The organism is Streptomyces sp. NPDC004051, from assembly GCF_053604275.1.
Window position 1 is genome coordinate 115,344 of record NZ_JBSGHG010000009.1, and the last position, 56,947, is coordinate 172,290.

Below are 56,947 nucleotides of genomic sequence, written 5' to 3' on the forward strand. Positions count from 1 at the left end.
CCGATGTCCGGCTAGTAGCCGAAGTTCTGGGTCCACCACGGGCCGCCCGATCCGAAGTGCACGCCCACGCCCAGCGTCTTGAAGTCGCAGTTCAGTATGTTCGCCTTGTGGCCGGGACTGTCCATCCAGGCTTCCATCACGGCCGCGGCGGTCGCCTGGCCGCGGGCTATGTTCTCCCCGCCGAGGTCGGCTATCCCGGCCGCCTTCGCCCTGTCCCACGGGGTGTCGCCGTCGGGGTCCGTGTGGTCGAAGAAGCCGCGCTCGGCCATGTCCTGGCTGAACGCCGCGGCCAGACCCGTCAGCGCGCTGTTCGCGGCGACCGGGCTGCAGCCCACCTTGGCCCGCTCCTGGTTGACCAGCTGGAGCACCTGGGCCCCGGCGGCGGCCTCCTCGGAGACGGTCACCGGACTGCTCGGCGCCTGCCTCTCCGGCTCCGGAGCGGTCTTGCGGGGCGGTGTCGTCGTCTCGGGCTTCTCGCTCGGCGTCGCCGCCGGCTTCTGCTGCTCCGGCGCCTTCTCCGGCGCCTCCGTCTCCGGGGGCTTCGACTGCTCGGCCGAGGGGGTCGACGGCGCGGGCTTCGGCGAGGTGGAGCGCTCGCCGTCGCGGCTGGCGGGGGCGCCGGCCTCACGGCTCTGGTTCTCGAGGCTGCCCGAGGTGCCGCCCTGCTCGCCGGGGGTGTTGGTCGGGGTGCCCGCGGCCTCCACCGTCTCGCCGGGGGAGCTGTCGCCGCCGAGCTTGTAGCTCTCGAGGCCCGGCACCGCGCCCGTGGCCACCGCGACCGTGCCGAGGGCCACCGCGGCGGAGACTCCGAGCAGCCCGGTGCGCACCGGTGTCGCGGCCTTCTTCTTCCGGCGCCGTCCGCCCGGGCCGCCCGAGTGCCGGTCACCGTCGCCGGGCGTGAAGCCGTCGTCGGGGAGACCGCCCCGCGGGGCGCCCCTGGGCGGGAGGTCGTCGCTCATGAAGACGGCCGTCTCGGCGACGGACGCGGAGCGGTCGGGGCCGGCCGGGAAGCCGCCGGGGCGGTCGTTGCCGTGGTTCGCCTGGAAGGCGGCTCCGGAGGGGGCGCCCTGCGCGAAGCCGTCCTGGGGGAAGCCGTTCTGCGTGAAGTCGCCTTGGGCGAAGTCGTTCTGCGCGAAGTCGTTCTGCGCGAAGCCGTCGGGGGTGTAGCCGTCGCCGGGGCCGTCCTCCGTCGCGAAGAGGTAGGCCTCGCTCCTCGCGGACGTCTCGGCGTACGCATCCGGGTTCAGGTAGGGGGCGATGCCCATCGTCGGGGCGTCCGCCGCGTGCGCGCTCAGCGGGTCGTGGCTCCCGTGGTACCGGCCGTCGTGCTGAGTGACCTCCGTGGCGGCGCGGCCCGTGGCGGCGCGGCCGGCGTCGGAGCGTCGGTGGCGTCCCATGTCCTGGCCTTCCTGGTCCTTGCGGTCGACTCGTCCTCGCGATCAACACGAAACTCACACGATCGAGTGAGTTTCATATGAGATTCGTTTGACCGGGACGGTACCGCATGGCGCATGGGGAGGGAGTGCCCCGCGGGACATTGTCCGGTTAGGTTGCAGTCATGAGCGAGGACGTGCGACTGATCGCCTGGGTGCGAGGAAGGGTCCAAGGTGTGGGTTTCCGCTGGTTCACGCGGGCCAAGGCGTTGGAGATCGGCGGCCTGAGTGGCTTTGCTCTCAATTTGGGCGACGGCCGGGTCCAAGTGGTCGCGGAGGGCTCCCGGGAGCGCTGTGAGAGCCTGCTCGACTGGCTCCAGGACGGCGACACGCCCGGACAGGTGGACGGGGTCACCGAGATATGGGACACACCCCGCGGCGGCTACGAGGGCTTCGCCATCCGTTGATCCCGCCGCCCTCCCGGAACTCCCGGGGCTCGGGGAGGGCGCCCCGGCCGGTCCGAAAGCGCGGAAAGTTCCTGGTGATTGCCAAGAACCCCTCCGTCGTGGGAGGCTTCCCCGCGCATCCGGTCCACCACGCCCCGAGGGTCGGTACGAGCGGCGCCGCCCCCGTCCGACGGCCGTGCGCGCTCGGCCATCCGCCGATACGGGGCGTGATCGTGTTGACCGTCAAACTTTTTGGTGAGACGCTGAAAGCCCCGCGCACCTTAGCTGTTTGGCATGGCTGAACGGCAGCACAACTCCAGGTCTGCCAAGCACCGCGGGTGCTCATCCCTCACGACCCACACCGCACAGGTCGGTCACGCATTGTGGAGGACCATCCATCATGGCAAAGGCGCTTCTCGGTTACGTCGGCGGCTCGGACCCTCGACTCCTCGCCGAGATGCGACGGCTCCAGCGGCGCGTCCAGGACCTGGAATCCGAACTCGTACGGATCCAGGCGGAGAACGACGAGCTCGCGGCTGCCGCTTCTCAGGACAGGATCATGGAGAGCGTTGACGCACACCAGGCGGAGCCTGCGCTGACCTGATCGCTGCACCGCTCCACCCCGGCAGGGCAGCGGTCGGTTCGCCCGTCACCACCGCCACGTCGTCAGAAGTGCAAGGGACGCCCCGGCGTCCCTTCTTTCCTGGCCTTCCCCCGCCTCCGTACCCCCTGGTACCCCCTGCGCCGCCCGGTTTCCCGGTTCCTTGACCCGCGCATCCTTTCACCGTCTTTAACGTTTGGTGTGCCCTGCGCGTTCACCTGTGAAACCGCCGGTTCATGGAGTGGGACATCCCGGACAGGTAGAGTCCGGCCACGTGCACCTCAAGGCCCTGACCCTCCGAGGCTTCAAGTCCTTCGCCTCGGCGACCACGCTCCGGTTCGAACCGGGCATCACGTGCGTCGTCGGTCCGAACGGCTCGGGCAAGTCCAACGTGGTGGACGCGCTCAGCTGGGTCATGGGCGAGCAGGGCGCCAAGTCGCTGCGCGGCGGCAAGATGGAGGACGTCATCTTCGCCGGCACCACCGGCCGCCCGCCGCTCGGCCGCGCCGAGGTGTCGCTGACCATCGACAACGCCGACGGCGCCCTGCCCATCGAGTACGCCGAGGTCACCATCACGCGGATCATGTTCCGCAACGGCGGCAGCGAGTACCAGATCAACGGCGACACCTGCCGCCTCCTCGACATCCAGGAACTGCTCTCCGACTCCGGCATCGGCCGGGAGATGCACGTCATCGTCGGCCAGGGCCAGCTGGACTCCGTGCTGCACGCCGACCCGACGGGCCGCCGCGCCTTCATCGAGGAGGCGGCCGGTGTCCTCAAACACCGCAAGCGCAAGGAGAAGGCGCTGCGCAAGCTGGACGCGATGCAGGCCAACCTCGCGCGCGTACAGGACCTCACCGACGAACTGCGCCGCCAGCTCAAACCCCTCGGCCGCCAGGCCGCGGTCGCCAGAAGGGCCGCCGTCGTCCAGGCCGACCTGCGCGACGTCCGGCTGCGCCTCCTCGCCGACGACCTCGTGCGGCTGCGCGACGCGGTCGCGGCGGAGATCGCCGACGAGGCCGCCCTCAAGGAGCGCAAGGACACCGCCGAGCGGGAACTGCGCACGGCGCTCCAGCGGGAGGCGGCCCTCGAGGACGAGGTGCGCCGGCTCGCTCCGCGCCTGCACGGCGCCCAGCAGACCTGGTACGAGCTCTCCCAGCTCGCCGAGCGGGTGCGCGGCACCGTCTCGCTGGCCGAGGCGCGGGTGAAGAGCGCGACCTCCGCACCCCCTGAGGAGCGCCGGGGACGCGACCCGGAGGACATGGAGCGCGAGGCCGCCCGCGTCCGCGAGCAGGAGGCCGAGCTGGAGGCCGCCCTCGAGGCCGCCGAACACGCCCTGGAGAACACGGTCGCCCACCGCGCGGAGCTGGAACGCGAGCTCGCCCTGGAGGAACGGCGGCTGAAGGACGCCGCGCGCGCCCTCGCCGACCGGCGCGAGGGGCTCGCCCGGCTCACGGGCCAGGTGGGTGCGGCCCGTTCGCGTGCCGCGGCGGCCCAGGCCGAGATCGAACGCCTGGCCGCGGCCCGCGACGAGGCCCAGGAACGGGCCGTCGCCGCCCAGGAGGAGTACGAGGCCCTGCAGGCCGAGGTCGACGGCCTCGACGCCGACGACGCGGAACTCGCCGGACGGCACACGGAGGCCGAACGGCGGCTCGCCGAGGCCGAGGCCGCCCTCACCACGGCCCGCGAGGCGGTCACCGCCGTCGAACGCGAGCGCGCCGCGACCCGGGCCCGCCACGAGGCCCTCGCCCTCGGCCTGCGCCGCAAGGACGGCACCGGCGCGCTGCTCGCGGCGCAGGACCGGCTCGCCGGACTGCTCGGTCCCGCCGCCGAACTGCTCACCGTGACCCCGGGCCACGAGGTCGCCCTCGCCGCCGCCCTCGGGGCCGCCGCCGACGCCCTCGCCGTCACCGGCCCCGCCACCGCCGCCGACGCGATCCGCCTGCTGCGCAAACAGGAAGCGGGCCGCGCCACCCTGCTGCTCACCGGCACCTTCGACGACGGACCGCGAGAAGCACCCGCCGACGCACCGCACGAGCCGCCCGCGGAGGCTCCCGACAGTCCTCCCCGGGCCGCCGACCTGGTACGCGGACCCGCCGAACTCCTGCCCGCCGTACGCCGGTTGCTGCGGGACATCGTCGTCGTCGACACCCTGGAGGACGCCGAGGAGCTGGTGTACGCGCGGCCCGAACTGACCGCCGTGACCGCCGAGGGCGATCTGCTGGGCGCGCACTTCGCGCACGGCGGCTCGGAGGGAGCCCCGAGCCTGCTCGAGGTGCGGGCGTCCGTGGACGAGGCCGCCGCCGAGCTGGAGGAGCTCGGTGCGCGGTGCGAGGAACTGACCCTGGCCCAGCACACAGCGGCCGAGGAGCGCGGCCGGTGCGCGGCCCTCGTCGGGGAACTGGCGGAGCGGCGCCGGGCCGCCGACCGGGAGAAGTCCTCCGTCGCCCAGCAACTGGGCCGGCTCGCCGGGCAGGCACGGGGCGCGGCCGGGGAGGCCGAGCGTGCCGCCGCCGCGGCCGCCAGGGCGCGGGAGGCCCTGGACAAGGCGCTCACCGAGGTGGAGGAACTCGCCGAACGGCTCGCCGTCGCCGAGGAGAGCGCCCCCTTCGGGGAGGGGGAGGAGCCCGACTCCTCCGTGCGGGACCGGCTCGCCGCCGACGGGGCCAACGCCCGCCAGACCGAGATGGAGGCCCGGCTCCAGGTGCGTACGCACGAGGAGCGGGTCAAGGGGCTCGCCGGGCGGGCCGACTCCCTCGACCGGGCCGCCCGCGCGGAACGCGAGGCACGTGCGCGTGCCGAGCAGCGGCGGGCCCGGCTGCGGCACGAGGCAGCCGTCGCCCGGGCCGTCGCGGGCGGCGCCCGGCAGTTGCTCGCGCACGTCGAGGTGTCCCTCGCGCGTGCCGAGCAGGAGCGCGCCGCCGCCGAGGCCGCGAAGGCCCGCAGCGAGCAGGAACTCGCCCGGGCGCGCACCGAGGGGCGCGAGCTCAAGGCGGAACTCGACAAGGTGACGGACTCGGTCCACCGGGGCGAGGTGCTCGGCGCCGAGAAGCGGCTGCGGATGGAGCAGCTGGAGACCAGGGCGCTGGAGGAACTGGGTGTCGAACCGGAGGGGCTGGTGACGGAGTACGGGCCGCACCGACTGGTGCCGCCCTCGCCCCCCGCCGACGGGGAGGACCTCCCGGACGACCCCGAGCACCCGCGCAACACGCCCCGCCCCTTCGTACGGGCGGAGCAGGAGAAGCGGCTGAAGGCCGCCGAGCGGGCCTACCAGCAGCTCGGCAAGGTGAACCCGCTCGCGCTGGAGGAGTTCGCGGCACTGGAGGAACGCCACCAGTTCCTCGGCGAGCAGCTGGAGGACCTGAGGAAGACCCGCGCGGATCTGCTCCAGGTCGTCAAGGAGGTCGACGAGCGCGTCGAGCAGGTCTTCGGCGAGGCCTACCGGGACACGGCCCGGGAGTTCGAGGGCGTCTTCTCCCGGCTGTTCCCGGGCGGTGAGGGGCGGCTGGTGCTGACCGACCCCGACAACATGCTCACCACGGGCGTGGACGTCGAGGCGCGTCCGCCGGGCAAGAAGGTCAAACGGCTGTCGCTGCTCTCGGGCGGTGAGCGGTCACTGACCGCCGTGGCGCTGCTGGTGTCGATCTTCAAGGCGCGGCCGAGCCCGTTCTACGTCATGGACGAGGTCGAGGCCGCTCTCGACGACACCAACCTCCAGCGGCTGATCGGCCTCATGCGGGAGCTGCAGGAGGCCTCGCAGCTGATCGTGATCACCCATCAGAAGCGCACGATGGAGGTCGCCGACGCGCTCTACGGCGTCTCCATGCAGGGCGACGGCGTCTCCAAGGTCGTCAGCCAGCGCCTTCGTTAGGCCCGCGCACCCTGTGCATATTCATGATCATCCGTCTGTGTCCCGCATGCATGCCTTCGACTCTTGAAGTCAACTTCACAGAGTCTGCAGGCATCTGTTTCATAACCCCCCGTTGACTTCAGAACTTGAACGAATAGTCTTCGCCATGTTGCTTTTACCTTCAGGTACCTTCAGGTGGACCTCGAAGGGCTGACCCCCATCCGGCGATGTTGCCGGTGGCCCGAGGAGTTACACGTGACCAGCTCAGCGCAGGCGCAGTCATCAGGAGCCGGGACGGCTCACCCCGAGCATCTCGGGCACGTCATCTTCATCACGGCGGCGGCCGCCATGGGCGGCTTCCTCTTCGGCTACGACAGCTCCGTGATCAACGGCGCCGTCGAGGCCATCCGGGACCGCTACGACATCGGCTCGGCCGCGCTCGCCCAGGTCATCGCCGTCGCCCTGATCGGCTGTGCCGTCGGTGCCGCGACCGCCGGACGCATAGCCGACCGCATCGGCCGCATCCGGGTCATGCAGATCGCCGCGCTCCTGTTCACCGTCAGCGCCATCGGCTCCGCCCTGCCCTTCACCCTCTACGACCTCGCCTTCTGGCGGGTCGTCGGCGGCGTCGCCATCGGTATGGCCTCGGTGATCGGCCCGGCCTACATCGCCGAGGTCGCCCCGCCCGCCTACCGCGGCCGGCTCGGCTCCTTCCAGCAGGCCGCGATCGTCGTCGGCATCGCCGTGTCGCAGCTGGTCAACTGGGGCATCCTGAACGCCGCCGACGGCGACCAGCGCGGCACGCTGCTGGGCCTGGAGGCCTGGCAGCTGATGCTGGGCGTCATGGTCGTCCCGGCCGTGCTGTACGGACTGCTCTCCTTCGCCATCCCCGAGTCCCCCCGCTACCTGATCTCGGTCGGCAAGCACGAGCGCGCCCGGAAGATCCTCGAAGAGGTCGAGGGCAAGAACGTCGACCTGGACGCCCGCGTCAGCGAGATCGAGACGGCGATGCACAGCGAGGAGAAGTCCCGCTTCAAGGATCTCCTCGGCGGCAGCTTCTTCTTCAAGCCGATCGTCTGGGTCGGTATCGGCCTGTCGGTCTTCCAGCAGTTCGTCGGCATCAACGTCGCGTTCTACTACTCGGCGACGCTGTGGCAGTCGGTCGGCGTCGACCCGGCGGACTCGTTCTTCTACTCCTTCACCACGTCGATCATCAACATCGTCGGCACCGTCATCGCGATGCTCTTCGTCGACCGCATCGGCCGCAGGCCGCTCGCGATCATCGGCTCCGTCGGCATGGTGATCGGCCTCGCCCTGGAGGCCTGGGCCTTCTCCTTCGACCTCGTCGACGGCAAGCTGCCCGCCACCCAGGGCTGGGTCGCCCTGCTCGCCGCCCACATGTTCGTCCTCTTCTTCGCCCTGTCCTGGGGTGTGGTCGTCTGGGTCATGCTCGGCGAGATGTTCCCGAACCGGATCCGCGCCGCCGCGCTGGGCGTGGCCGCCGCCGCCCAGTGGATCGCCAACTGGGCCATCACCGCGAGCTTCCCGTCGCTGGCCGACTGGAACCTCTCCGGCACCTACGTGATCTACACGGTGTTCGCGGCGCTCTCCATCCCGTTCGTCCTGAAGTTCGTCAAGGAGACGAAGGGCAAGGCCCTGGAGGAGATGGGCTGACCGCGCCCACGGGACCGACGGTCCACGGGACCCGTCCCACCCGAGCCCGAGGAGAGGGGTTCAAGTCCCCGCTGCCCCTCTCCTCGTACATCGCCGCCCCGCTCCGGACGACCCGTCCGGGCCGGGGCGGCGGCGTGTCCGCACCGTGCGCCGCACGTCCTGACCCGCGCCCCGTCGGCCGACGGACGCCGCGCCGCCGGCCCGGGGCGGCACGGACCGTTCCACTGGGGCCGACCTCGGCTCGACCGGGCCGCCCATGACTGATACTGGACCCGTTATGGACATCGTCATCCTTGCTGTAGTCATCGCCGTGGTCGTGTTCGGTGTGCTCGGCGGGCTCATTGTCGGCAGCCGCCGCAGGAAGCAACCGCCCCCGCCGCCGCCCACCGCACCCGACATCACCGCCCCTCCGGCCGAGCCGCACGTCGGCGACGAGGCCGAGACGCCGCGGGAGGAACCGCGGCGCACCATCGAGGAGGTTGATCTTCCGGACGGCTCCGCCCCGGTCGTCGTCGAGGAGCCGCCCGCCGAGGCTCCCGCGATCGAGATCCCGGAGCCCACCGCCGGCCGGCTCGTCCGGCTGCGAACCCGTCTCTCCCGTTCACAGAACGCCCTGGGCAAGGGCCTGCTCATCCTGCTCTCCCGCGAGCACCTCGACGAGGACACCTGGGAGGAGGTCGAGGACACCCTGCTCACCGCCGACGTCGGCGTGCAGCCCACCCAGGAGCTGGTCGAGCGGCTGCGCGAGCGCGTGAAGGTGCTCGGCACCCGCACCCCCGCCGAACTGCGCGGGCTGCTCCGCGAGGAGCTGGTCACCCTGGTCGATCCCACGATGGACCGCACCGTGCGCACCGAGACCGGGACCGGTGGTCCGGGCGTCGTGATGGTCGTGGGGGTCAACGGCACCGGCAAGACCACCACCACCGGCAAGCTCGCCCGTGTCCTGGTCGCCGACGGCAACACCGTCGTCCTCGGCGCCGCCGACACGTTCCGCGCCGCCGCCGCCGACCAGCTCCAGACCTGGGGCGAGCGCGTCGGCGCCCACACCGTGCGCGGTCCGGAGGGCGGCGACCCGGCCTCCGTCGCGTTCGACGCGGTCAAGGAGGGCAAGGAGATGGGTGCGGGCGTCGTGCTCATCGACACCGCCGGCCGACTGCACACCAAGACCGGTCTGATGGACGAGCTCGGCAAGGTCAAGCGGGTCGTGGAGAAGCAGGCCCCGCTGGACGAGGTGCTGCTCGTGCTCGACGCCACCACCGGTCAGAACGGCCTGGTCCAGGCCCGGGTCTTCGCCGAGGTCGTCGACATCACCGGCATCGTGCTCACCAAGCTGGACGGCACGGCCAAGGGCGGCATCGTGATCGCCGTCCAGCGTGAGCTGGGCGTCCCGGTCAAGCTGATCGGCCTCGGCGAGGGCGCGGACGACCTGGCGCCGTTCGAGCCCGAGGCGTTCGTGGACGCGCTCATCGGGGAGTGACCCCGAGGCGGCCCGCCGGACGGCATCCGCACCGACGCGAAGAAGCGCCCGCTTCCGGAAACCCGGAACCGGGCGCTTCGCCGTGCCACCCCGCGTACGGCTCCGGGGCCTGCGGCTGCGGCTTCCGGCGCCGACACCGACGCCTGTGCTGTGCCTATGCCTGCGACCGGTGCACGACGTACGCCAGCGTGCCCAGGAGCAGACGGGCCTCGGGCGGGCGGGGGACCGAGTCGAGGGCGGGGGAGCGCAGCCAGCGCACCGGGCCGAGGCCGCCCCGGTCCGAGGCCGGCGCCGTGATGTGCGTACCGGGGCCGAGACCGCGCAGATCGAGGGCGGACGGGTCGTCCCAGCCCATGCGGTAGAGCAGCTCGGGGAGCGCGGCGGCGGCGCCGGGGGCGACGAAGAACTGGGCCCGGCCGTCCGGGGTGGCGGCGACCGGGCCCACGGGCAGGCCCATGCGCTCCAGCCGGGCCAGGGCGCGGCACCCGGCGGGCTCGGCCACCTCGATCACGTCGAACGCCCGCCCGACCGGCAGCATCATCGCGGCGCCCGGGTACCCGGCCCAGATCTCCGTCACGTCGTCCAGCGGGGCCCCGGCGGGGATCTCCGGGGCGAGGTCGAGCGGATGCGCCCCCGGCGCCCGGCATCCCGTCCGGCCGCAGGAGCAGGCGCCGGCCGCGGCGCGGGCGCCCGGCACCACGTCCCAGCCCCACAGCCCGGTGTACTCCGCCACTTCGGTGCCGTCCGACACGCGTCCCCGGCGGCGTGAGCCGGACCGGATGTCGCGGATGCCCCGGCTGATGCCGATCGTGAAGCCCATGCCCCCTCCAACGGGTCCGACGCACCGGCGGTTACGCAGCGGGCGCGACGCGTGACTCTCTGTTCTCGATTTCCCCGTGCCGCACGGCCCAGTCGGCGTCCGGAAGCGTCCGGGGTGGTGCGCGGAACGGTGCGCGCCCCCGAGTGCCTCGCCGCAACCACCGTGGCCGCCCTGTGTCAAGTGAATCGTGAGTCGGCCACCGTGAGTTCATTCGATGGGGTGGCGAATGGTGGCGATTGCCGGTTCGCCATGGCTGAACGGGTGATCGTAGCGCTACGTTGTGTGCACGGCTTCTTGGGGCACATGCGCACACGGGTATGCCGGAGGCAACTCGGCTTTCCGTTCGGTGGGTGGTATCCGCCGGACGGCGGCCCCGGCAACCGGCATTCTGATAGGGCTTGGCGCACTCAGCGGCGAGTGGTTTCAGGGATGGGGGCGTTCCAGTGAGCGGCAACGGCGGTGGCGGGACGAGCGCTGCGGGTACGGAGAAGCGTCCGAACGAGCTGCTCGCCTCGTGGTTCGTCCGCAGCGGCTGGTCCAAGGGCGAACTCGCCCGCCAGGTCAACCGCAGGGCCCGCCAACTGGGCGCCAACCACATCTCCACCGACACCTCACGCGTGCGCCGCTGGCTGGACGGGGAGAACCCGCGCGAGCCCATCCCGCGCATCCTGTCCGAGCTGTTCTCCGAGCGCTTCGGCGTCGTGGTCTCCGTCGAGGACCTGGGGCTGCGCACCAGCCGGCCCTCGCCCTCCGCCACCGGCGTCGACCTGCCCTGGACGGGCCCGCAGACCGTGGCCCTGCTCAGCGAGTTCTCGCGCAGCGACCTCATGCTCGCGCGGCGCGGCTTCCTCGGGAGCTCGCTGGCCCTCTCCGCGGGCCCGTCCCTCATCGAGCCCATGCAGCGCTGGCTCGTCCCCACACCGTCCGCCGCCCCGTCCCCCCCGGAGCCCGAGGCCGCCGTCCCGGGGCACACCCGCGGCCGGCTGTCCCAGCCGGAGCTGGACCTGCTGGAGACCACCACCGTGATGTTCCGGCAGTGGGACGCCCAGTGCGGCGGCGGCCTGCGCCGCAAGGCCGTCGTCGGGCAGCTGCACGAGGTGACGGACCTGCTCCAGGAACCCCAGCCCGAACCGATCCGGCGGCGGCTGTTCAAGGTCGCCGCCGAGCTCGCCGAACTGGCCGGCTGGATGTCGTACGACGTCGGGCTCCAGCCCACCGCGCAGAAGTACCTCGTGCTCGCCCTGCACGCGGCCAAGGAGGCGGGGGACCGGCCGCTGGGCTCGTACATCCTGTCGAACCTGAGCCGCCAGATGATCCACCTCGGCCGGCCCGAGGACGCCCTGGAGCTCATCCACCTCGCGCAGTACGGCAGCCGTGACTGCGCGAGCCCGCGCACCCAGTCGATGCTGTACGCGATGGAGGCCCGCGCCTACGCCAACATGGGCCAGCCCGGCCGGTGCAAACGCGCGGTCAGGATGGCCGAGGACACCTTCGCCGAGGTCGGCGAGTGGGACGAGCCGGACCCCGACTGGATCCGCTTCTTCTCCGAGGCCGAGCTGTACGGCGAGAACTCCCACTCCTTCCGCGACCTCGCCTACGTCGCCGGACGCAGCCCCACGTACGCCTCCCTCGCCGAGCCGCTGATGGAGCGGGCCGTGGAGCTGTTCGCCCAGGAGCGCGCCGACTACCAGCGGTCGTACGCGCTCAACCTGATCGGCATGGCCACCGTGCACCTCCTCCAGCGTGAGCCCGAGCGGGGCGCGGTCCTCGCCACCGAGGCCATCAGGGCGGCCAAGAAGGTCCGCTCCGAGCGGGTCAACACCCGGATCCGGAAGACGGTCGACACGGCCGTCCGCGACTTCGGCGACCTCGCCGAGGTCGTCGACCTCACCGAGCGGCTCGCCATCGAGCTGCCGGAGACCGCCGAAGCGGTCTGACTCCCGAAGGACCGCAGGAACCTCCGGCAAAACCCCAGACCCCGGCCGCGGCCGGCCCTCCCGAACTGCCCGACTCGGCTCCCCCATGCCAGGTCATCGGAAGGCCGCCGCGGCCGGCTTCTTCGCGCCCGGACCGACACCGCTTTTGCGGACCCGGCAGTTCATCGACGCGTAACACACCGGGTGCCTTCGTCACGGCGGCGAAACAGCGAGGGGCCTCCACCGAAACGGCGCTGCGCGAGTCTCGTGGCGCGGAACCGGCCCGCCCCACACGACCCGCTCGGGTTCCACCCGCACGGTGCCGTACCGACGACGAGGAGACGCCGATGGCAGCAGCCGTCACCCTTGCCGCGGAGACGCCCACGCTCTCCGCCGCCAACACGGGGTTCATGCTCATCTGCTCCGCCCTGGTGATGCTCATGACCCCGGGCCTGGCCTTCTTCTACGGAGGCATGGTCCGCGTCAAGAGCACCCTGAACATGCTGATGATGAGCTTCATCAGCCTGGGGATCGTCACCGTCCTGTGGGTGCTCTACGGCTTCTCCATGGCGTTCGGCACCGACTCCGGCAGCGTCATCGGCTGGAACTCCGACTGGGTCGGCCTGACCGGCATCGGCCTGACCGAACTCTGGGACGGCTCCACCGTCCCCGTCTTCGTCTTCCTGGTCTTCCAGCTGATGTTCGCCGTCCTCACCCCCGCCCTGATCAGCGGAGCGCTCGCGGACCGCGTGAAGTTCACCGCATGGGCGCTGTTCATCACCCTGTGGGTCACCGTCGTCTACTTCCCGGTCGCCCACTGGGTCTGGGGCGCCGGCGGCTGGGCCTTCGAACTGGGCGTCATCGACTTCGCCGGCGGGACGGCCGTCCACATCAACGCCGGTGCCGCCGCCCTCGGCGTGATCCTGGTGATCGGCAAGCGCATCGGCTTCAAGAAGGACCCGATGCGCCCGCACAGCCTGCCGCTGGTCATGCTCGGCGCCGCGCTGCTGTGGTTCGGCTGGTTCGGCTTCAACGCCGGCTCCTGGCTCGGTAACGACGACGGCGTCGGCGCGCTGATGTTCGTCAACACCCAGGTCGCCACCGCCGCCGCCGTACTCGGCTGGCTCGCCTACGAGAAGATCCGCCACGGCGCGTTCACCACGCTGGGAGCCGCCTCCGGCGCGGTCTCGGGCCTGGTCGCCATCACACCGGCCGGCGGCGCGGTCTCCCCGCTCGGCGCGATCGCGGTCGGCGCCGTCGCCGGTGTGCTGTGCGCCATGGCCATCGGCCTGAAGTACCGCTTCGGCTACGACGACTCCCTCGACGTCGTCGGCGTCCACCTGGTCGGCGGCGTCATCGGCTCCCTGCTCGTCGGCCTCCTCGCCAGCGGCAAGGGCCAGTCGGACGTCCGGGGACTCCTCTACGGCGGCGGCCTCGACCAGTTCTGGAAGCAGTGCGCCGGAGTCCTCGGCGTCCTCGCCTACTCCCTGGTCGTCTCCGCGCTCCTCGCCTTCCTCCTGGACCGGACGATCGGCATGCGCGTCTCCGGGGACGACGAGGTGGCCGGCATCGACCGTGCCGAACACGCCGAGACCGCATACGACTTCAGCGGCGCCGGCGGCGGTGCCGCCCGCAACGCCGCCCAGGCGCCCCTCGCCCCGGCCGAGAACAAGAAGGTGGACGCGTGAAGCTCATCACCGCCGTCGTCAAGCCGCATCGGCTCGACGAGATCAAGGAGGCCCTGCAGACTTTCGGGGTGCACGGCCTGACCGTCACCGAGGCCAGCGGCTACGGCCGCCAGCGCGGCCACACCGAGGTCTACCGCGGTGCCGAGTACACCGTCGACCTGGTGCCCAAGATCCGCATCGAGGTGCTGGTGGAGGACGAGGACGCCGAACAGCTCATCGACGTGATCGTCAAGGCGGCCCGCACCGGCAAGATCGGCGACGGCAAGGTCTGGTCGGTCCCGGTCGGGACCGCCGTCCGGGTCCGCACCGGTGAGCGCGGCCCGGACGCGCTCTGAGCAGGGCGAACGGAACAGGAGCCACCGGATGACGGGGACGGGCGGGTACGAGGGGGCGAAGGACCCGGGGCCCGGCGGCTACGCGGCGGCCCGGCTGCACCTCCTCACCGGGGAGAAGCGGTCCGGGCCGCAGCGCCGCACCGCCCTGGCGACCCTCACGGACGACTGGCTCGCCGGGCTCTTCGCGGCGGGCGCCGGGGGCACGCGCGGGGTGTCCCTGATCGCCGTGGGCGGCTACGGGCGCGCGGAACTCTCCCCGCGCAGCGACCTCGACCTGCTCCTGCTGCACGACGGCGGCGACCCCGAGGCGGTCACCGCCCTCGCCGACCGCCTCTGGTACCCCGTCTGGGACCTGGGCCTCGCCCTCGACCACTCCGTCCGCACCCCGGCCGGGGCCCGCAGGACCGCGGTTGAGGACCTGAAGGTCCAGCTCGGCCTGCTGGACGCCCGGCACATCGCCGGCGACCTCGGCCTCACCACCGCACTGCGCACGGCGGTGCTCGCCGACTGGCGCAACCAGGCACCGAAGCGGCTCCCCGCCCTCCAGGAACTGTGCGCCGAACGCGCCGAACGCACGGGCGAGTTGCAGTACCTCCTGGAACCCGACCTCAAGGAGGCCCACGGCGGGCTCCGCGACGCCACCGCCCTGCGCGCCGTCGCCGCCTCCTGGCTCGCCGACGCCCCGCGCGAGGGCCTGGCCGACGCCCGCCGCCGGCTCCTCGACGTACGGGACGCCCTGCACCTGGCCACCGGACGCGCCACCGACCGGCTCGCGCTGCAGGAGCAGGAACAGGTCGCGGCCGACCTCGGCCTGCTCGACGCGGACGCGCTGCTGCGGCAGGTCTACGAGGCGGCCCGCGTCATCGCCTACGCCAGTGACGTCACCTGGCGCGAAGTGGCGCGCGTCCTGCGCTCCCGCGCGGTACGGCCCCGACTGCGCGCCCTCCTGGGCGGCGGGAAAGCGGCGCCCGAGCGCTCCCCGCTGGCCGAAGGGGTCGTGGAACAGGACGGCGAAGTGGTGCTCGCCCGCGCCGCACGCCCCGAACGCGACCCCGTGCTCCCGCTGCGCGCCGCGGCCGCCGCCGCCCAGGCCGGGCTTCCGCTCTCCCCGCACGCCGTACGGCGCATGGCGGCCACCGCGCGCCCCCTGCCCGCGCCCTGGCCCGCCGAGGCGAGGGAACAGCTGGTGACCCTGCTGGGCTCCGGCCGGCCCGCGGTCCAGGTCTGGGAGGCGCTGGAGGCGGAGGGCCTGGTCAACAGCCTGCTTCCGGACTGGGAACGGGTCCGCTGCCGCCCCCAGCGCAACGCCGTGCACCTGTGGACCGTGGACCGGCACCTCGTCGAGACCGCCGTCCGCGCCTCCGAGTTCACCCGGCGCGTGCACCGGCCCGACCTGCTGCTGGTCGCCGCGCTGCTGCACGACATCGGCAAGGGGTGGCCCGGCGACCACTCGGTGGCCGGCGAGGTGATCGCCAGGGACGTGGCCGCCCGCATCGGCTTCGACCGGCACGACGTCACGGTGATCGCCGCCCTCGTACGCCACCACCTCCTGCTCGTGGAGACCGCCACCCGGCGCGATCTGGAGGACCCGGCCACCGTGCGCGCGGTCGCCGGGGCCGTCGGCTCCCAGGGCGCCCTCGAACTGCTGCACGCCCTCACCGAGGCGGACGCCCTGGCCACCGGCCCGGCCGCCTGGTCGTCCTGGCGCGCCGCACTCGTCGCCGACCTCGTCGAACGGGTCGCCGCCGTGCTGTCCGGGGACGTCCCGGAGGCCCCCGAGGAGGCCGCGCCCACCGCGGAACAGGAACGCCTCGCCGTCGAGGCGGTCACCACGGGCGGGCCGGTGCTGTCCCTGCGGGCCCGGACCGAACCGCCCACCGAACCCTCCGGCGACCCCGAGCCGCTCGGCGTGGAACTGCGCATCGCCGTGCCCGACCAGGAGGGCGTGCTGCCCGCGGTGGCCGGGGTGCTCGCCCTGCACCGGCTGACCGTACGGACCGCGGAGCTGCGGGTCCTGGACCTCCCGGCCGGCGTCGACGGCTCGGTGCTGCTGCTCGACTGGCGGGTCGCCGCCGAGTACGGCGCCCTGCCCCAGGCCGCCCGGCTCCGCGCCGACCTGGTCCGGGCCCTGGACGGCACCCTCGACGTCGCCGGCCGGCTCGCCGAACGGGACGCCGCGTACCCGAGGCGGCGGGGCGCGGTCGCGCCGCCGGCCCGGGTGACGGTCGCCCCGGCCGCCTCCCGGCACGCCACGGTGATCGAGGTCCGGGCGCAGGACGCCCCCGGACTGCTGTTCCGGATCGGGCGGGCGCTGGAGGACGCGGGGGTGCGGGTGCGCAGCGCGCATGCGAGCACGCTGGGGGCGAACGCGGTGGACGCTTTCTACGTGACCTGCCTGGAGGGCGCGCCTCTACCGGGCGAGGAGGCGGTATCGGTGGCCCGGAAACTGGAAGAGACGTTGCGGGCGTGACCCCGCAGTCGTTTCCCGCGTTGATCGGGTGTGCTCCCCGCCGGTGCGGGGATGGTCCTCTGGTCGAGCGGTTCTCAGAGGCACGCAATATGTGCTCCCCGCCCACGCGGGGATTCGCCCCCGTCCACTGGCTGCAGCGGGCGGGGGCTATTTGCTTGCCGGGCCGGATACCCTGGAGGGCAGCCCAGTTCCGCCCCCGACCTCGAGGACCGACGCCGCCGTGTTCGATACTCTCTCCGACCGCCTCAGCGCGACCTTCAAAAACCTCCGCGGAAAAGGCCGGCTGAGCGAAGCGGACATCGACGCCACGGCGCGTGAGATCCGCATCGCTCTCCTTGAGGCGGACGTGGCCCTGCCCGTCGTCCGTTCCTTCATCAAGAATGTGAAGGAACGGGCCCTCGGCAGCGATGTCTCCAAGGCCCTGAATCCGGCCCAGCAGGTTCTGAAAATCGTCAACGAGGAACTGGTCACCATCCTCGGTGGCGAGACCCGCCGCCTGCGCTTCGCCAAGCAGCCCCCCACCGTGATCATGCTGGCCGGTCTGCAGGGTGCCGGTAAGACCACGCTCGCGGGCAAGCTCGGCCGCTGGCTGAAGGAGCAGGGGCACTCGCCGGTGCTGGTCGCCGCCGACCTCCAGCGCCCCAACGCCGTCAACCAGCTGAGCGTCGTAGCCGAGCGCGCGGGTGTCGCCGTCTACGCGCCCGAGCCGGGCAACGGCGTGGGCGACCCGGTGAAGGTCGCCAAGGACTCCATCGAGTTCGCGAAGACCAAGGTCCACGACATCGTGATCGTGGACACCGCCGGCCGCCTGGGCGTCGACCAGGAGATGATGCAGCAGGCCGCGGACATCAGGGACGCCGTCAGCCCCGACGAGATCCTGTTCGTCGTCGACGCCATGATCGGTCAGGACGCCGTCAACACCGCCGAGGCGTTCCGCGACGGCGTCGGCTTCGACGGCGTGGTGCTCTCCAAGCTCGACGGTGACGCCCGCGGTGGTGCGGCGCTGTCGATCCGGCAGGTCACCGGCAAGCCGATCATGTTCGCGTCCAACGGTGAGAAGCTCGACGAATTCGACGCCTTCCACCCGGACCGGATGGCCTCCCGCATCCTCGACATGGGTGACCTGCTCACCCTGATCGAGCAGGCGGAGAAGACCTTCAGCCAGGAAGAGGCCGCCCAGATGGCCTCCAAGCTGGCGTCCAAGAAGGGCCAGGACTTCACCCTGGACGACTTCCTGGCCCAGATGGAGCAGGTCAGGAAGATGGGCTCGATCTCCAAGCTGCTCGGCATGCTGCCCGGCATGGGGCAGATCAAGGACCAGATCAACAACCTGGACGAGCGGGACGTCGACCGCACCGCCGCGATCATCAAGTCGATGACCCCGGCCGAGCGCCAGGAGCCGACGATCATCAACGGCTCGCGCCGTGCCCGTATCGCCAAGGGCTCCGGTGTCGAGGTCAGCGCAGTGAAGTCCCTTGTCGAGCGGTTCTTCGAGGCGCGGAAGATGATGTCCCGCATGGCCCAGGGCGGCGGCATGCCGGGAATGCCCGGGATGCCGGGCATGGGCGGCGGCCCCGGCCGGCAGAGGAAGAAGCAGAAGCAGGCCAAGGGCAAGCAGCGCTCCGGCAACCCGATGAAGCGCAAGCAGCAGGAGCAGGAGGAGGCCGCGCGCCGCGCTGCGGCCGCGGAGGGCGGCAACGCCTTCGGGCTGCCGCAGCAGGGCGGCCAGGACTTCGAACTGCCCGACGAGTTCAAGAAGTTCATGGGCTGAGAAGTCCGCGGGCCGGCGGCCCGTGCAGGTGTCAGGGCGTCCGTGCGATCAGGTACCGGAACACGTTCGGCATCCACACGGTGCCGTCCTGCCGCTGGTACGGGTGCAGTGCCTCGGCCAGTTCCTTGTCCACCTGCACCTGGTCCGTGGCGGCGATCGCCGGGTCGAACAGTCCCGTCGAGAGCAGTCCCCGTACGGCGCTGTCCACGTCGGCGTAACCGAAGGGGCAGGCCACCCTCCCCGAACCGTCCGGCCGAAGGCCCGCGTGCTGGGCGACCCGCTCCAGATCGTCGCGGTGCGCGGGGCGCCAGTTGCCCGTGCCGCGCACCGGCTCCGCCAATCGGGTGGCCACCCGGAGCACGGACGTCGTGGCGCAGCGTTCCGGCGGGCCCCAGCCGGTGAGGACGACGGCCGCTCCGCGTCCGGCGAGCGGCGTCGCCTCGGCGAGCAGCGCCTCCAGTTCCTCCGCGTCGCCCGCGCGGCAGCCGATCGGTTCGAAGGCGGTCACCACGGTGTACCCGGCGGTGTCCGCCCGGGCCGCCCCGGGGGAGCCGTCCACGAGCCGGGTGTCCGCGCGCCCGTGCGCGCGCGGCTCCCGTTCGGCGGGCAGCAGGCGTTCGCGTGCGTGGGCCAGCCGGGCGGACGAGGTGTCGACACCGGTGACCGCGGCGCCCCGGGAGGCCGCCATCAGCAGGGCGAGCCCCGCACCGCAGCCGAGGCCGAGCAGCCGTGTCGCGGGCCCCACGTCCAGCCGCCGGTAGACGGCCTCGTAGAGCGGTACGAGCATCCTCTCCTGTATCTCGGACCAGTCGCGCGCGCGTGCCCGCCGGTCCACGCGAGGGCCGCGCCCCGTGGGGCCGTGCCCCGTAGGACCCTGCTCCGCGGGACCGTGTCCCGTACGAGGAAGGTGCTGCCCCACGAGCGTAGGTGTCATAGGTGAGCGCCCCAATCAGCCGAGAGTTGCCGCCGTGCCCGATTACCCGACCTGCCTGACCCCCGTACAGTGCGTCGGTACTTCCCCCGTATGCCAGGAAACTCCGCCCTCGACCCGGCGTCCAGTGGAACGGGGCGGCGGGTTGGGAGTCGCTCATGCCAGTGGCAAGGATTCACAATCCGGCCATCGCGGGGCGATGAGCCGGTTCCGGCCAAGGTCCGCAAACACCTGATCGAGGTCGTGTCCGGCCGTGTCCGGCCGCGTCCGCCCATAAGGACCGGGCCGGTGTCGGGCGCCGTCGACGGACCCGGTAACGTCACGGTCGTGGCACCCGCCCACCGGGCCGGTCGTGGCAGCCGTCCGGCGGACCGGGGTGCTCCGCCGCGGGAGAGCGGCCGAAACGCCCCTTGCACACCCGTGGACCGCGGACGCACCGGCGCGCGGGCCCCGCGTACGCGCCGGGGCGGGGGACGGTGTACGTCGGTCTACGCACCACCTTGAGGTGAGCTGCGAGGCTTCTCCGCAGATCAGCGCACCCGCCCGTGGTCGGGACGCATGAGCGGGTACTGACGGGTAAGGGCAAATTATTTGGGATGCCCCGGAATCGGAACACAGAGGCACCCCGGCTCGTTGTCATTACGTGAGCACGACACAGACACCACCTGTACTCGCCGCAGAACTGGCGCAGGCGTGGGCCGATATCCAGCGGTACCACCCCGAGCTGCCCGATCTTGCCGCGCCCGAGTCCCTGATCGGGGAGTCGTCGTCCGCGTGCGGTCACGAACTCTCCTTCGAGCGACTGCTGCATGAGGCAGTCCATGGCGTCGCCGCCGCGCGCGGTGTACGCGACACCTCCCGTGCCGGCCGCTACCACAACCGCCGTTTCCTCGCGATCGCCGAGGAGCTGGGCCTGGACCACCCCGAGGAGCCGCATCCCAGCAGCGGCTTCTCGCTGGTCGCACTCACCCCGGAGGCGAAGCGCCGCTACCGCCCGACGGCGGAGCGTCTCCAGCGCGCCCTGAAGGCGCATTCCGCCGCGACCGCGGGCGACACCGCCCGCAGCTTCCGGGGTCCGGCGGCACGACACGGTTCGTCCGGCGGTGGTGTGCGCGTCAAGGCCGTCTGCGACTGCGGCCGCAACGTGCGCGTCGTCCCGTCGGTGCTGGCCCAGGCCCCCATCGTCTGCGGCGGCTGCGGCAAGCCGTTCAGGATCCCTGAGACGGTGGCCTCGGCGGCGAGCTGACGGCGACCCGGCATCTCGTGGGTGCCGGCCGCATCGGGACGGGCTCCGGGAGCGTGCGGGGGCCGTTCCGCACGCCGCTCCGGGGCCGGTCGTGCCGCAGGGCGGCCCCGCCCGGCGTGACGGCGCCACCGCGTCGCGCCGGGCGGGGCCGAGGGCTGCCCGCGTGCGGGGCTGCGGTCCCGGGCGCCCCGCGACGTGTGGCACAATGACTAGCTGTACTCGACAGCCGCACAGGAACCCTCTCGCCTCCGGCTGACGCGTCCATCGGGCACTCGGGTACCGCAACCCCACGCGGCCGTCCCGCCGTGCCCCACCACGTCAATCCAGGAGAACTCACTCCCGTGGCAGTCAAGATCAAGCTGAAGCGTCTGGGCAAGATCCGTTCGCCTCACTACCGCATCATCGTCGCCGACTCCCGTACCCGCCGTGACGGCCGGGCCATCGAGGAGATCGGCAAGTACCACCCGACGTACAACCCGTCGGTGATCGAGGTCGACGGTGAGCGCGTGGCGTACTGGCTCGGTGTCGGCGCCCAGCCGACCGAGCCCGTGCTCGCCATCCTCAAGAAGACCGGCGACTGGCAGAAGTTCAAGGGCGAGCCCGCCCCGGCCCCGCTGCTGCAGCAGGCCGAGAAGGCCGGTCGCCCGTCCTTCGACGCCATCGGCGGCGAGGACGAGGGCAAGGGTGAGGCGATCACCCAGAAGAAGAAGACGGAGAAGAAGGACGAGGCCGCTGCTGAGTCCTCCTCGTCTGCGTCGACCGAGGCCTGAGCATGCTCGAGGAGGCTCTCGAGCACCTCGTGAAGGGCATCGTCGACCATCCCGACGATGTCCGGGTCGCCTCGCGCGACCTGCGCCGCGGGCGAGTGCTCGAGGTCCGGGTCCACCCGGACGACCTCGGCAAGGTGATCGGCCGCAACGGCCGCACCGCACGCGCCCTGCGGACCGTCGTGGGCGCCATCGGCGGCCGCGGTGTCCGTGTCGACCTCGTCGACGTGGACCACGTCCGCTGACGCTCAGCGCAACCGGCTCGGGCCGGGGAGGGCCACAGGGCCGTCCCCGGCCCGTTGTCGTACGACAGGAGATCAAGCACAGTGCAGCTGGTAGTCGCTCGCATCGGCCGCGCCCACGGCATCAAGGGCGAGGTCACCGTGGAGGTCCGCACCGACGAGCCGGAGCTGAGGCTCGGGCCCGGCGCCGTCCTGGCCACCGACCCCGCCACCGCCGGCCCGCTCACCATCGAGAGCGGCCGGGTGCACAGCGGTCGCCTCCTGCTGCGCTTCGAGGGCGTCCGCGACCGCACCGGCGCCGAGGCGCTGCGCAACACCCTGCTCATCGCCGAGGTCGACCCGGACGAGCGGCCCGAGGACGAGGACGAGTACTACGACCATCAGCTGATCGACCTGGACGTCGTCACCGAGGACGGACAGCACGTCGGCCGGATCACCGAGATCTCCCACCTGCCGACACAGGACCTGTTCGTGGTGGAACGCCCCGACGGCAGCGAGGTGTTCGTGCCGTTCGTGGAGCAGATTGTCACCGGGATCGACCTCGAGGAGCAGCGCGCGGTCATCGACCCGCCGCCGGGCCTGATCGACGACCGGGGCGACGACGAAGTCGTCGCCGACCACGGCGCTGACCACGGCGCCTCGTCGCGGAACGAGGCGTGATGCGGCTCGACGTCGTCACCATCTTCCCCGAGTACCTCGAACCGCTGAACGTCTCCCTCGTGGGCAAAGCGCGTGCGCGGGGGCAGCTGGACGTCCGGGTCCACGACCTCCGCTCGTGGACCCACGACCGGCACAACACCGTCGACGACACCCCGTACGGCGGCGGCCCCGGCATGGTCATGAAGACCGAACCGTGGGGCGAGGCGCTCGACGAGGTCCTGGCGGACGGCTACGAGGCCGGCTCGTACGCGCCCGTCCTGGTCGTCCCCACGCCCAGCGGCCGCCCCTTCACCCAGGAACTCGCCGTCCAGCTCTCCGAGTGCCCCTGGCTGGTCTTCACCCCGGCCCGTTACGAGGGCATCGACCGGCGCGTCGTCGACGAGTACGCGACCCGTATGCCCGTCCACGAGGTGTCCATCGGCGACTACGTCCTGGCCGGCGGCGAGGCGGCCGTCCTCGTGATCACCGAGGCGGTGGCCCGGCTGCTGCCCGGCGTCCTGGGCAACGCCGAGTCCCATCGGGACGACTCCTTCGCCCCGGGCGCGATGGCGAGCCTCCTGGAAGGGCCCGTCCACACCAAGCCGCCCGTCTGGCGGGGCCGGGGGATCCCCGAGGTGCTGCTCAGCGGGCACCACGGGAAGATCGCCCGCTGGCGGCGCGACGAGGCGCTCAGGCGCACCACCGCGCACCGGCCCGACCTCATCGAACGCTGCGATCCGGCGGCCTTCGACAAGAAGGACCGCGAGATGCTCTCCATCCTGGGCTGGGAACCGGACCCCGGGGGAGAGCCGCACGGCCGATTTTGGCGCAGGACCGGCGGCGTGGAACAATAGGCCGCTGTTGTGCGCCGTCCGGCGTGCGCCCCTGCCGCAGGGGGACACGACGCCCGCCCCGCACCGCGCAGCCGAGAACCGAACTCCTAGTTGCCGTTGATGACCTGCGGCATCAGCGAAGAAAGCAGACGAAATGTCTCACCTGCTCGACTCCGTCGACTCCGCGTCGCTGCGCAGCGACATCCCGGCCTTCCGCCCCGGCGACACCGTCAACGTCCACGTGCGCGTCATCGAGGGCAACCGCTCCCGTGTGCAGCAGTTCAAGGGCGTGGTGATCCGCCGCCAGGGTGCCGGCGTGCGCGAGACCTTCACGGTCCGCAAGGTCTCCTTCTCCGTCGGCGTCGAGCGCACCTTCCCGGTGCACACCCCGATCGTGGAGAAGATCGAGCTCGTCACCAAGGGTGACGTCCGTCGCGCCAAGCTGTACTACCTGCGTGACCTGCGCGGCAAGGCCGCGAAGATCAAGGAGAAGCGCGAGAACTGAGCGCTTTTCCGAGGTGAGCCCGGGGCCGGATAACATCTGGCCTCGATGGACACCGAAGCACAGCCGACGGAGCGCGACCGCTCCTCCCACCCGGCCGGACCCGAGGAGACCTCGGGGTCCCCGGGTCCGGAGGAACGGTCGCGTTCCTCGTTGCTGCCGCGTGCGGTGGGCGGGCTCCCCGGAGGGTGGGCCACCGCGGCACTGCTGTCGGTGCTGCTGCTCCTGCTGGGGCTCAACACGTTCGTGGTGCGGCCGTTCCAGATCCCCAGCGGATCGATGGAACCCTCGTTGAGAGCCGGGGACCGGGTTCTCGTACTGAAGCCGGCATACCGTTTCGGAGCCGGGCCGCTCCGTGGCGACGTGGTGGTGTTCGACGGCACCGGGTATTTCGGGGACACCGACTACATCAAGCGCGTTGTCGGTGTGGGCGGGGACCGCGTGGTCTGCTGCGACAGGGAGGGGAGGATCCGGGTGAACGGACGGTCGGTCGACGAGTCGGGCTTCCTGTTCCCCGGAGAGAGCGCGTCCACCGTGCCCTTCGACGTCGTCGTGCCCGAGGGACGCCTGTTCGTCCTCGGTGATCACCGAGGCGACTCCAGCGACTCCCGCGACCGTCTCGGATCGCCCGGCGGCGGCATGGTCCCGGTGAGCGCGGTGATCGGCCGTGCCGACTGGATCGTCTCGCCCTTCGACCGCACCACCCGGCTGCACCGCCCCGACGCCTACGCGCGCGTGCCGGAGCCGGGGACGGACACGGGACACCCCGGGGAGGGGACCCATGGGTAACCGGGGCAAGCCCCGCGGCGGACCGGTGAGCGCCGCGGAGAACCTGCTGCCCACCGGCGTGCGCCGCACGGTCAGCGCGGCCGACGGGCGGAGCCGGGCCGACCGGCGCAAGCTCCAGCGGAAGGTCAAGCGGCGGCGCAGACAGAGCGCGGTCAAGGAGATACCGCTGCTGATCGGCGTCGCCGTCGTGATCGCGCTGGTGCTGAAGACGTTCCTCGTCCAGGCCTTCGTCATCCCGTCCGGCTCCATGGAGCAGACGATCCAGATCGGCGACCGCGTCCTGGTCGACAAGCTCACCCCGTGGTTCGGCTCCAAGCCGCAGCGCGGGGACGTCGTCGTGTTCAAGGACCCCGGCGGCTGGCTGGAGGACGAGCAGACCACCCCCACGAGGGACGACCCGGTCGGCGTCAAGCAGGTCAAGGACGGGCTCACCTTCATCGGGCTGCTGCCCTCGGAGAACGAGAAGGACCTCATCAAGCGGGTCGTCGGGGTCGGCGGCGACCAGGTCAGGTGCTGCGACACCCAGGGCCGGGTCACCGTCAACGGCGTGCCCCTGGAGGAGGGCGACTACCTCTACCCGGGCAACGCCCCGTCCACGACGCCGTTCGAGGTCACCGTGCCCGAGGGGCGTCTGTGGGTGATGGGAGACCACCGGTCCAACTCCGCCGACTCCCGTTCCCACCAGGACACCGACTACGGCGGTACCGTCTCCGAGGAGGAGGTGGTGGGCCGGGCCATGGTCATCGCCTGGCCGTTCGCTCACTGGAGCACCCTGGACGAACCGGAGACCTATGCGTCCGTGGCGGACCCGACACGCGGTTCGACCGTTGCCGCCCCGCTGTCGCATAGGGTTGCCCAGGGCCATTCGAACGGAATGGTTCAGCTCCCGAGCCCTGCGGAACTCCCGCTCGTTATGGGAGTGGTGGGCCTGCGCCGCGCATGGGGCAGGCGGCGGCACAGAGTGAGGAGCTGGCGTGGGGGATGTGGCGGTTGGCGCACGATCCGGAGCCGACGGCGAGGAGCACCGCGATCGGTCCGCGGGGCCGGACGGCCCGGCCGAGGACGGCGCCACGACCTTCGGGAATGACTCCCCGGCGGTCGAGGAGGACAGCGTGAGGGACTACCGGAACACCGGGGACCAGGGGCAGGGCGAGCCGCCCCGGCAGGAGAAGAAGCCACGCTCCTTCTGGAAGGAACTGCCCATCCTGGTCGGTATCGCGCTGGTGCTGGCGCTGCTGATCAAGACATTCCTGCTGCAGGCCTTCTCGATCCCGTCGGACTCGATGCAGAACACCCTCCAGCAGGGTGACCGCGTCATGGTCGACAAGCTCACCCCCTGGTTCGGTTCCGAGCCCGAGCGCGGCGAGGTGGTGGTCTTCCACGACCCCGACAACTGGCTGGCGGGCGAGCCGACGCCGGAGGCCAACGGGCTGCAGAAGGTCCTCAGTTGGATCGGTCTGATGCCGTCCGTGGAGGAGAAGGACCTGATCAAGCGGGTTGTCGGGGTCGGCGGGGACATCGTCGAGTGCAAGGGCACCGGGCCGCTGACGGTCAACGGCGTCGCCCTGAACGAGGCGTCGTACGTCTACCCGGGCAACACCCCGTGCAGCCAGGACGACCAGGGCGGCCAGTTCAGGGTCGAGGTGCCCGAGGGCCACATCTGGGTCATGGGCGACCACCGGCAGAACTCCCGGGACTCCCGGTACAACCAGGCCGACAAGAACCACGGCATGGTCCCGGTGCAGGAGGTCGTCGGCCGTGCCGTCGTCGTCGGCTGGCCGGTCAACCGCTGGGACTACCTCGAGGTCCCGGCCACCTTCGACCAGCCCGCGCTGAACAACGAGGCGTCGGCCGGGGCGGCTCTGTCGGCGGCGCCCCAGGGGCTCGCGCTGATGGGCGCCGTGCCGCTGGTGCTGTGGCGGCGCGGGCCCGGTGGCGGCGGCGAGCGCTGAGCGCCGCCGAGGAGGGGCTGACCCGGTTCGGCACCGCCGGATAGGGTGCCGTCCATGACTGGTCGGAGCACGACGCGTACGGCTTCGCGGGGCGGCGGTGCGGGCCGGGGCCCGGCGGGCGGCCGGACCGGGCAGCGGCTGTCCTCGCTGGCCGTGGCGCTGGGCATGGTGCTCTTCCTCGGCGGGTTCGCCTGGGGAGCGGTCGTCTACCGGCCGTACACCGTGCCCACCACCTCGATGGCGCCGACGGTCGGAGCCGGTGACCGGGTGCTGGCCCAGCGCATCGACAGCGGTGACGTCCGCCGCGGCGACGTCGTGGTCTTCCAGGACGCGAACTGGGCGGACGTACCGGTCCTCAAGCGGGTGGTCGCCGTCGGCGGGGACACCGTCTCCTGCTGTGCGGGCGGCCGGCTGACGGTCAACGGCACGGAGATCGACGAACCGTACCTCTCCGCGGACGAGGCGGCCGGGTTCAGCGGCTTCCCGGAGGTGACCGTGCCGAAGGGCCGGCTGTTCCTGCTCGGTGACGAGCGCGCCGGTTCCGTGGACTCCGCCTCCCACCTCACCGACGCCGCGAACGGCACCGTCTCCCGCGGAGCCGTCCGGGCCCGCGTCGACGCCGTGGTCTGGCCGGTGGAGGGCATGCTGAAGGCCCCCACCGGCTTCGAGGAACTCGGCGCCCTCTCCTCGCCGGGACCGCTGCGGACGATCGTCGCCCTGGTGATCGCCGGCGCGGTACTCATCTTCGGCGGCGCCGCGTACGGCCCCCTCGCCGGGAGGTCCGGGGCCTCCCGGACGCGGAAGGCAGAGGCGGGGGCGTCCGGTGGCCGCTGAGCCGGCCCGCCCGGCCGAGGACTCCCACGACGGCGGGCTGCGCAGGGTCGCCCGTGTGGTGCTGCTCGACCCGCGGGACCGCATCCTGCTGCTGCACGGCCATGAGCCCGACGACCCGGCCGACGACTGGTGGTTCACCCCCGGCGGCGGTGTGGAGGGCGGCGAGACCCGGGAACAGGCCGCGCTGCGGGAGCTCGCGGAGGAGACGGGCATCACCGAGGTGGAGCTGGGGCCCGTGCTGTGGCGGCGGCGGTGCTCCTTCCCGTTCGCGGGCCGCCGCTGGGACCAGGACGAGTGGTACTACCTCGCCCGCACCACCCGGACGGCCACCGGAGCCACGGCGCTGACCGAGCTGGAGCGGCGCAGTGTCGCCGGAGCGCGCTGGTGGACGTGCCCGGAACTGGCGCGGGCGCATGAGACGGTGTACCCGACCAGACTCGCCGAACTGCTGCGCACGCTGCTCGAGGAGGGCCCTCCGGCCGGACCCGTGACCCTCGACACCGAGATCGTCTAGCGAAAGGTCCCGAGAGCTGTCCGGCAGGGCAGACCGGCTTCGGCCGACGGGGGCTCCTGGGACTGGCGCACAATGGTGGGATCGCACGGGTGAAGGGGAACATGCCATGAGCGCCGAGGACCTCGAGAAGTACGAGACCGAGATGGAGCTCAAGCTCTACCGGGAGTACCGCGACGTCGTCGGTCTGTTCAAATACGTGATCGAGACCGAGCGCCGCTTCTATCTGACCAACGACTACGAGATGCAGGTGCACTCGGTCCAGGGTGAGGTGTTCTTCGAGGTGTCCATGGCGGATGCCTGGGTCTGGGACATGTACCGGCCGGCCAGGTTCGTGAAACAGGTGCGTGTCCTCACCTTCAAGGACGTGAACATCGAGGAGCTCAACAAGAGCGATCTGGAACTCCCCGGCGGGTGACAGGAGCCCCCGGCGGGTGACAGAGCCCCCTGGCGGGTGACGGAGTTGTCCACAATCGCCGGGTTGTCCACGAAGATCCACTTCGGGCGGCCGACTGCGGGACGGTTGGCGCCGGAGGTGGTGCCGACATGAACACCCAGCAGGCACGCAGCGCACTCGGCAGGTACGGCGAGGCGCTGGCCGCGCGGCGGCTGGCGCAGGCCGGAATGACGGTCCTGGAGCGCAACTGGCGCTGCGGCAGAACCGGCGAGATCGACATCGTGGCCAGGGACGGAGACGTCCTCGTCGTCTGCGAGGTGAAGACCCGCAGGGCCGCGTCCTTCCAGCACCCCATGGCGGCCGTCGACCCCGCCAAGGCGAGCCGCCTGCGGGATTTGGCGCAGCGCTGGCTCCAGGCACACGGGGGAGCGCCGCCCGGCGGCGTCCGCATCGACCTGATCGGCGTCCTGCTGCCGGAGCGGGGCGCGCCCCGGGTCGAGCACGTCCGGGGGGTGGCCTGAGATGGGGTTCGCCCGTACCTGCTCGGTGGCGCTGGTGGGCGTCGAGGGCGTGGTCGTGGAGGTCCAGGCCGACCTGGAACCGGGAGTGGCGGCGTTCACCCTGGTGGGGCTGCCGGACAAGAGCCTGACGGAGAGCCGGGACCGGGTCAGGGCCGCCGTGGTCAACTCCGGTGCGGAGTGGCCGCAGAAGAAGCTCACCGTGGGGCTCAGCCCGGCGTCGGTGCCGAAGGCCGGCAGCGGTTTCGACCTGGCCGTGGCCAGCGCGGTGCTGGGCGCCGCCGAGCGGATCGACCCGCGGGTGCTCGCCGACCTCGTGATGATCGGTGAGCTGGGACTGGACGGCAGGGTGCGACCGGTCCGGGGCACGCTGCCCGCGGTCATCGCGGCGGCCGACGCGGGCTACGAGCAGGTGGTGGTGCCCGAGTGCGCCGCCGCCGAGGCCTCGCTGGTGCCGGGCGTGTCGGTCCTGGGCGTCCGCAGCCTGCGCCAGCTGATCGCCCTCCTCACCGACGAACCCGTGCCCGAGGAGGAACAGGACGGCCAGGGGCGGCCCGATCCGCTCCTGGCCGGGCTGCGGGTCCCCGGCGCCGGCGCGGCCACCGGCATGCACAGCGTCGGCGCGGCCCACTACGGCCCCGGTGGCGACCTCGCCGACCTCGCCGACGTCGTCGGCCAGCTCCCGGCGCGGACCGGGGTGGAGGTGGCGGCGGCCGGCGGGCACCACCTGTTTTTGGAAGGGCCGCCCGGCGCGGGCAAGACCATGCTTGCGGAGCGGCTGCCCTCGCTCCTGCCCCCGCTCGACCGGCAGGAGTCGCTGGAGGTCACGGCGGTGCACTCGGTGGCCGGCCTGCTGCCCCCGGGCAAGCCCCTGATCGACACCGCCCCCTACTGCGCCCCGCACCACTCGGCCACGATGCAGTCGCTCGTCGGCGGCGGCCCCGGAATCGCCCGGCCCGGGGCGGTCTCCCTCGCGCACCGGGGTGTGCTCTTCCTGGACGAGACCCCCGAGTTCGGCGGCCGCGCCCTGGACGCCCTGCGCCAGCCGCTGGAGGCCGGGCACGTGGTCATCGCGCGCAGCTCCGGTGTGGTGCGCTTCCCGGCGAGGTTCCTGATGGTGCTCGCCGCCAACCCCTGCCCCTGCGGTCGCTTCTCGACGAAGGAGGCACTGTGCGAGTGCCCGCCCTCGTTGATCCGCCGCTACCAGGCCCGGCTGTCCGGCCCGCTGCTTGACCGGGTCGACCTGCGGGTCGAGGCCGAGCGCGTCACACGGGCCGAACTGACCGCCGACGGGGCCCGCGGCGAATCCACCGCCACGGTCGCCGACCGGGTGCGCACGGCCCGCGAACGCGCCGCCGCGCGGCTCACCGGCACCCCGTGGCGCACCAACGGCGACATCCCCGGACGGGAGCTGCGCCGCCGCTGGCACGCGGCCCCCGGCGCGCTGGAGGAAGCCGAGCGGAGCCTGGAGCGCGGTGTGCTCAGCGCCCGCGGACTCGACCGGGTGCTGCGGGTCGCCTGGACCGTCGCCGACCTGGTCGGCCACGACCGGCCCGACGCCAGGGACGTCGCCCTCGCGCTGCAGTTGCGCACCGGCGTCCCCCGCGGCGTGCCCATGGCCATCGGAGCGCTGACATGAGCCGCGCCGGCGAGCCCGCGGGCGGGCGGCCCGGCCGTGAACCGGCCGGCGGCCGCGGTGACGAGTTCCTCGCCAGGGTCTTCCTCACCCGTGTCCTGGAACCCGGCGACGAGACCGGTGGGAGGTGGGTGCGGGAACTGGGCGCGCGGGAGGTGGTGTCGCGGCTGCGGGACGGAGCCGAGCCGCTGCCGGGGGTGAGCGGCCGGCGGTGGGCCGGACTGCTGGCACGGGCCGAGCGGGCCGAACCGGACCGGGACCTCGCCGTCGCGCGGGACGCCGGGGCACGGTTCGTGTGCCCCGGGGCGGCCGAGTGGCCCCGGCAGCTCGACGACCTGGGGGACGGCCGGCCCCTCGGGCTGTGGGTGCGCGGCCCCGCCGACCTGCGGATGTGGGCGCTGCGCTCGGTCGCCGTCGTCGGTGCCCGCGCCTGCACCGAGTACGGCGCCCACATGGCCGCCGTACTCTCCGCCGAACTCGCCGAACGCGGCTGGGTCGTGGTCTCCGGCGGCGCCTACGGGGTCGACGGCGCCGCCCACCGCGGTGCGCTCGGCTCGGGCGGCGCCACCGTCGCCGTGCTCGCCTGCGGAGTCGATCGGCCCTATCCGCGCGGACACACCGGACTGATCACCAGGATCGCGGAGCAGGGGCTGGTGATCGGCGAGCTGCCGCCCGGTGACCACCCGACGCCGAGCAGATTCATCCTCCGCAACCGGGTCATCGCCGCGCTCACCCGGGGCACCGTGGTCGTCGAGGCCGCCCACCGCAGCGGCTCCCTGGTGACCGCCAGGGCGGCCCGGCGCCTGGGACGCCACACGATGGGGGTCCCCGGGCCGGCCACCAGCGGGTGCTCCGCCGGGGTGCACGAACTGCTGCGGCAGGAGGCGGTGCTGGTCACCGACGCCGCGGAGGTCATCGAACTGGTCGGGGACATGGGCGAACTGGCACCGGACCGGCGCGGCCCGGTCCTCCCCCGCGACCTGCTGGATCCGGCCGCCCGCCAGGTCCTCGACGCGCTGCCGACGCGGGTGGCGGCCGACGTGGACGGGATCGCGCGCGGCGCGCGCACCACCCGCGACGACGCGATCGCGAGACTGTACGAACTGCGAGCACTTGGATACGTCGAACGACACGGCGACGACTGGAAGTTGACACGCCAGGCGGTGATTCCGGTCGGGGACGGCTCCGACGAGCGCTGACGGAGTGTGTTCGGCCGTCCGGGGGAACGTCCACGCCCCTTGGAAAATACGTCAGTTGGGACACCCGGGTGAACACGCAGAGCGACGGATGCGACCCGACGGGGCCGGGGTCGGGGCACCTCCGCGCGCGCCCCGACCTCACTTCTTCGCGCACCGCGACCCCGCAGTCACGCTACGCTCACAGGCGTCCCGATACGGAAAGACAGCACGGAAGGGCACCACGGCAGGCGATCCGGGCAGGCGCAGACGGGCGGCTCGGTATCGGACGGACAGCTCACGCAGGCGGCAACGGTCCGCCGCAGAACGGCACAAGGCGACGAATGCCCCAGCACACCTCCGGGTCCGACCGGGCGGCGATCCCCCCAGCCGCCCGTGACGGTGGCAGCGTGCGGCCGCCCGCTCCCTCGACGCTCGACGAGCTGTGGCGGTCGTACAAGGCGACGGGGGACGAGCGGCTGCGGGAGCAGCTGATCCTGCACTACTCGCCGCTGGTGAAGTACGTCGCGGGCCGGGTCAGCGTGGGACTGCCGCCCAATGTGGATCAGGCGGACTTCGTCTCCTCCGGGGTGTTCGGGCTGATCGACGCGATCGAGAAGTTCGACGTCGACCGGGAGATCAAGTTCGAGACCTACGCGATCACCCGGATCAGGGGCGCGATGATCGACGAGCTGCGGGCCCTGGACTGGATTCCGCGCTCGGTGCGGCAGAAGGCGCGCAACGTCGAACGGGCGTACGCGACGCTGGAGGCCCGGCTCAGGCGCACGCCGACGGAGAGCGAGGTCGCCGGCGAGATGGGTATCGCGGTGGAGGAGCTGCACGCGGTTTTCAGCCAGTTGTCCCTCGCGAACGTCGTTGCCCTGGAGGAGCTGCTGCACGCCGGCGGCGACGGCGGCGACCGGCTCAGCCTGATGGACACCCTGGAGGACACCGCCGCCGACAACCCGGTGGAGGTGGCCGAGGGCCGGGAGCTGCGGCGGTTCCTCGCGCGGGCGATCAACACGCTTCCGGAGCGCGAGAAGACCGTGGTCACGCTGTACTACTACGAAGGGCTCACCCTGGCCGAGATCGGCCATGTGCTGGGGGTCACGGAGAGCAGGGTCAGCCAGATCCACACCAAGTCCGTGCTCCAGCTGAGGGCGAAACTGGCGAGCTTCGGCGGCTGAACCGGCGGCTCGGCAGGCTCCGGGTGCATTGGCCCCACCTGCGGTTTCGGTCCGGGGACTCCCTCCTCGAGCGGGGCGTCCGTAAAGTGGTGGGCGTGCCAAGGATTCGAGCGGCCTCCGTGGCCGAGCACCGGTCGATGCAGCGAGCCGCCCTGCTGGACGCGGCACGCTCCCTGCTGTCCGAGGGCGGTACGGAGGCGCTGACCTTCCCCGCCCTCGCCGAGCGCACCGGCCTGGCGCGCTCGTCCGTGTACGAGTACTTCCGCTCCCGCGCGGCCGTCGTCGAGGAGTTGTGCGAGGTCGACTTCCCGGTCTGGGCGGCCGAGGTCGAGTTCGCGATGGCCGCGGTCGACGGCGCCGAGGCCAAGATCGAGGCGTACGTCCGCAAGCAGCTGGAACTGGTCGGGGACCGGCGTCACCGTGCCGTGGTGGCCATCTCCGCGAGCGAACTCGACGCGGGGGCCCGGGAGAAGATCCGCGCGGCGCACGGCGGGCTCGTCGCGATGATCGTCGAGGCGCTGGGCGAACTGGGCCACGAGCAGCCCCGGCTCGCGGCGATGCTGCTGCAGGGCGTGGTCGACGCCGCCGTGCGCCGGATCGAACTGGGCGCCGCGGAGACTCCGGAGACGATCACGGAGGCGGCGGTCGCCATGACCCTCCGGGGCGTCCGGCCCTGATCTGTCCGGCTCTGATCTGTCCGGCTCTGGCCTGCCCGGCCCTGCCCTGAGCAGTCCGCCCCGGACCCCGCTCCTCCGGTGTCCCGGTCACTCCGGCAGCGGCACGCCGAGCACCGGGAGGAGTCTTGAGGGGCCGCCGAACAGGTGGGGCGGGAGCAGCCCGAGCGGATCGAGGTAGACGTCCGCCCTCAGCAGGCCCCAGTGCAGACAGGGGACCGCGCAGTGGGAGCCCGCGGCCGCCACCGTGCCGACCACCTCGCCCGGCGCCACCTCGGCTCCCTTCTCCACCGACGGCAGGACCGGCTCGTAGGTCGTACGCAGGGGCGGGGCGCCCGTGCCGGACAGCTCCACCGAGACGACGCCCCGGCCGGCCACCCGGCCGGCGTAGGAGACCCGGCCCGCCGCCACCGCCCGCACCGGTGTCCCCGGAGCCGCCGCCAGGTCCACACCGCGGTGTCCGCGCCCGTACCTGGTCTCCGGTGGTTCCCAGCCGCGCTGCACCCGCGGCCGTACCCCCACGGGCCAGACCCGCCCGAGGGTCGGCACCCCGGCGCCGGAACCGGCGGCATCCGGCGGAGCCGGATCACCCGTCCGAGCCGCGAGCAACGGCAGCGGTGGCGGTGGCGGTGACAGCAGCACCGTCGGCGTCAGGACCAGCGGGACGGCCAGGCGCGCACCCGTCCTCAGAAATCGGCTCACTCGCATGCGGGGAGCCTCCCCGAGATCCGTGATCACTGCCGTGACCTGTGGACCACCGGCCGGTTGTGGACAACGACGTCACCCGGTGCCCTGCGGGTCCCGTACACTTCTGGGTGGCGATCCGGGTCACCGGGTCGACTTCGCACGCCCCGACATCAGGTCCGGTCACGACCGCACGGTCGCGAACGCTCCCGATGTCAGCGCCCCTCGGTCCTCTGTGGCAACGGCGCGTCGCGGGCGTCAGGCGCGGGAACCGCCGGTTCCCGCGGCACAACCGAGAAACCCAAGGAGATACGGCCATGGCCGTCGTCACGATGCGGGAGCTGCTGGAGAGCGGCGTCCACTTCGGTCACCAGACCCGCCGTTGGAACCCGAAGATGAAGCGCTTCATCTTCACTGAGCGCAACGGCATCTACATCATCGACCTGCTCCAGTCGCTGTCGTACATCGACCGCGCCTACGAGTTCGTCAAGGAGACCGTCGCCCACGGCGGCACGGTCATGTTCGTCGGTACGAAGAAGCAGGCGCAGGAGGCCATCGCCGAGCAGGCCACCCGCGTCGGCATGCCCTACGTCAACCAGCGCTGGCTGGGCGGCATGCTCACCAACTTCTCGACCGTCTACAAGCGTCTGCAGCGCCTCAAGGAGCTCGAGCAGATCGACTTCGAGGACGTGGCCGCCTCCGGCCTCACCAAGAAGGAGCTGCTGGTCCTCTCCCGCGAGAAGGCCAAGCTGGAGAAGACCCTCGGCGGTATCCGCGAGATGCAGAAGGTGCCCAGCGCCGTCTGGATCGTGGACACCAAGAAGGAGCACATCGCGGTCGGCGAGGCCCGGAAGCTCAACATCCCGGTCGTCGCCATCCTCGACACCAACTGCGACCCCGACGAGGTCGACTACAAGATCCCGGGCAACGACGACGCGATCCGCTCCGTCACCCTGCTCACCCGCGTGATCGCCGACGCCGTGGCCGAGGGCCTCATCGCCCGCTCCGGTGTCGCCACCGAGGGCAAGGGCGAGAAGGCCGCCGGCGAGCCCCTCGCCGAGTGGGAGCGCGACCTGCTCGAGGGCGAGAAGAAGGCCGAGGAGACCCCGGCCGCCGCCGAGGCCGAGAAGCCGGCCGAGGCTCCCGCCGCCGAGGCCCCCGCGGCCGACGCTGCCCCGGCCGCCGAGGCCGACCAGGCCTGACCGGCCCCGTCCGTGCGGACACGGCGGGAGCGGGCCACATGAAGTCCGCTCCCGCCGTTCACCCGTAGGTCAGCGGTGAGTCCGCGGGGCCGCGTCCACACGTGGACCGCGGACCCGCGGATCTCCGAACCTCCAGACTTCGAGAAAGACTCACAGACTCATGGCGAACTACACCGCCGCCGACGTCAAGAAGCTCCGTGAGCTCACCGGCGCCGGCATGATGGACTGCAAGAAGGCGCTGGACGAGGCCGAGGGCAACGTCGAGAAGGCCGTCGAGGCGCTCCGCATCAAGGGCCAGAAGGGCGTCGCCAAGCGCGAGGGCCGCTCCGCCGAGAACGGCGCCGTGGTCTCGATCATCGCCGACGACAACTCCTCCGGCGTCCTCGTCGAGCTGAAGTGCGAGACGGACTTCGTCGCCAAGGGCGAGAAGTTCCAGGGCGTGGCCACCGCCATCGCCGAGCACGTCGCCAAGACCTCCCCGGCCGACATCGACGCCCTGCTCGCCTCCGAGATCGAGGCCGGCAAGACCGTCCAGGCGTTCGTCGACGAGGCCAACGCCAACCTGGGCGAGAAGATCGTCCTGGACCGCTTCGCCCGGTTCGCCGACGGCTACGTGGCGGCGTACATGCACCGCACGATGCCCGACCTGCCCCCGCAGATCGGTGTCCTCGTCGAGTTCGACAAGCAGACCGACGAGATCGCCGCGGTCGCCAAGGGCGTCGCCCAGCACATCGCCGCGTTCGCGCCGCAGTACCTCGCCAAGGAGGACGTGCCGGCCGAGGTCATCGAGACCGAGCGCCGTGTCGCCGAGGAGACCACCCGCGCCGAGGGCAAGCCCGAGGCCGCCCTGCCGAAGATCGTCGAGGGTCGCCTCAACGGCTTCTTCAAGGACGCCACGCTGCTCGGCCAGCCCTACGCGCTGGACAACAAGAAGTCCGTCCAGCAGGTCCTGGACGAGGCCGGTGTCACCCTGAAGCGCTTCACGCGCATCAAGGTCGGCATCTGAGTCCGTACCGCGACGGGCGCGCGACCCCGATAGGGTCGTCAGCAGTCGTCCGGACACGCCGTCACGCACGTGCGCGTGCCGGGTGACAGCAGATCTGACGAGGAGGCCATTGCCGCATGGGATGCGAAGCACACCCCGCCGGCAGTGGCCTCCTTCGTATGTGCAACACGTGAAAGAGGCGGGATCCCCATGACCACCAAGGCCGAGAAGAGCGACGACGGCAAAGTACGCGGCCGGTTTCTGCTGAAGCTGTCCGGAGAGGCGTTCTCCGGGGGTGGCGGCCTTGGCGTCGATCCCGACGTGGTGCACGCCGTGGCACGCGAGATCGCGGCGGTCGTCCGTGACGGCGCGCAGATCGCCGCCGTCATCGGCGGCGGCAACTTCTTCCGCGGCGCGGAACTGCAGCAGCGCGGCATGGACCGGGCCCGCTCCGACTACATGGGCATGCTGGGCACCGTGATGAACTGCCTGGCGCTCCAGGACTTCCTGGAGAAGGAGGGCGTGGACTGCAGGGTGCAGACCGCCATCACCATGGGCCAGGTCGCGGAGCCCTACATCCCCCTGCGAGCCGTACGGCACCTGGAGAAGGGCCGCGTGGTCATCTTCGGCGCCGGTATGGGCATGCCGTACTTCTCCACCGACACCACCGCCGCCCAGCGCGCCCTGGAGATCGACGCCGAGGCGCTGCTGATGGGCAAGAACGGTGTGGACGGGGTCTACGACTCCGACCCGAAGACCAACCCCGACGCGGTGAAGTTCGACCATCTCGGGTACGGGGAGGTCATCACGCGTGACCTGAAGGTCGCCGACGCCACGGCCGTGACCCTGTGCCGCGACAACAAGCTCCCGATCGTCGTCTTCGAGTTGCTGACGGAGGGCAATATCGCGCGCGCCGTCAAGGGTGAGAAGATCGGCACACTTGTGGGTGACCAGACGGACCGGAACTGACCGGACCAGAACCACCCGTCCGCGTCAGGACATTTCTGGGGACGGACGGGACGGGCCGGGCCGGGGGATGGACAATGTCCCGCCGGTCGGGAACCGTGCAGGAAGAAGACGCGACGCAGCAGGCCGCCGCCCCGCCAGGGAACCGCGGCCGGGCCTACTCAAGACACGCAGGAGCAAGTGGTGATCGAAGAGACCCTCCTCGAGGCCGAGGAGAAAATGGAGAAGGCCGTCGTGGTCGCCAAGGAGGACTTCGCCGCGATCCGCACCGGCCGTGCGCACCCGGCGATGTTCAACAAGATCGTGGCCGACTACTACGGCGCGCTGACGCCGATCAACCAGCTGGCCTCGTTCTCCGTGCCCGAGCCGCGCATGGCCGTGGTGACGCCGTTCGACAAGAGCGCCCTGCGCAACATCGAACAGGCCATCCGCGACTCCGACCTGGGCGTCAACCCGAGCAACGACGGCAACATCATCCGCGTGGTGTTCCCCGAGCTCACCGAGGACCGCCGCCGCGAGTTCATCAAGGTCGCCAAGGCCAAGGGCGAGGACGCCAAGGTCTCCATCCGTGCCGTGCGCCGCAAGGCCAAGGACGGCATCGACAAGATGATCAAGGACGGCGAGGTCGGCGAGGACGAGGGCCGCCGTGCGGAGAAGGAGCTCGACGACACCACCGCGAAGTACGTCGCGCAGGTGGACGAGCTCCTGAAGCACAAGGAAGCGGAACTGCTCGAGGTCTGATGAACGACTCTTCCTGGGGGGCGCCGCCGCAGGCCGGGTACTGGGGGCCTCCCGAGCAGGGGCCCGTCCAGGGAGCTGTCCCGGCGGGTCCCCCGTACGATGCGCACTACGCGCAGCAGACTCGCCCCATGCCCATCGTGCCCGACCTGCCCGAACACGGCGCCGATCAGGACAGGGACCGGGAGACCGCTCGGCTGAGCGGCCCTCCGTTCCCAGACGAGACGACGCGGGCGCGCCCCCATCCGGGGGAGATGCCGCAGAATCCGGAGCCCATGCCCGACGCCCCGCAGCCGGCGCCCCCGCCGCAGAAGAAGAGCGCGGGACGCGACCTGGGCGCCGCGATAGGGGTCGGTGTCGGGCTCGGCGTGCTGATCGCCGTGTCGCTGTTCGTCGTCAAGGCGGCCTTCGCCGGAGTGGTCGCGGCCGCCGTCGTGGTGGGCCTGTGGGAGCTGACCAAGCGGCTGGAGGAGCGCAAGGGCATCCGGGCGCCGCTCGTGCCGCTGGCGCTCGGCGGCACCGCCATGGTCGTCGCCGGGTACGTCCGGGGCGCCGAGGGCGCCTGGGTCGCCATGGCGTTCACCGCGCTGGCGGTGCTGGTCTGGCGGATGACCCAACCGCCCGAGAACTATCTCAGGGATGCCACGGCGGGGGTCTTCGCCGCGTTCTACGTGCCGTTCCTGGCGACCTTCGTCACGATGATGCTGGCCGCGGACGACGGGCACTGGCGGGTCCTGGTGTTCCTGCTGCTCACGGTCATCAGTGACACCGGTGCGTACGCCGTCGGCTGGCGCTTCGGCACGCACAAGCTCGCCCCGCGCATCAGCCCCGGCAAAACCCGTGAGGGCCTGCTGGGCGCGGTCGGGTTCGCGATGGCGGCGGGCGCGCTGTGCATGCAGTTCCTGATCGACGACGGCGCCTGGTGGCAGGGGTTGCTGCTCGGCCTCGCGGTCGCGGTCAGCGCCACCCTCGGCGACCTGGGCGAGTCCATGATCAAGCGGGACCTGGGCATCAAGGACATGGGCACCCTGCTCCCCGGCCACGGCGGCATCATGGACCGCCTGGACTCCCTGCTGCCCACGGCTCCGGTGGTGTGGCTGCTGCTGGTCCTGTTCGTCGGCGGCTGACCCCACCGGCCCCGGATCCCTTCGCGCCCCCGCGTCCCGCCGGACGCGGGGGCGCGGTCCGTCGGAGGAAGGGTCCGGCCGTTACAGCTCATGGGCCGCGGCTCCGGTCAGTGGACTGTTCCGAGGGGTTCCGGGCACCCTCGGCAGGCTCGCGCGGTCACCCGTTTGGATCTGCGACACTGGTGCCGCCATGCCTGAGACCGTGTCCTACGTGGTGAGGCGGACGAGGCGTTTGTAGCAGCACAGGGCGGCGGCGAGGCCTAGGAAGGCCAGGTAGTTGCGGGGGGTGGTACTCATAGCGGTGGTTGAGACGGCGGTAGCCGGACAGCCAGGACATCGTCCGCTCGATCACCCACCTACGGCGGCCCAGTCGTTCGCTGGACTCGATTCCCTTACGCGCGATCCGCACGCCGATGCGCTTGCCGCGCAGCCATTTCCGCAGGCGGGGGACGTCGTAGGCTTTGTCCGCGAGCAGGCCCTGGGGCTTGAAGTGGCGGCCGCGACGCAGGTCGTGTCTCGTTCGGTGACCGGCCGCCATCGGCTTTCAGCCCTTCGCTGTCGTGGGTGTCGTCGGCGGAGACGCCGAGGACCAGGGGCAGTCCGTTCGCGTCCGACAGGATGTGCATCATGGAGCCCGGTTTGCCCCGGTCCACGGGGCTCGGACCGGTGAGTTCGCCCCTTTTTCGGCCCGGACGTGGGCGGTGTCGAGGACGACGCGGGTGACGTCGATCAGGTCGGCGTCGTCCAGTTGGTGCAGGACGGCCTCGTGCAGCCGTCCCCACACACCGGCCCTGGACCAGATCAGGAACCGGCGATGAGCGGTTGACTTCGAGATGCCGAAACACGGTGGCAGGGCCCGCCAGGCGCAGCCGCTGACCAGTACGCAGATGATGGCCGCGAACAGCGTCTCATCGGGCGTGTCCTGCGTTCCGCCGCCCTGTGGTCGCACCTTCGACGGCGGGATCAGCGGCTTTGCGATCTCCCACAGCCCGTCCGGAACAATCCGACTCCATGTATCCCGCCCCGTGCGCGGTCCAATGAGCCATCACCACGTAGGACACGGTCTTGGTGGCCGAAGACGGTCTCGATGGCTCGCCAGATACGTTCCTTACCGGTCGGCATGAGGTGCGCATACACCCGCAGTGTCAACCCGGGGTCGCGGAGTGCCCCAGTTACTCGCTCACAGCCTCGATGTTCTCCCCGGCGTCCAGCAACACCGAGACCTAGAAGTGTCTCAGCGCGTGCCTGCCATGCTCGCGGGCCGACTCGTACTTGCTGTCTTCCGCTGCCTCCGCGATCAAGGCCCGCGCACGGCGCGGGCGCGCGCCGCCTCTGCGGCGCGGCCTGCCTCCTGTCTTCGCCCCGGCCGGCCGCGCCCGGCGGTGCGCTGCGTGCATGCGGGCAAGGGCGGGACGTCATCCGCGGCCACAAGACGATGCCTCCGGCGGGGGATCGGCCGGCACCGGGACGGAGGGGGTGCCGTTGCCGGCTGCGGGCCCGTAGTGGTGTGCGCGGGGAGCTCCCATCCCGCCTGCCGTCGACCCAGGCAGAGCCGAGCAGACGCGGCCCCTGGCGGTCCAGGTCGTTCGTGCAGTGGCGCGCTCCACCTGGACGCCCTGAACCACGCCCGCTCCACGGTGTGTGGGTCGACGGCGGACGGGATGGGAGCCGGGGTGAGTGGTGGGCTGGTGTACGTGGTGAAGGTGAGAGGAAGCGGCGCTACGGTTCCGGACATGAAGCCAGGGAGACTGACGCAGTTCGGCGCATCGTTCCTCGCGATGGTCAGGCACGTCGTCCGGCGCCCTCTGCTGATCCTGGTACTCGTGCTCATCTGCGCGGCGACCACATGGCTCCAGAAGTCGCTGCCGCAGCCGTGGGACGGTTTGCCTCACGGCTTCGGCATGCTGGCCGCTGTGTGGTCCATCTCGCTGACCCTTCCCCGAAGCCAGGAAGATCAACAGTCCGACGACTGAGCGTGCCTGCCGCGTGCCCGATACAGCAGCACCCGAGGGGGCAGCACGGTAAACCACGGGGACTCGGCAAGGAACGAGCAGGTCAGCGACTTGCCAGGTCAGCGACCATCCGCATACGCGGTCTTCCGAACTGGTGCTCTCGGAGTCACGCGGCAGCGCTCGACTGGGACCATTGAGTAATCCGATCCCCTGGCGGCGACTCCCCGAAGGGGGAAATCGGGCTACGGCCGTCCGGCTGATGTCGCGGAGTCTTGGTGTCACCAGAACCCGACATCGAGACTTCGCTGCCGTCGTTTCTACGATCCACCGGCCTGCGGTGCGACGGAGGGGTCTCGTCCCACGCTGCCGACCGGGACACGTGTGATCGCGAGGGCCGCGGCATCGTCTCCGAGCTCGATGGTGTGCCGGAACAGAGCGGCGAGCATGGCGTCCAGTACGGCCCCGGGGTTCGGGGGGAGGGGGCCGGTCAGCGGGGGGACGGGGTCGAAGAAGACGCCGTTCCGGTCGCGGGCTTCGACGATGCCGTCGGTGAACATCACGAGCGTGGCGCCGGAGGGCCACTCGAACCGGTCCACCGGGACCTCGGGCCCGGCCAGGTCGCCCAGGCCCAGCGGCAGTGACGGCTCCTCCGGCTCCAGGAGAGTCACCTTGCCCTCGTGGACCATCAGCGGCGCCGGATGGCCCCGGTTCGCCATGCGCAGCACGGAATGGTCGGGGGAGACCTCGACGACAACGGCGGTGACGAAGTCCTCGTACGTCGTATCGTCCCGGTGGCTCTTGACGTCCTGCAGTTGCACTTCCACGCTGCGGACGATGGCGGGCAGGTCCGGCAGCTGGAGGGCCGCCGCGTGGAAGGAGCCCAGCAGGGTGTTGGCCAGGGTGACCGCCCGCATGCCTTTGCCGCGGACGTCGCCGATCAGCGTGCGGAGGCCGTAGGGGGTGTCGTAGAGCGCATAGAGGTCGCCGCCGATCAGAGCCTCTTCCTGGGCAGCCCGGTACCGGGCGGCGACGGCCAGCCCCTGGACGCGGTCGGGCACGGCCGGCAGCACCGCGCGCTGGACGGACTCGGCCACCTGGCGGGACGTTCTCAGCTGTTCCCGTTCGCGCGCGAACATCCGGTTGAGGAACGCCGCGACGATGGTCAGGATGGCGATGGTCGAGAGCCCGATGAGATCCGCGCGGGTGAAAAGCTCCTTGCTTTCGAGAAAGGTCAGGAGCAGCCCGACCAGGCAGGCCGCGACACCACTGGCGATCGTCCAGGCCAGAGAGAGCATCGGTGCCGCGATCACGGAGACAGCCGCCAGGAGGGGAAAGGTGTTGACTTCCGGCCAGGCGAAGTCAACGACGACCGCGGTGAGGAGCACGGCGGCAGGCAGGCACCGGGACCACCGCCTTCTCCTGGGGGCGCGCTTGTGCCGGTACCGCTCCATCCATCTGGTCCTCGCTCGTCCCGTACCGTTCTGGGCTCCAGTTTCCGGCACGTCCTGGTCCGAGGCCACCGCTGAGGCCCGTTCGCCGGTGACAGAGTCCTTGGGCGGCGATCACGGCCCGCGTGCCACATGTGTGACAGACCAAGCGGTCGGTCACGGTCGACGTGGGCGTCCAGAAGCAGCGGGGCCAAGTTTCGGCCGTACCCAGGTAGCAGGCCGGGTGACCGGCGAAGACACCTCGTAGATCACCACCAGGCTTACAGTGCAGCGGTCGGTACGTCGTGGTTGCTGTACAGCGGCGGAGTACAGCAACCACCGTAGCTGTAGGCGGACCGGGGCGCCCGCTGGTGACTCCAGGCGGCCGGCCGGGCGAGAAGACCTCAGTCACTGTGGCACCGGTAGTTCGCATCGAAGGGCACACCGCGACACCCCCCGGGCCGTCTCTGGGCCGTCCGAGGCCACTCATCGGCCACCGATGACGACTACCGATGACAGTGGTGGCGGGCGACGGCCGCAGGTCACCCGTTTGGATCTGCGACACTGGTACCGCCATGCCTAAGCCCGGAGAACTCACCTTTGTCGCGCCGCGCGGAGCCAAGAAGCCGCCGCGGCACCTTGCCGACCTCACGCCCGCCGAGCGCAAGGAGGCGGTCGCAGCGGCCGGTGAGAAGCCGTTCCGCGCCAAGCAGCTCTCGCAGCACTACTTCGCGCGGTACGCGCACGACCCGGAGCAGTGGACCGACATCCCCGCCGGTTCCCGCGCCAAGCTCCAGGAGGCGCTGCTCCCCGAGCTGATGACGGTCGTCCGGCACCTGTCGACCGACCAGGGCACCACCCGCAAGACGCTGTGGAAGCTGTTCGACGGAACCCTCGTCGAGTCGGTGCTCATGCGGTACCCGGACCGGGTGACGATGTGCATCAGCTCGCAGGCGGGCTGCGGCATGAACTGCCCCTTCTGCGCGACCGGCCAGGCCGGGCTCGACCGGAACCTGTCCACCGCGGAGATCGTGCACCAGATCGTGGACGGCATGCGGGCGCTGCGGGACGGCGAGGTCCCCGGCGGACCGGCGCGGCTGAGCAACATCGTCTTCATGGGGATGGGCGAGCCGCTCGCCAACTACAACCGGGTGGTGGGTTCGATCCGCCGTCTGACCGACCCGGAGCCCGACGGGCTCGGGCTGTCGCAGCGCGGGATCACCGTCTCGACCGTCGGGCTGGTGCCGGCGATCAACCGGTTCTCCGACGAGGGCTTCAAGTGCCGCCTGGCCATCTCCCTGCACGCGCCCGACGACGAACTGCGCGACACCCTCGTCCCGGTGAACACGCGGTGGAAGGTGCGCGAGGTCCTCGACGCCGGTTTCGAGTACGCGGCCAAGTCGGGACGGCGGCTGTCCATCGAGTACGCGCTGATCCGGGACATCAACGACCAGGCGTGGCGCGGCGACCGGCTCGGGCGGCTGCTGAAGGGCAGGCCCGTGCACGTCAACCTCATCCCGCTCAACCCGACGCCCGGTTCCCGGTGGACCGCCTCGCGGCCCGAGGACGAGAAGGCGTTCGTGGAAGCGATCGCCGCGCACGGGGTGCCGGTGACGGTCCGGGACACCCGCGGGCAGGAGATCGACGGGGCCTGTGGCCAGCTCGCCGCGACCGAGAGGTAGCCTGGCCGACGTAGGAGACGTTACGAGAACAACAACTTCATACGGGTAAACATACGTTCATATTCCGACAGGGGAGCGCCACAGCGCTGAGAGTGCGGCAACGGCCGCAGACCCTCCGAACCTCGCCCAGGTCATTCTGGGTAGGGAGATCGGTCATCACTCGAGCTGTTGTGCCCTGCCCGGGGCCCCGTGAGGGGGTCCCGGACGGGGCTGCGTCTCTTCCTGGTCACCCCCAGGAGGAATCCGGTGAATCCGGTGAGCATCACCAAGAAGGTCACGATCCTGGCCGTCGGGCTGGGCCTGGTCACCCTGTCCGCCTGCGGCTCGTCCGACGGCGACCCCCAGGGGTCCGGCTCCGGCTCCGGCGGGTCCAGAACCGTGACCCTCGTCAGCCACAACTCGTGGGCCGCGTCGAAGGACGTCATCGCCGCCTTCGAGAAGGAGTCCGGCTACAAGGTCAAGGTCCTCGAGGACGGCGACACCGGATCGGCCGTGAACAAGGCGATCCTGACCAAGGACAACCCCCAGGGAGATGTCTTCTTCGGCGTCGACAACACCCTGCTCTCCCGCGCCCTGGACAACGGGCTGTTCCAGCCGTACGAGGCGAAGGGCTCCGAGACGGTACTGCCGGAGCTCCGCGCCGACGGGGACAAGCACCGGGTCACTCCGGTCGACACCGGCGACGTCTGCGTCAACTACGACAAGAAGTGGTTCAGCGAGCGCGACCTGACCCCGCCGCAGACCTTCGACGACCTGGTCGAGCCCGAGTACAAGAACCTCCTCGTCACCGAGAACGCCTCCACCTCCTCGCCCGGCCTCGGCTTCCTCCTCGGCACCGCCGCGAAGTACGGGGACGAGGGGTGGCAGGACTACTGGAAGAAGCTCAAGGCCAACGGCGTGAAGGTGGTCGACGGCTGGGAGCAGGCCTACAACGAGGAGTTCTCCGGTTCCGCCGGCGGCAGGGCGGCGAAGGCGGACCGGCCGCTGGTGGTGTCCTACGCCTCCTCGCCGCCCGCCGAGGTGATCTACGCCGACCCCAGGCCGAAGACCGCGCCCACCGGGGTGGCCGAGGGCACCTGCTTCCGCCAGGTCGAGTACGCGGGGCTGCTCAGCAACGCGAAGAACCCCGAGGGCGGCAAGGCGCTCCTCGACTTCCTGCTCACCAAGGAGTTCCAGCAGGACATGCCGCTCAACATGTTCGTCTACCCGGTGCGCGAGGACGCTCAGGTGCCCGAGGAGTTCGCGGAGTTCGGGCCGCGGGCGAAGGACCCGGAGACCATGGAACCGGCGAAGATAGCCGAACACCGCGACCAGTGGGTCAAGTCGTGGACCTCGCTCGTACTGAAGTAGCCCGGGGAGCCGGGGCACGCCGCGCCGCCGCCCGCCACCGCGGGACCGCGGCGCGGCTCGGCCTGATGGCCGTGCCCGTCGCGTTCTTCGCCGTCTTCTTCGCCTACCCCGTCACCGCGATCGTCGCGCGCGGCCTGAAGGCCGACGGGGTCTGGCAGCTCGGGCGGATCGGGGACGTACTGGCGCAGTCCGACGTCCGTCAGGTGCTGTGGTTCACCACCTGGCAGGCGCTGGTCTCCACCGCCCTCACCCTGCTGACCGCCCTGCCCGGCGCGTACGTCCTCGCCCGCTTCGACTTCCCCGGCAGACACCTGCTGCGGGCGGTGGTCACCGTTCCCTTCGTGCTGCCGACGGTCGTCGTCGGTACGGCGTTCATGGCGCTCGTCGGGCGCGGCGGCCTCCTCGACGAGCTGTGGGGCGTCCGGCTGGACACCACCGTGTGGGCGATCCTGCTCGCGCACGTCTTCTTCAACTACGCCGTCGTCGTACGGACCGTGGGCGGGCTGTGGGGGCAGCTCGACCCGCGGCAGGAGGAGGCCGCGCGGATGCTCGGCGCCTCCCGGTTCACGGCCTGGCGGACCGTCACCCTGCCCGCGCTCGCGCCCGCCGTGGCCGCCGCGGCGCTGATGGTCTTCCTGTTCACCTTCACCTCCTTCGGCGTGGTGCAGATCCTCGGCGGGCCCACCTTCGCCACCCTCGAAGTGGAGATCTACCGGCAGACCTCGGAGATCTTCGACCTGTCCACCGCCGCCGTCCTGACGATGATCCAGTTCGCCGCGGTGGGCGCGATCCTCGCCCTGCACGCCTGGACCGTACGGCGGCGGGAGACCGCGCTGCGCCTGGTGGACGCCTCCACGACCGCACGCCGGCCGCGCGGCGCCGGGCAGTGGGCGCTGCTCGCCGGGGTCGTCGCCACCGTCGCCGTGCTGCTGCTCCTGCCCCTCGCGGTGCTGGTGGAACGCTCCTTCGGTGACGTCGGGGCCGGCTACTACCGGGCGCTGACCCGGGACGACGGGGGAGTGTTCCTGGTCGCGCCGATCGAGGCGGTCGGCAACTCCCTGCAGTACGCGGCCGCGGCCACCGTCATCGCCGTGGTGATCGGCTCCCTGGCGTCCGTCGCGCTCACCCGGCGGGACGCGGGACGGCTGGTGCGCGGCTTCGACGCCCTGCTGATGCTGCCGCTCGGGGTGTCCGCCGTGACCGTCGGCTTCGGGTTCCTGATCGCTCTCGACGAGCCGCCACTGGACCTGAGGTCCTCCTGGCTCCTGGTGCCGCTCGCCCAGGCGCTGGTCGGTGTCCCCTTCGTCGTACGGACCATGCTGCCCGTGCTGCGGGCCGTGGACGCGCGGCTGCGGGAGGCGGCGGCGGTGCTCGGGGCGTCGCCGTGGCGGGCCTGGCGCGAGGTGGACCTGCCGATGGTGCGGCGGGCGATGCTCATCGCGGCCGGGTTCGCCTTCGCGGTGTCGCTGGGCGAGTTCGGCGCGACGGTGTTCATCGCGCGGCCGGACCATCCGACCCTGCCGGTGGCCGTGGCGCGGCTGCTCGGCCGGCCGGGGGACCTCAACTACGGCCAGGCGATGGCCCTGTCGACGATTCTGATGATCGTGTGCGCGGTGGCGCTGCTGGCGCTGGAGCGGCTGCGGACCGACCGATCCGGGGAGTTCTAGATGCTGTTGAGCCTCGAGGCCGCCACCGTCCGCTTCGGCGGACGGGCGGTGCTGGACGCCGTCGACCTGCAGGTCGCCGAGCACGAGATCGTGTGCGTGCTGGGGCCCAGCGGCAGCGGCAAGTCCACGCTGCTGCGGGCGGTGGCCGGGCTGCAGCCCCTTGACGCGGGGCGGATCTCGCTCGCCGGACGCGACCAGGCGGACGTGCCCGCGCACCGGCGCGGGGTCGGGCTGATGTTCCAGGACCACCAGCTGTTCCCGCAGCGGGACGTGGGCGGCAACGTGGCCTTCGGGCTGCGGATGCGCGGCACGTCCCGGGCCGAACAGGCCGACCGCGTGAAGGAGTTGCTGGACCTCGTCGGACTGCCCGGAGCGGCCGGGCGGGCGGTGGCGGCGCTCTCCGGCGGAGAGCAGCAACGGGTCGCCCTGGCCCGCGCGCTGGCGCCCAGCCCGAGGCTGCTGATGCTCGACGAACCGCTCGGCCAGCTCGACCGGACGCTCAGGGAGCGGCTGGTCGTCGAACTGCGTGAGCTGTTCGGCCGGTTGGGCACCACCGTGCTCGCCGTGACGCACGACCAGGGCGAGGCGTTCGCGCTGGCCGACCGGGTCGTGGTGATGCGGGACGGACGGATCGCCCAGTCCGGTACGCCCCTCGAGGTGTGGCAGCGTCCGGCCGACGCGTTCGTGGCCCGCTTCCTGGGCTTCGAGAACGTGGTCGGGGCGACGGTCGGCGCGGACGTCGCGGTGACGCCCTGGGGCAAGGTCCCGGTGCCGGCGGACTCCCCGCAGGGCACGCGGACCCTGCTCGTCCGGCCCACCGGGGTCCGGCTGGTCCCGGCCGAGACGGGCCTGCGCTGCACGGTGACCGCGCGCACCTTCCGGGGCACCCATGTCGCGGTCCGTCTCCAGCCCGAGGAGGCGCCCCGGCTGGAGGCCGCCTGCGCGCTCCGGGCGGCACCGGAGGTCGGGGACGAGGTCGGAGTGGAGTTCGACGCGGCCGAGGTCGTCGTACTGGACTGACCCGCGGCGGACGCGCGACGGCCCGCCCCCGGCGGGTGGGGGTCCCCCCAGACGGAGGCTGGGGGGAGGGCCGTCCTGCTGTGCGTGGGGCGTCAGCCGTCCTAGCCCGTCAGCTGTCCTCGCCCGTCAGTTGTCCTTGCTCGTCCCGCGGCGGCGCATGCCGAGGAAGACCGCGCCGCCACCGACGGCGACCAGGGCCACCGCGACACCGGCGATCAGAACGGTGTTGGAGTCCGCGCCGGTCTCGGCGAGGTTCGAGTCACCGACGGCGGGCGACGGAGCGTTGTCCGAGGTGTCCGCCGGGGCAGCGCCCTCGGACTCGGACGCCGCCTCCGACGGATTCGGCGTACCGGGCTCCTCGGGTCCCTCGGAGTCCTCGACCGGGGTCGAGGCGGAGGCTGACGGCGTGGGCTCCTCGGCATCCGGGGTCTCCGGAGCCGGGCTCCCCTCCTCCCCCTTGCAGGCCGCGGCCGGGGTGGTCAGGTTCGGTGTGATGTCCTCGTCCACGTAGGGCGCGGCCTTGACGTGGACCCGGTACTCGGCGTTGGGCTTCCAGTCCTCCTCGAAGGTGATGGTGACGCCCTTGCGGGAGCCCTTGACCACCTGCTCGCCGACCTTCCTCTCGTCGGCGCCGTTGTTCTCCAGGAACACGGTGACGGTGGCGGGAACGCCGGCCGGGTCCACGTCGGTGACGGTGATGACACCGTTGTCGCCGACGCACTTGGCCTCGGCCGAGAAATCCTTGATGTCGCAGGCGGCCGCGCTGCCTGCGAGACCGACGGTGAGCGCGGCCGACGCGGAGACGACACCGAGGGCGCGCACGGTACGTGCGACGGTACGGCGCGGGGCCGTACGGCGTGATACGGACAGAACTGCCACGTTTGTCCTTTACGGGATACTCAAATGCGGGGGGTTGAGGGAGAGGTGACGGAACATCAGCCCTCCCGTGAGGATCCCAGGTCTATAAGCGGCGCATAAGTAGTGTCAACGCATATGCCGACGGCAGGGCAGGGCTTTGCCCATTCATTGCCCACCCGGGCGTTTCGACGCTCCCGAAGCCGCCTCAGCCCTCCACGGAGGGCGGGTCCATCCGAACGATCTCCCAGGTGTGGCCGTCCGGGTCGTCGAAGACGCGGCCGTACATGGAGCCCTGGTCCTGGGTCTCGCCGCTGACCGAGCCGCCCGCCGCGGCGGCCCTCTCGACCAGTTCGTCGACCTTCTCGCGGCTCTCGGAGCTCAGGGCCGGCAGCACCTCGCTGCTCCTCGCGGAGTCGGCGATCTCCTTCTTCGTGAACTCCGCGTAGCGCTGCCCGGTGTGCAGCATCGCCACGATGGTGTCGTCGATCACGACGGAGGCGGTGTTCTCTTCGCCGGATCGCGCGTTGACCGAGTAACCGAGTTCCGTGAAGAACTCCTTCGAGGCGTCGAGGTCGTCGACGGCCGGGTTCACGAAGATCATCTGCTGGTACATGCCAGGTCTCTCCCCGGGGTGCCGGGTTCCGTGGCGTGCGAGGGGTGGACCGGGGTCCGGCCCGGAGCTCATCGCCCGGCGGGAGAACCCCTTCGGGTTCTCCCGCCCCTCAGACGGACAGGGGCAGCGCCGACAACCCGGCCACGGTCACGGTCAGCGGCCCGAACAGGGCGAGGAGCGCGCCCGCCCTGAGGGCCGCGGCCCGGCGCGGGGTCGAGGCGGGAGCGCCCAGACACAGCAGCGCGGCCGTGGTACCGGCGTGCGCCTGCTTGGCCTCGACGGCGGCCGTCAGCAGGGTCGCCACGGTGCACCCCGTCACCACCAGCACCCCGAGCAGGGTGAGCGGCTCAGCCGACAGACCGTCGGCGTAGTAGTGCCGGCCCATGGCGTACATGGCCGACAGCACGGCGCAGACCACACCCAGCGGACGGCCGATCCGGGTGGCCTCCGTCATGAGGACCCGGCCGGCCAGCAGCCGCAGGGCGCCCGGGCGCACCGACTGCAGCAGACGGCCGCACAGATGGGTGAGACCGGGGCCGATCAGGGTGAGGCCGACGACGGTCAGCGCCAGTGCGGCCAGGGCCCCGGGCCGGTCCCCGGGGGAGGCGGCGGCACCGCCACGGCTCGCGTAGGTCTCCACGGCCAGTCCCGCGGCCAGTCCCGCGGCCAGTGCGGCGATGCCCCAGGGCAGACCGGACGGCGCCGAGCGGGCGTCGGCCGGGACGGCGGCCGACTCCCCGGCGGCCGGCGCGGGGCCGTCGTCCGTGCCGTCCGGCCCCTGCGCCGGCGCCCGCACCTCCTCCGGGACGGCCTCCGGTTCCGGTCGCCGGGGGCCGTCGGCCGGCCCCCGGCGGTCTGGGGACGCCGCCGCCAGGTGCCGGCCGAAGCGTCCGTACGCCCCGAACGTCTCCCGCTCCGCGGTGCTCCGGTACGCCCCGAAGCGGCCGTACGCCCGCCCCGCGGGGGACGCGCCCGTGGCCTGCTCGCGTGAGCACAGCGCCCAGGCCACCGCCGCCGACGCGCTCACCGGCAGCAGCGCCAGCAGCGTCAGGGCCGCCGGGACCGGCAGGGGCCTGCCCGTGGCCAGGGACTCGGCGGCCCCGGTGAAGGGCATCGAGGTGAGGTCGCCGCGCAGCTGGAGGAAGACGAGGAGGGCGACCAGCGATCCCAGGCTGCAGGCCAGGACCGTGGTCGTCACGGAGACGGCCATCAGCCGGACGGGGCCGAGGCCGATCGCCGAGAGCCCGGGCCGGGGTCTGGTCGCCGGGTCGGTCCGGGCCACCGCGACGGCGAGGTACACCGTGGCCGCCAGCGGGGCCGCGCACCAGGCCAGCCGGAGCAGCGAGGCGGACGGCGTGTCCGGGTGGCCGAGCGCGTGGCCGAGAGCGCACAGGAGCAGAAAGCCCGTGCCCGCGGAGGCGGCGGCGACCAGAAGGCGGCGCAGCCACACGGCGGGACGGGCGCCTCGGGTCAGACGGAGAGCGAGCACGTGGCCCGGCCCTTCGTCCCGACGGTCTCGGAGACCGGAGGCAGATGCACGGTGCGCACCTGGCGCCCGTCGAGCAGCGAGACGGTGCGGTCGGCGAGGGCCGCGATGTCCGAGTCGGAGGTCGCGAGGAGCACCGTGATGCCGTGCGAACGGGCCGCCGTGGTGAGCGTGCGCAGAACGTGCCGGCGGTCGGTGCGGTGCAACGGCGCGGTCGGCTCGTCGGCGAACAGCACCGTGGGGGCCGGGGCGAGGGCGCGGGCGATGCAGACCCGCTGGCGCTCCGCGTGCACCAGGTCCGCGGGGCGCTTGCGGGCCTGGTCGCCGACGTCGAGGCGCTTGAGCCACTCCATGGCCGTCGACTTGGCCCGGCGCCGGGCGGTGCCGCGCAGCATCAGGGGGAGGGCGGTGTTCTCCCAGACGTTCAGCTCGGGGACGAGCACCGGTGCGGGATCGATCCAGCCGAAGCGTTCCCGGCGCAGCCGCTCGCGGGTCGCGGGGTTCATCGTGTGCACGGGCACGCTGTTGAACCAGACCTCGCCGCTGCGCACGGGCAGCAGTCCGGAGAGACACCGCAGCAGGGTCGTTTTTCCACTGCCGCGAGGGCCCCCGACGGCGAGGATCTCGCCCTCCCCGACGCCGAGCGAGATCCCGCTCAGCCCGGGGGAACCGTCCTTGTGCCGGAAGTGCAGGGCGCGTGCCCAGAGCACGTCGTTGTCCGGTGGGGCCACCATGGCGTACACCTCGGTTCGGATCAGAAATGCCGTGCGAGATCTGTGGAATCCCCCCGTGCGGGGATCGAGGGCAAGGCCGATCGGTCACTGGGCACGCTAGGCAGGACGCGGCGGGAGGCCGGACAGCACGCGGCCCCGGAACGCCGTTTCTCACTCGAACGGGCGGCACCGGGGCCGTAATTGATCATCCCAGCCGAAGATCACAGCGCGGATCACAGCGCGGATCGCGGCGCGGATCGCGGCGCGGATCACAGCGCGGATCGCGGCGGTGGATCGTGGCGGTGGATCACAGCTTCGTCCATGCCTCCGACAGCGTGGCGCGCAGGATCTGCTCGATCTCGTCGAAGGTCTCCTGGTCGGAGATCAACGGCGGGGCGAGCTGGACGACCGGGTCGCCGCGGTCGTCGGCACGGCAGTACAGGCCGTTCTCGTACAGCTTCTTGGACAGGAAGCCGTACAGGACGCGCTCGGTCTCCTCGCTGTCGAAGGTCTCCTTGGTGTGCTTGTCCTTGACCAGCTCGATGCCGTAGAAGAAGCCGTTGCCGCGGACGTCGCCGACGATCGGCAGGTCGTACAGCTTCTCCAGCGTCGAGCGGAAGGCGCCCTCGTGGTCCAGGACGTGCTGGTTGAGGCCCTCGCGCGCGAACAGGTCGAGGTTGGCCACGCCCACCGCGGCCGAGACGGGGTGGCCGCCGAAGGTGTAGCCGTGCAGGAAGACGTTGTCGCCCCGGTAGAACGGCTCGGCGAGGCGGTCCGAGACGATGCACGCGCCGATCGGCGAGTAGCCCGAGGTCATGCCCTTGGCGCAGGTGATCATGTCCGGGACGTAGCCGAACTTGTCGCAGGCGAACGTCGTGCCCAGGCGGCCGAAGGCGCAGATGACCTCGTCGGAGACGAGCAGCACGTCGTACCGGTCGCAGATCTCCCGGACCCGCTGGAAGTAGCCGGGCGGTGGCGGGAAGCAGCCGCCCGCGTTCTGCACCGGCTCCAGGAAGACCGCGGCGACCGTGTCCGGGCCCTCGAAGAGGATCTGCTGCTCGATCTGGTCGGCGGCCCAGCGGCCGAACGCCTCCGGGTCGTCGCCGTGGACCGGCGCCCGGTAGATGTTGGTGTTCGGCACCTTGTGCGCGCCCGGCACCAGCGGCTCGAACGGCGCCTTCAGAGCCGGCAGTCCGGTGATCGACAGGGCTCCTTGGGGGGTGCCGTGGTAGGCCACCGCGCGGGAAACGACCTTGTACTTGGTCGGCTTTCCGGTCAGCTTGAAGTACTGCTTGGCGAGCTTCCAGGCGGTCTCCACCGCCTCACCGCCGCCCGTGGTGAAGAAGACCTTGTTCAGGTCGCCCGGGGCCGCGTCGGCGAGCCGCTCGGCCAGCTCCACGGCCTTGGGGTGGGCGTAGGACCAGACGGGGAAGAAGGACAGCTCCTGTGCCTGCTTGAAGGCGGTCTCGGCGAGTTCGACGCGGCCGTGTCCCGCCTGGACCACGAACAGGCCGGCGAGACCGTCGAGGTACCGCTTGCCCTTGTCGTCGTAGATGTGGGTGCCCTCGCCGCGGACGATGGTGGGGACGGGGGAGTCCTCGTACGAGGACATGCGGGTGAAGTGCATCCACAGGTGGTCGTACGCGGACCTGCTGAGGCCGTCGGGATCCTGGGGGCTGTCGGTGCTCACGGTCATCGGGTTCCCCACATGTAGGTCTGCTTCTTGAGCTTGAGGTAGACGAAGCTCTCGGTGGAGCGGACACCGGGCACGGCCCTGATGCGCCGGTTGATGACCTCCAGGAGGTGGTCGTCGTCCTCGCAGACGATCTCGACCATGAGGTCGAAGGAGCCCGCGGTCATCACCACGTACTCGCACTCGTCCATGGCGCTCAGCGCGTCGGCGACGGACTCCACGTCCCCCTCGACGTTGACGCCGACCATCGCCTGCCGGCGGAAGCCCACGGTGAGCGGGTCCGTGACGGCGACGATCTGCATCACACCCTGGTCAAGCAGTTTCTGGACGCGCTGGCGCACGGCCGCCTCCGACAGGCCGACGGCCTTGCCGATCGCGGCGTACGGCCGTCGGCCGTCCTCCTGGAGCTGCTCGATGATGGCGAGGGAGACGGCGTCCAGGTGGGGACCGCCGCCGTTCTTGGACTCGCGGGAGTCCCTCGGTTCTGCGCTTCGACCGGCCATACGGTCACTGTGCATGACGTATCGGCCGTTTCGCAAGGCGTATTCGATGAAATCCGTCGTCTCAAGGGTTTTGGTTTGCGGATTTCGCAGGAGTGGGACGGGTGGGGGTGTTGAAAACATCAGCGGCCCGTCTAGGGTGGGTGTCTCAGAGGTTGGACACCTCGGACACCCACGAGGAGCACCAGGAGGGCCTGCAGTGAGTACCGAGCTGCGTCGTCTGCGCAACTACATCGGCGGTGAGTTCCGTGACGCCGCCGACGGACGGACCACCGAGGTGGTCAACCCCGTGACCGGTGAGGCGTACGCGACCGCGCCGCTGTCCGGGCAGGCGGATGTGGACGCCGCGATGGAGGCTGCCGCCGAGGCCTTCCCCGGCTGGCGCGACACCACGCCGGCCGAGCGGCAGAAGGCCCTGCTGAAGGTCGCGGACGCCTTCGAGGAGCGCGCCGAGGAACTGATCGCGGCCGAGGTGGAGAACACGGGCAAGCCCATCGGGCTGACCCGCACCGAGGAGATCCCGCCGATGGTCGACCAGATCCGCTTCTTCGCGGGTGCGGCGCGGATGCTGGAGGGGCGCTCGGCCGGCGAGTACATGGAGGGCCTGACCTCCATCGTGCGCCGCGAACCGGTCGGCGTCTGCGCCCAGGTCGCCCCCTGGAACTACCCGATGATGATGGCCGTGTGGAAGTTCGCCCCGGCGATCGCGGCGGGCAACACGGTCGTCCTGAAGCCGTCCGACACCACGCCGGCCTCCACCGTCCTGCTCGCCGAGATCCTCGGCTCGGTCCTGCCCAGGGGCGTCTTCAACGTCATCTGCGGCGACCGCGACACCGGCCGCATGATGGTCGAGCACGAGACCCCGGCGATGGCGTCCATCACCGGTTCGGTGCGCGCCGGCATGCAGGTCGCCGAGGCCGCGTCCAAGGACCTCAAGCGCGTCCACCTGGAGCTGGGCGGCAAGGCCCCGGTGGTGGTCTTCGAGGACACCGACATCGCCAAGGCCGTCGAGGACATCTCCGTCGCGGGCTTCTTCAACGCCGGCCAGGACTGCACGGCCGCCACCCGCGTCCTCGTCCACGAGTCGATCCACGACGAGTTCGTCTCCGCGCTCGCCAAGGCGGCGGCCGACACCAAGACCGGCCTGCCCGACGACGAGGACGTCCTGTTCGGCCCGCTCAACAACCCCCACCAGCTCAAGCAGGTCGAGGGCTTCATCGAGCGGCTGCCCGCGCACGCGCGTGTGGAGGCCGGTGGCAAGCGCGTCGGCGACCAGGGCTTCTTCTACGCGCCGACCGTCGTCTCGGGCCTGAGGCAGGACGACGAGATCATCCAGAAGGAGGTCTTCGGCCCGGTCATCACCGTCCAGACCTTCGCCGACGAGGACCAGGCCGTCGAGTACGCCAACGGCGTCGAGTACGCGCTGGCCTCCTCGGTGTGGACCAAGGACCACTCCCGCGCGATGCGCATGTCCAAGAAACTCGACTTCGGCTGCGTGTGGATCAACACCCACATCCCGCTGGTCGCGGAGATGCCGCACGGCGGCTTCAAGAAGTCGGGCTACGGCAAGGACCTGTCGGGGTACGGCTTCGAGGACTACACGCGGATCAAGCACGTGATGACGTCGCTGGACGCGTAACGCTCCGCCGGGGGGAGCCGGAGGGACTGCCTCTTGGGCGCCGTTCGGGTTCCGTTGGCCGGAGGCCGCGGGCCGTCCGTGGCTGGTCGCGCCCACGCGACGGAGTCACATATCGATACTTCCCCGCGCCCCTTTCGGGGGCGCGGGGAACTGTCACGACCGGGCGTTCGTGTTGCGCAGGGTGTGCAGGAGGTCGATGCGGTTGGTCGTGATGGAGTCGGCGCCCAGCGCCAGCAGGCGGCGCATGGAGCGGCGGGTGTCCGGGGTCCACACGGACAGCAGGTAGCCGTCGCGGTGGACGCGGTCGGCCAGGGCCCGGTCGACCAGGCTGAAGCGGTAGTTCAGCCAGCGCGGGCGGATCGCCTCCAGGAGACCGGCGCGCGGCGGGGCCAGCGTCGTGCGGGTGAGGGCGATCTCGGCGGACGGGTCCGCCGCGCGCACGGCGAGCATGGTCTCGGCGCCCGCGCAGTAGTACACGCGGTCCCGGGCCCCGTGCTCCCGTACGACGTCCACGATCCGGCGCACCGCCCGCAGGTGCGGGGCGCCCGGCAGGTCCAGCAGGACCCTGCTGCCCTCGGTCGCCGACAGCGCCTCCGACAGGGTCGGCACACCGCCGTCGGTCAGGTCGCGCACCTCCTCCCGGGACAGCGACCGCAGCGGGCGGTCGTGCTCCCAGAGCCGCTTCAGCGTCTCGTCGTGCAGCAGGACCGGCACGCCGTCCCGGGTGAGGCGTACGTCGAACTCGACCGCGTCCGCGCCCCGGTGGAGTGCGGAACGCAGCGAGGCGAGCGTGTTCTCGCGGACGCGGTAGGGGTCGCCGCGGTGGGCCACGGCGGTCACGTGGTGCATGGCGGTCACGTGGTGCATGGCGGCCCTTCGCACAGTCGGTTCGTCACGGGGTGGCCGGTTCGCCGGGCGGTCAGCGGGCGAGCCAGGACGCGGTGTAGGCGTCGATCTCGGCGGCCAGCCGTGCCTTGGCGGGCCGGTCCAGGAAGGACGCCTCCACCGCGTTCTTCGCCAGCTCGGCCAGGCCCCGTTCGTCGAGGTCCAGCAGTCGCGCGGCGATCAGGTACTCGTGGTTGAGGTCGGTGCCGAACATCGGCGGGTCGTCGGAGTTGACGGTCACCAGGACACCGGCCCGGACGAACTCCTTGATGGGGTGCTCGTCGAGGCTGGGGACCGCGCGGGTGGCGATGTTGGAGGTGGGGCACACCTCCAGTGCGATGCGCCGCTCGGCGAGGTGCGCGAGCAGTTCGGGGTCCCGGGCGGCACTGGTGCCGTGCCCGATCCGCTCGGCGCGCAGGTCGCGCAGGGCGTGCCACACCGTCTCCGGGCCGGTGGTCTCACCGGCGTGCGGCACCGAGCGCAGGCCCGCGGCGATGGCACGGTCG

The 56,947-nt window shown here is 71.6% G+C and carries 51 protein-coding genes and 2 pseudogenes (1 of these 53 running past the window's edge); 38 read left to right on the forward strand and 15 right to left on the reverse strand.

All coding sequences use genetic code 11. The features are described 5' to 3' along the window. Positions 1–11 precede the first annotated feature (11 nt). On the reverse strand, positions 12–1,397 hold the full coding sequence (locus ACWEQO_RS13025; protein WP_452982152.1) for a CAP domain-containing protein: 1,386 nt from the start codon (positions 1,395–1,397) through the stop codon (positions 12–14). A 161-nt stretch (positions 1,398–1,558) separates the two neighbouring features. Between ACWEQO_RS13025 and ACWEQO_RS13030 the strand changes: the two genes are divergently transcribed. The 5 genes from ACWEQO_RS13030 (at position 1,559) to ftsY (ending at position 9,421) form a co-directional block, all read left to right on the forward strand. After that, entirely contained in the window at positions 1,559–1,840 is a 282-nt protein-coding gene (locus ACWEQO_RS13030) for an acylphosphatase (RefSeq protein WP_361452997.1), read from the forward strand. 379 nt (positions 1,841–2,219) lie between these two features. Continuing rightward, positions 2,220–2,423, forward strand: a complete 204-nt coding sequence (locus tag ACWEQO_RS13035) for a hypothetical protein (RefSeq protein WP_279333674.1) — start codon at positions 2,220–2,222, stop codon at positions 2,421–2,423. A 271-nt stretch (positions 2,424–2,694) separates the two neighbouring features. Beyond that, entirely contained in the window at positions 2,695–6,291 is a 3,597-nt protein-coding gene (gene smc, locus ACWEQO_RS13040; protein ID WP_452982156.1) for a chromosome segregation protein SMC, read from the forward strand. A 234-nt stretch (positions 6,292–6,525) separates the two neighbouring features. Further along, positions 6,526–7,944 carry a sugar porter family MFS transporter gene (locus ACWEQO_RS13045; RefSeq protein WP_361453003.1) on the forward strand — a complete coding sequence of 473 codons (1,419 nt, stop codon included), beginning with the start codon at positions 6,526–6,528 and terminating at the stop codon, positions 7,942–7,944. Positions 7,945–8,221: 277 nt separating this feature from the next. Continuing rightward, complete coding sequence (gene ftsY / locus ACWEQO_RS13050) at positions 8,222–9,421, forward strand: signal recognition particle-docking protein FtsY (protein WP_452982159.1); 1,200 nt, start codon at positions 8,222–8,224, stop codon at positions 9,419–9,421. A 154-nt stretch (positions 9,422–9,575) separates the two neighbouring features. Here the strand turns inward: ftsY and ACWEQO_RS13055 are convergent, their stop codons facing one another. Further along, positions 9,576–10,241 (reverse strand): bifunctional DNA primase/polymerase, encoded by a 666-nt coding sequence (locus ACWEQO_RS13055; RefSeq protein WP_452982162.1) that lies wholly within the window; start codon positions 10,239–10,241, stop codon positions 9,576–9,578. 443 nt (positions 10,242–10,684) lie between these two features. Between ACWEQO_RS13055 and nsdA the strand changes: the two genes are divergently transcribed. The 5 genes from nsdA to ffh all read left to right on the forward strand — a co-directional run bounded on the left by nsdA (position 10,685) and on the right by ffh (position 18,421). Next, on the forward strand, positions 10,685–12,178 hold the full coding sequence (nsdA, locus tag ACWEQO_RS13060; protein WP_452982165.1) for a transcriptional repressor NsdA: 1,494 nt from the start codon (positions 10,685–10,687) through the stop codon (positions 12,176–12,178). Positions 12,179–12,504: 326 nt separating this feature from the next. Further along, the gene (locus ACWEQO_RS13065) at positions 12,505–13,845 is read left to right on the forward strand and encodes an ammonium transporter (RefSeq protein WP_452982168.1); all 1,341 of its coding nucleotides are present in this window, start codon (positions 12,505–12,507) and stop codon (positions 13,843–13,845) included. Further along, positions 13,842–14,180 (forward strand): P-II family nitrogen regulator, encoded by a 339-nt coding sequence (locus ACWEQO_RS13070; protein ID WP_202276222.1) that lies wholly within the window; start codon positions 13,842–13,844, stop codon positions 14,178–14,180. Before ACWEQO_RS13065 ends, ACWEQO_RS13070 begins: the two co-directional genes overlap by 4 nt. Positions 14,181–14,208: 28 nt before the next feature. Beyond that, positions 14,209–16,650, forward strand: a complete 2,442-nt coding sequence (locus ACWEQO_RS13075) for a [protein-PII] uridylyltransferase (protein ID WP_452982172.1) — start codon at positions 14,209–14,211, stop codon at positions 16,648–16,650. Between the two features lie 220 nt (positions 16,651–16,870). Next, positions 16,871–18,421, forward strand: coding sequence for a signal recognition particle protein (gene ffh, locus ACWEQO_RS13080; protein WP_452982174.1), 1,551 nt, complete (start codon positions 16,871–16,873; stop codon positions 18,419–18,421). 31 nt (positions 18,422–18,452) lie between these two features. On the opposite strand, the gene ACWEQO_RS13085 is transcribed toward ffh, so the two are convergent. Then, positions 18,453–19,355 (reverse strand): methyltransferase domain-containing protein, encoded by a 903-nt coding sequence (locus tag ACWEQO_RS13085; RefSeq protein ID WP_452982177.1) that lies wholly within the window; start codon positions 19,353–19,355, stop codon positions 18,453–18,455. Positions 19,356–19,995: 640 nt separating this feature from the next. On the opposite strand from ACWEQO_RS13085, the gene ACWEQO_RS13090 reads away from it, so the two are divergent. The 17 genes from ACWEQO_RS13090 to ACWEQO_RS13170 all read left to right on the forward strand — a co-directional run bounded on the left by ACWEQO_RS13090 (position 19,996) and on the right by ACWEQO_RS13170 (position 33,257). Then, positions 19,996–20,598 carry a hypothetical protein gene (locus ACWEQO_RS13090; RefSeq protein ID WP_452982180.1) on the forward strand — a complete coding sequence of 201 codons (603 nt, stop codon included), beginning with the start codon at positions 19,996–19,998 and terminating at the stop codon, positions 20,596–20,598. 341 nt (positions 20,599–20,939) lie between these two features. Continuing rightward, positions 20,940–21,368 (forward strand): 30S ribosomal protein S16, encoded by a 429-nt coding sequence (gene rpsP / locus ACWEQO_RS13095; RefSeq protein WP_361453030.1) that lies wholly within the window; start codon positions 20,940–20,942, stop codon positions 21,366–21,368. A gap of 2 nt (positions 21,369–21,370) precedes the next feature. Continuing rightward, positions 21,371–21,610, forward strand: coding sequence for an RNA-binding protein (locus ACWEQO_RS13100; RefSeq protein ID WP_361453033.1), 240 nt, complete (start codon positions 21,371–21,373; stop codon positions 21,608–21,610). Positions 21,611–21,691: 81 nt separating this feature from the next. Then, the gene (rimM, locus tag ACWEQO_RS13105) at positions 21,692–22,267 is read left to right on the forward strand and encodes a ribosome maturation factor RimM (protein WP_452982184.1); all 576 of its coding nucleotides are present in this window, start codon (positions 21,692–21,694) and stop codon (positions 22,265–22,267) included. Beyond that, positions 22,267–23,100 (forward strand): tRNA (guanosine(37)-N1)-methyltransferase TrmD, encoded by an 834-nt coding sequence (trmD, locus tag ACWEQO_RS13110; RefSeq protein ID WP_452982187.1) that lies wholly within the window; start codon positions 22,267–22,269, stop codon positions 23,098–23,100. Before rimM ends, trmD begins: the two co-directional genes overlap by 1 nt. Before the next feature lie 133 nt (positions 23,101–23,233). Then, on the forward strand, positions 23,234–23,584 hold the full coding sequence (rplS, locus tag ACWEQO_RS13115; RefSeq protein WP_016638799.1) for a 50S ribosomal protein L19: 351 nt from the start codon (positions 23,234–23,236) through the stop codon (positions 23,582–23,584). 45 nt (positions 23,585–23,629) lie between these two features. Next, positions 23,630–24,370: a signal peptidase I gene (gene lepB, locus ACWEQO_RS13120; protein WP_452982192.1), complete on the forward strand. Its 741-nt coding sequence runs from the start codon at positions 23,630–23,632 to the stop codon at positions 24,368–24,370. Further along, the gene (gene lepB / locus ACWEQO_RS13125; protein WP_452982194.1) at positions 24,363–25,457 is read left to right on the forward strand and encodes a signal peptidase I; all 1,095 of its coding nucleotides are present in this window, start codon (positions 24,363–24,365) and stop codon (positions 25,455–25,457) included. Before lepB (ACWEQO_RS13120) ends, lepB (ACWEQO_RS13125) begins: the two co-directional genes overlap by 8 nt. Next, positions 25,354–26,322 carry a signal peptidase I gene (gene lepB / locus ACWEQO_RS13130; RefSeq protein WP_452982197.1) on the forward strand — a complete coding sequence of 323 codons (969 nt, stop codon included), beginning with the start codon at positions 25,354–25,356 and terminating at the stop codon, positions 26,320–26,322. Before lepB (ACWEQO_RS13125) ends, lepB (ACWEQO_RS13130) begins: the two co-directional genes overlap by 104 nt. A 54-nt stretch (positions 26,323–26,376) precedes the next feature. Continuing rightward, positions 26,377–27,156, forward strand: coding sequence for a signal peptidase I (gene lepB / locus ACWEQO_RS13135; protein ID WP_452982200.1), 780 nt, complete (start codon positions 26,377–26,379; stop codon positions 27,154–27,156). Beyond that, entirely contained in the window at positions 27,146–27,670 is a 525-nt protein-coding gene (locus ACWEQO_RS13140) for an NUDIX hydrolase (protein WP_452982203.1), read from the forward strand. Before lepB (ACWEQO_RS13135) ends, ACWEQO_RS13140 begins: the two co-directional genes overlap by 11 nt. 106 nt (positions 27,671–27,776) lie before the next feature. Next, complete coding sequence (locus tag ACWEQO_RS13145) at positions 27,777–28,085, forward strand: DUF2469 domain-containing protein (protein ID WP_003965949.1); 309 nt, start codon at positions 27,777–27,779, stop codon at positions 28,083–28,085. A 128-nt stretch (positions 28,086–28,213) separates the two neighbouring features. Then, complete coding sequence (locus ACWEQO_RS13150) at positions 28,214–28,585, forward strand: YraN family protein (protein ID WP_361453056.1); 372 nt, start codon at positions 28,214–28,216, stop codon at positions 28,583–28,585. Position 28,586: 1 nt separating this feature from the next. Next, a complete protein-coding gene (locus tag ACWEQO_RS13155; RefSeq protein WP_452982206.1) occupies positions 28,587–30,221 on the forward strand; it encodes a YifB family Mg chelatase-like AAA ATPase in 1,635 nt (544 codons plus the stop codon). Next, on the forward strand, positions 30,218–31,417 hold the full coding sequence (gene dprA, locus ACWEQO_RS13160) for a DNA-processing protein DprA (RefSeq protein ID WP_452982209.1): 1,200 nt from the start codon (positions 30,218–30,220) through the stop codon (positions 31,415–31,417). The genes ACWEQO_RS13155 and dprA overlap by 4 nt, the downstream gene beginning before the upstream one ends. A gap of 320 nt (positions 31,418–31,737) precedes the next feature. Then, positions 31,738–32,580: an RNA polymerase sigma factor WhiG gene (gene whiG, locus ACWEQO_RS13165; RefSeq protein WP_361453065.1), complete on the forward strand. Its 843-nt coding sequence runs from the start codon at positions 31,738–31,740 to the stop codon at positions 32,578–32,580. Between the two features lie 119 nt (positions 32,581–32,699). Continuing rightward, positions 32,700–33,257, forward strand: coding sequence for a TetR/AcrR family transcriptional regulator (locus ACWEQO_RS13170; protein ID WP_361453159.1), 558 nt, complete (start codon positions 32,700–32,702; stop codon positions 33,255–33,257). Between the two features lie 87 nt (positions 33,258–33,344). Here ACWEQO_RS13170 and ACWEQO_RS13175 read toward each other — a convergent pair whose 3' ends face one another. Next, positions 33,345–33,962, reverse strand: a complete 618-nt coding sequence (locus ACWEQO_RS13175; protein ID WP_452982212.1) for a M23 family metallopeptidase — start codon at positions 33,960–33,962, stop codon at positions 33,345–33,347. A gap of 293 nt (positions 33,963–34,255) precedes the next feature. On the opposite strand from ACWEQO_RS13175, the gene rpsB reads away from it, so the two are divergent. The 5 genes from rpsB (at position 34,256) to ACWEQO_RS13200 (ending at position 38,956) form a co-directional block, all read left to right on the forward strand. Further along, positions 34,256–35,140, forward strand: coding sequence for a 30S ribosomal protein S2 (gene rpsB / locus ACWEQO_RS13180; protein ID WP_452982215.1), 885 nt, complete (start codon positions 34,256–34,258; stop codon positions 35,138–35,140). Positions 35,141–35,300: 160 nt separating this feature from the next. Further along, positions 35,301–36,146, forward strand: a complete 846-nt coding sequence (gene tsf, locus ACWEQO_RS13185) for a translation elongation factor Ts (RefSeq protein WP_361453074.1) — start codon at positions 35,301–35,303, stop codon at positions 36,144–36,146. Between the two features lie 189 nt (positions 36,147–36,335). Next, positions 36,336–37,094 (forward strand): UMP kinase, encoded by a 759-nt coding sequence (gene pyrH, locus ACWEQO_RS13190; protein WP_361453077.1) that lies wholly within the window; start codon positions 36,336–36,338, stop codon positions 37,092–37,094. Positions 37,095–37,274: 180 nt separating this feature from the next. After that, positions 37,275–37,832, forward strand: coding sequence for a ribosome recycling factor (gene frr, locus ACWEQO_RS13195; protein ID WP_452982219.1), 558 nt, complete (start codon positions 37,275–37,277; stop codon positions 37,830–37,832). Continuing rightward, positions 37,832–38,956, forward strand: a complete 1,125-nt coding sequence (locus ACWEQO_RS13200; protein ID WP_361453083.1) for a phosphatidate cytidylyltransferase — start codon at positions 37,832–37,834, stop codon at positions 38,954–38,956. Before frr ends, ACWEQO_RS13200 begins: the two co-directional genes overlap by 1 nt. A gap of 207 nt (positions 38,957–39,163) precedes the next feature. Here ACWEQO_RS13200 and ACWEQO_RS13205 read toward each other — a convergent pair. After that, a pseudogene (locus ACWEQO_RS13205) lies at positions 39,164–39,995 on the reverse strand (IS5 family transposase). Further along, positions 39,920–40,227, reverse strand: a pseudogene (locus ACWEQO_RS13210) (hypothetical protein); the annotation flags it as partial. The pseudogenes ACWEQO_RS13205 and ACWEQO_RS13210, both read right to left, overlap by 76 nt. A 462-nt stretch (positions 40,228–40,689) precedes the next feature. Here ACWEQO_RS13210 and ACWEQO_RS13215 point away from each other — a divergent pair. Beyond that, positions 40,690–40,929: a hypothetical protein gene (locus ACWEQO_RS13215; protein WP_361453086.1), complete on the forward strand. Its 240-nt coding sequence runs from the start codon at positions 40,690–40,692 to the stop codon at positions 40,927–40,929. A 296-nt stretch (positions 40,930–41,225) separates the two neighbouring features. On the opposite strand, the gene ACWEQO_RS13220 is transcribed toward ACWEQO_RS13215, so the two are convergent. Next, complete coding sequence (locus ACWEQO_RS13220; protein WP_361453089.1) at positions 41,226–42,293, reverse strand: PP2C family protein-serine/threonine phosphatase; 1,068 nt, start codon at positions 42,291–42,293, stop codon at positions 41,226–41,228. 617 nt (positions 42,294–42,910) lie between these two features. Between ACWEQO_RS13220 and rlmN the strand changes: the two genes are divergently transcribed. The 4 genes from rlmN to ACWEQO_RS13240 all read left to right on the forward strand — a co-directional run bounded on the left by rlmN (position 42,911) and on the right by ACWEQO_RS13240 (position 48,054). Beyond that, positions 42,911–44,017 carry a 23S rRNA (adenine(2503)-C(2))-methyltransferase RlmN gene (gene rlmN, locus ACWEQO_RS13225; RefSeq protein WP_361453092.1) on the forward strand — a complete coding sequence of 369 codons (1,107 nt, stop codon included), beginning with the start codon at positions 42,911–42,913 and terminating at the stop codon, positions 44,015–44,017. Positions 44,018–44,272: 255 nt separating this feature from the next. After that, the gene (locus ACWEQO_RS13230) at positions 44,273–45,367 is read left to right on the forward strand and encodes a thiamine ABC transporter substrate-binding protein (RefSeq protein ID WP_452982225.1); all 1,095 of its coding nucleotides are present in this window, start codon (positions 44,273–44,275) and stop codon (positions 45,365–45,367) included. Beyond that, entirely contained in the window at positions 45,343–47,034 is a 1,692-nt protein-coding gene (locus tag ACWEQO_RS13235; RefSeq protein ID WP_452982228.1) for an ABC transporter permease, read from the forward strand. The genes ACWEQO_RS13230 and ACWEQO_RS13235 overlap by 25 nt, the downstream gene beginning before the upstream one ends. After that, positions 47,035–48,054 (forward strand): ABC transporter ATP-binding protein, encoded by a 1,020-nt coding sequence (locus ACWEQO_RS13240; protein WP_361453101.1) that lies wholly within the window; start codon positions 47,035–47,037, stop codon positions 48,052–48,054. It begins immediately after the preceding gene. Positions 48,055–48,180: 126 nt separating this feature from the next. On the opposite strand, the gene ACWEQO_RS13245 is transcribed toward ACWEQO_RS13240, so the two are convergent. The 6 genes from ACWEQO_RS13245 to ACWEQO_RS13270 form a co-directional block, all read right to left on the reverse strand. Then, on the reverse strand, positions 48,181–48,876 hold the full coding sequence (locus ACWEQO_RS13245) for an LAETG motif-containing sortase-dependent surface protein (protein WP_361453104.1): 696 nt from the start codon (positions 48,874–48,876) through the stop codon (positions 48,181–48,183). Positions 48,877–49,117: 241 nt separating this feature from the next. Further along, positions 49,118–49,525, reverse strand: coding sequence for a VOC family protein (locus ACWEQO_RS13250; RefSeq protein ID WP_452982233.1), 408 nt, complete (start codon positions 49,523–49,525; stop codon positions 49,118–49,120). 109 nt (positions 49,526–49,634) lie between these two features. Then, on the reverse strand, positions 49,635–51,014 hold the full coding sequence (locus ACWEQO_RS13255; RefSeq protein WP_452982236.1) for a hypothetical protein: 1,380 nt from the start codon (positions 51,012–51,014) through the stop codon (positions 49,635–49,637). Then, positions 50,996–51,745 (reverse strand): ABC transporter ATP-binding protein, encoded by a 750-nt coding sequence (locus ACWEQO_RS13260; protein ID WP_361453113.1) that lies wholly within the window; start codon positions 51,743–51,745, stop codon positions 50,996–50,998. Before ACWEQO_RS13260 ends, ACWEQO_RS13255 begins: the two co-directional genes overlap by 19 nt. 286 nt (positions 51,746–52,031) lie before the next feature. Continuing rightward, positions 52,032–53,420 (reverse strand): aspartate aminotransferase family protein, encoded by a 1,389-nt coding sequence (locus ACWEQO_RS13265; protein WP_452982239.1) that lies wholly within the window; start codon positions 53,418–53,420, stop codon positions 52,032–52,034. Continuing rightward, a complete protein-coding gene (locus ACWEQO_RS13270) occupies positions 53,417–53,935 on the reverse strand; it encodes an Lrp/AsnC family transcriptional regulator (RefSeq protein WP_361453119.1) in 519 nt (172 codons plus the stop codon). Before ACWEQO_RS13270 ends, ACWEQO_RS13265 begins: the two co-directional genes overlap by 4 nt. Before the next feature lie 181 nt (positions 53,936–54,116). On the opposite strand from ACWEQO_RS13270, the gene ACWEQO_RS13275 reads away from it, so the two are divergent. Beyond that, entirely contained in the window at positions 54,117–55,556 is a 1,440-nt protein-coding gene (locus tag ACWEQO_RS13275) for a gamma-aminobutyraldehyde dehydrogenase (protein WP_361453122.1), read from the forward strand. 153 nt (positions 55,557–55,709) lie between these two features. On the opposite strand, the gene ACWEQO_RS13280 is transcribed toward ACWEQO_RS13275, so the two are convergent. After that, positions 55,710–56,405 carry a glycerophosphodiester phosphodiesterase gene (locus ACWEQO_RS13280; RefSeq protein WP_361453162.1) on the reverse strand — a complete coding sequence of 232 codons (696 nt, stop codon included), beginning with the start codon at positions 56,403–56,405 and terminating at the stop codon, positions 55,710–55,712. 70 nt (positions 56,406–56,475) lie between these two features. After that, positions 56,476–56,947, reverse strand: partial view of an adenosine deaminase gene (locus ACWEQO_RS13285; protein ID WP_452982244.1) — the 3' end only. Its footprint extends 596 nt past the window's final position; the window shows 472 of its 1,068 coding nt (coding positions 597–1,068); its start codon lies beyond the right edge, outside the window — the gene reads right to left on this strand; it ends in the stop codon at positions 56,476–56,478.

What these genes read in the sequence shown, in the direction of transcription:
- ACWEQO_RS13240 (WP_361453101.1), top strand. Translation starts at nt 47,035, where the DNA reads ATGCTGTTGAGCCTCGAGGCCGCCACCGTCCGCTTCGGCGGACGGGCG.
- ACWEQO_RS13280 (WP_361453162.1), bottom strand. Translation starts at nt 56,405, where the DNA reads ATGCACCACGTGACCGCCGTGGCCCACCGCGGCGACCCCTACCGCGTC.
- trmD (WP_452982187.1), top strand. Translation starts at nt 22,267, where the DNA reads ATGCGGCTCGACGTCGTCACCATCTTCCCCGAGTACCTCGAACCGCTG.
- ACWEQO_RS13100 (WP_361453033.1), top strand. Translation starts at nt 21,371, where the DNA reads ATGCTCGAGGAGGCTCTCGAGCACCTCGTGAAGGGCATCGTCGACCAT.
- ACWEQO_RS13055 (WP_452982162.1), bottom strand. Translation starts at nt 10,241, where the DNA reads ATGGGCTTCACGATCGGCATCAGCCGGGGCATCCGCGACATCCGGTCC.
- ACWEQO_RS13085 (WP_452982177.1), bottom strand. Translation starts at nt 19,355, where the DNA reads ATGACACCTACGCTCGTGGGGCAGCACCTTCCTCGTACGGGACACGGT.
- lepB (WP_452982194.1), top strand. Translation starts at nt 24,363, where the DNA reads ATGGGTAACCGGGGCAAGCCCCGCGGCGGACCGGTGAGCGCCGCGGAG.
- ACWEQO_RS13065 (WP_452982168.1), top strand. Translation starts at nt 12,505, where the DNA reads ATGGCAGCAGCCGTCACCCTTGCCGCGGAGACGCCCACGCTCTCCGCC.
- rpsB (WP_452982215.1), top strand. Translation starts at nt 34,256, where the DNA reads ATGGCCGTCGTCACGATGCGGGAGCTGCTGGAGAGCGGCGTCCACTTC.
- tsf (WP_361453074.1), top strand. Translation starts at nt 35,301, where the DNA reads ATGGCGAACTACACCGCCGCCGACGTCAAGAAGCTCCGTGAGCTCACC.
- ACWEQO_RS13250 (WP_452982233.1), bottom strand. Translation starts at nt 49,525, where the DNA reads ATGTACCAGCAGATGATCTTCGTGAACCCGGCCGTCGACGACCTCGAC.
- ACWEQO_RS13035 (WP_279333674.1), top strand. Translation starts at nt 2,220, where the DNA reads ATGGCAAAGGCGCTTCTCGGTTACGTCGGCGGCTCGGACCCTCGACTC.
- ACWEQO_RS13200 (WP_361453083.1), top strand. Translation starts at nt 37,832, where the DNA reads ATGAACGACTCTTCCTGGGGGGCGCCGCCGCAGGCCGGGTACTGGGGG.
- ACWEQO_RS13025 (WP_452982152.1), bottom strand. Translation starts at nt 1,397, where the DNA reads ATGGGACGCCACCGACGCTCCGACGCCGGCCGCGCCGCCACGGGCCGC.
- rplS (WP_016638799.1), top strand. Translation starts at nt 23,234, where the DNA reads ATGTCTCACCTGCTCGACTCCGTCGACTCCGCGTCGCTGCGCAGCGAC.
- ACWEQO_RS13075 (WP_452982172.1), top strand. Translation starts at nt 14,209, where the DNA reads ATGACGGGGACGGGCGGGTACGAGGGGGCGAAGGACCCGGGGCCCGGC.
- ACWEQO_RS13260 (WP_361453113.1), bottom strand. Translation starts at nt 51,745, where the DNA reads ATGGTGGCCCCACCGGACAACGACGTGCTCTGGGCACGCGCCCTGCAC.
- ACWEQO_RS13030 (WP_361452997.1), top strand. Translation starts at nt 1,559, where the DNA reads ATGAGCGAGGACGTGCGACTGATCGCCTGGGTGCGAGGAAGGGTCCAA.
- ACWEQO_RS13215 (WP_361453086.1), top strand. Translation starts at nt 40,690, where the DNA reads ATGAAGCCAGGGAGACTGACGCAGTTCGGCGCATCGTTCCTCGCGATG.
- ACWEQO_RS13155 (WP_452982206.1), top strand. Translation starts at nt 28,587, where the DNA reads ATGGGGTTCGCCCGTACCTGCTCGGTGGCGCTGGTGGGCGTCGAGGGC.
- dprA (WP_452982209.1), top strand. Translation starts at nt 30,218, where the DNA reads ATGAGCCGCGCCGGCGAGCCCGCGGGCGGGCGGCCCGGCCGTGAACCG.
- ACWEQO_RS13150 (WP_361453056.1), top strand. Translation starts at nt 28,214, where the DNA reads ATGAACACCCAGCAGGCACGCAGCGCACTCGGCAGGTACGGCGAGGCG.
- ftsY (WP_452982159.1), top strand. Translation starts at nt 8,222, where the DNA reads ATGGACATCGTCATCCTTGCTGTAGTCATCGCCGTGGTCGTGTTCGGT.
- ACWEQO_RS13145 (WP_003965949.1), top strand. Translation starts at nt 27,777, where the DNA reads ATGAGCGCCGAGGACCTCGAGAAGTACGAGACCGAGATGGAGCTCAAG.
- lepB (WP_452982192.1), top strand. Translation starts at nt 23,630, where the DNA reads ATGGACACCGAAGCACAGCCGACGGAGCGCGACCGCTCCTCCCACCCG.
- ACWEQO_RS13270 (WP_361453119.1), bottom strand. Translation starts at nt 53,935, where the DNA reads ATGCACAGTGACCGTATGGCCGGTCGAAGCGCAGAACCGAGGGACTCC.
- rlmN (WP_361453092.1), top strand. Translation starts at nt 42,911, where the DNA reads ATGCCTAAGCCCGGAGAACTCACCTTTGTCGCGCCGCGCGGAGCCAAG.
- ACWEQO_RS13265 (WP_452982239.1), bottom strand. Translation starts at nt 53,420, where the DNA reads ATGACCGTGAGCACCGACAGCCCCCAGGATCCCGACGGCCTCAGCAGG.
- pyrH (WP_361453077.1), top strand. Translation starts at nt 36,336, where the DNA reads ATGACCACCAAGGCCGAGAAGAGCGACGACGGCAAAGTACGCGGCCGG.
- ACWEQO_RS13175 (WP_452982212.1), bottom strand. Translation starts at nt 33,962, where the DNA reads ATGCGAGTGAGCCGATTTCTGAGGACGGGTGCGCGCCTGGCCGTCCCG.
- lepB (WP_452982200.1), top strand. Translation starts at nt 26,377, where the DNA reads ATGACTGGTCGGAGCACGACGCGTACGGCTTCGCGGGGCGGCGGTGCG.
- whiG (WP_361453065.1), top strand. Translation starts at nt 31,738, where the DNA reads ATGCCCCAGCACACCTCCGGGTCCGACCGGGCGGCGATCCCCCCAGCC.